Source organism: Leptospira sanjuanensis (assembly GCF_022267375.1).
GTDB lineage: Bacteria > Spirochaetota > Leptospiria > Leptospirales > Leptospiraceae > Leptospira > Leptospira sanjuanensis.
In genome coordinates, this window is record NZ_JAIZBH010000001.1 from 3,646,029 (window position 1) to 3,703,699 (window position 57,671).

General features: G+C 45.6%; 43 protein-coding genes and 1 pseudogene (2 of these 44 cut by a window edge). 26 read left to right on the top strand and 18 right to left on the bottom strand.

Annotated elements, in window-relative coordinates; translation table 11 throughout:
* A protein-coding gene (locus LFX17_RS16510; protein WP_238747364.1) for a B12-binding domain-containing radical SAM protein crosses the window boundary here: on the top strand, positions 1-628 show its final stretch. Its footprint begins 1,079 nt before the window's first position; the window shows 628 of its 1,707 coding nt (coding positions 1,080-1,707); its start codon lies beyond the left edge, outside the window; its stop codon occupies positions 626-628.
* Positions 629-696: 68 nt separating this feature from the next.
* Positions 697-1,737, top strand: coding sequence for a fatty acid desaturase (locus tag LFX17_RS16515; RefSeq protein ID WP_238747367.1), 1,041 nt, complete (start codon positions 697-699; stop codon positions 1,735-1,737).
* Here the strand turns inward: LFX17_RS16515 and LFX17_RS16520 are convergent.
* From LFX17_RS16520 to rsgA, 4 genes are all read right to left on the bottom strand, one after another.
* Positions 1,722-4,190 carry a hybrid sensor histidine kinase/response regulator gene (locus tag LFX17_RS16520; RefSeq protein WP_238731214.1) on the bottom strand — a complete coding sequence of 823 codons (2,469 nt, stop codon included), beginning with the start codon at positions 4,188-4,190 and terminating at the stop codon, positions 1,722-1,724. The genes LFX17_RS16515 and LFX17_RS16520 overlap by 16 nt on opposite strands.
* A gap of 130 nt (positions 4,191-4,320) precedes the next feature.
* Complete coding sequence (locus LFX17_RS16525; protein ID WP_135581285.1) at positions 4,321-4,881, bottom strand: ClpP family protease; 561 nt, start codon at positions 4,879-4,881, stop codon at positions 4,321-4,323.
* Positions 4,882-4,890: 9 nt separating this feature from the next.
* Positions 4,891-5,469, bottom strand: coding sequence for an RNA polymerase sigma factor (locus LFX17_RS16530; RefSeq protein ID WP_238747368.1), 579 nt, complete (start codon positions 5,467-5,469; stop codon positions 4,891-4,893).
* Positions 5,470-5,604: 135 nt separating this feature from the next.
* Positions 5,605-6,684: a ribosome small subunit-dependent GTPase A gene (gene rsgA / locus LFX17_RS16535; RefSeq protein ID WP_238731216.1), complete on the bottom strand. Its 1,080-nt coding sequence runs from the start codon at positions 6,682-6,684 to the stop codon at positions 5,605-5,607.
* Between the two features lie 255 nt (positions 6,685-6,939).
* On the opposite strand from rsgA, the gene LFX17_RS16540 reads away from it, so the two are divergent.
* From LFX17_RS16540 to LFX17_RS16550, 3 genes are all read left to right on the top strand, one after another.
* A complete protein-coding gene (locus LFX17_RS16540) occupies positions 6,940-10,353 on the top strand; it encodes an alpha/beta fold hydrolase (protein WP_238747369.1) in 3,414 nt (1,137 codons plus the stop codon).
* A gap of 46 nt (positions 10,354-10,399) precedes the next feature.
* On the top strand, positions 10,400-11,968 hold the full coding sequence (locus tag LFX17_RS16545) for a GMC oxidoreductase (protein WP_238747370.1): 1,569 nt from the start codon (positions 10,400-10,402) through the stop codon (positions 11,966-11,968).
* Positions 11,969-12,126: 158 nt separating this feature from the next.
* Positions 12,127-12,837 carry a class I SAM-dependent methyltransferase gene (locus tag LFX17_RS16550; protein ID WP_238747371.1) on the top strand — a complete coding sequence of 237 codons (711 nt, stop codon included), beginning with the start codon at positions 12,127-12,129 and terminating at the stop codon, positions 12,835-12,837.
* A gap of 91 nt (positions 12,838-12,928) precedes the next feature.
* Here LFX17_RS16550 and LFX17_RS16555 read toward each other — a convergent pair whose 3' ends face one another.
* From LFX17_RS16555 to LFX17_RS16570, 4 genes are all read right to left on the bottom strand, one after another.
* A complete protein-coding gene (locus LFX17_RS16555; protein WP_238747372.1) occupies positions 12,929-17,122 on the bottom strand; it encodes an adenylate/guanylate cyclase domain-containing protein in 4,194 nt (1,397 codons plus the stop codon).
* Positions 17,123-17,241: 119 nt separating this feature from the next.
* Entirely contained in the window at positions 17,242-18,969 is a 1,728-nt protein-coding gene (locus LFX17_RS16560; protein WP_238747374.1) for a GMC oxidoreductase, read from the bottom strand.
* Positions 18,970-19,000: 31 nt separating this feature from the next.
* On the bottom strand, positions 19,001-19,435 hold the full coding sequence (locus tag LFX17_RS16565; protein ID WP_238731222.1) for a hypothetical protein: 435 nt from the start codon (positions 19,433-19,435) through the stop codon (positions 19,001-19,003).
* Positions 19,420-20,430 (bottom strand): hypothetical protein, encoded by a 1,011-nt coding sequence (locus LFX17_RS16570; RefSeq protein ID WP_238731223.1) that lies wholly within the window; start codon positions 20,428-20,430, stop codon positions 19,420-19,422. Before LFX17_RS16570 ends, LFX17_RS16565 begins: the two co-directional genes overlap by 16 nt.
* 299 nt (positions 20,431-20,729) lie before the next feature.
* Here LFX17_RS16570 and LFX17_RS16575 point away from each other — a divergent pair, with 299 nt between their 5' ends.
* Both LFX17_RS16575 and LFX17_RS16580 read left to right on the top strand, forming a co-directional pair.
* Complete coding sequence (locus LFX17_RS16575; protein ID WP_238747377.1) at positions 20,730-23,249, top strand: SpoIIE family protein phosphatase; 2,520 nt, start codon at positions 20,730-20,732, stop codon at positions 23,247-23,249.
* 167 nt (positions 23,250-23,416) lie between these two features.
* The gene (locus LFX17_RS16580) at positions 23,417-24,364 is read left to right on the top strand and encodes a cation diffusion facilitator family transporter (RefSeq protein ID WP_238747379.1); all 948 of its coding nucleotides are present in this window, start codon (positions 23,417-23,419) and stop codon (positions 24,362-24,364) included.
* 15 nt (positions 24,365-24,379) lie between these two features.
* Here LFX17_RS16580 and LFX17_RS16585 read toward each other — a convergent pair whose 3' ends face one another.
* Both LFX17_RS16585 and LFX17_RS16590 read right to left on the bottom strand, forming a co-directional pair.
* Positions 24,380-24,886: a PaaI family thioesterase gene (locus LFX17_RS16585; RefSeq protein ID WP_238731226.1), complete on the bottom strand. Its 507-nt coding sequence runs from the start codon at positions 24,884-24,886 to the stop codon at positions 24,380-24,382.
* Entirely contained in the window at positions 24,873-25,466 is a 594-nt protein-coding gene (locus tag LFX17_RS16590; RefSeq protein WP_238731227.1) for a TetR/AcrR family transcriptional regulator, read from the bottom strand. The genes LFX17_RS16585 and LFX17_RS16590 overlap by 14 nt, the downstream gene beginning before the upstream one ends.
* Positions 25,467-25,922: 456 nt before the next feature.
* Between LFX17_RS16590 and LFX17_RS16595 the strand changes: the two genes are divergently transcribed.
* The 3 genes from LFX17_RS16595 (at position 25,923) to amt (ending at position 31,104) form a co-directional block, all read left to right on the top strand.
* Positions 25,923-27,539 carry a 7TM diverse intracellular signaling domain-containing protein gene (locus tag LFX17_RS16595; protein ID WP_238747381.1) on the top strand — a complete coding sequence of 539 codons (1,617 nt, stop codon included), beginning with the start codon at positions 25,923-25,925 and terminating at the stop codon, positions 27,537-27,539.
* Between the two features lie 2 nt (positions 27,540-27,541).
* Complete coding sequence (locus LFX17_RS16600; RefSeq protein ID WP_238747384.1) at positions 27,542-28,636, top strand: MltA domain-containing protein; 1,095 nt, start codon at positions 27,542-27,544, stop codon at positions 28,634-28,636.
* A gap of 362 nt (positions 28,637-28,998) precedes the next feature.
* Positions 28,999-31,104, top strand: coding sequence for an ammonium transporter (amt, locus tag LFX17_RS16605; protein WP_238747386.1), 2,106 nt, complete (start codon positions 28,999-29,001; stop codon positions 31,102-31,104).
* Between the two features lie 13 nt (positions 31,105-31,117).
* Here amt and LFX17_RS16610 read toward each other — a convergent pair whose 3' ends face one another.
* The gene (locus LFX17_RS16610) at positions 31,118-32,140 is read right to left on the bottom strand and encodes a cyclic nucleotide-binding domain-containing protein (protein WP_238747388.1); all 1,023 of its coding nucleotides are present in this window, start codon (positions 32,138-32,140) and stop codon (positions 31,118-31,120) included.
* Positions 32,141-32,360: 220 nt separating this feature from the next.
* Here LFX17_RS16610 and map point away from each other — a divergent pair, with 220 nt between their 5' ends.
* Entirely contained in the window at positions 32,361-33,119 is a 759-nt protein-coding gene (gene map, locus LFX17_RS16615) for a type I methionyl aminopeptidase (protein WP_238731232.1), read from the top strand.
* A gap of 17 nt (positions 33,120-33,136) precedes the next feature.
* Here map and LFX17_RS16620 read toward each other — a convergent pair whose 3' ends face one another.
* Positions 33,137-33,931, bottom strand: a complete 795-nt coding sequence (locus LFX17_RS16620; protein ID WP_238731233.1) for an SDR family NAD(P)-dependent oxidoreductase — start codon at positions 33,929-33,931, stop codon at positions 33,137-33,139.
* 255 nt (positions 33,932-34,186) lie between these two features.
* Between LFX17_RS16620 and LFX17_RS16625 the strand changes: the two genes are divergently transcribed.
* On the top strand, positions 34,187-34,543 hold the full coding sequence (locus LFX17_RS16625) for a hypothetical protein (RefSeq protein ID WP_238731234.1): 357 nt from the start codon (positions 34,187-34,189) through the stop codon (positions 34,541-34,543).
* Between the two features lie 99 nt (positions 34,544-34,642).
* Here LFX17_RS16625 and LFX17_RS16630 read toward each other — a convergent pair whose 3' ends face one another.
* The 4 genes from LFX17_RS16630 to LFX17_RS16645 form a co-directional block, all read right to left on the bottom strand.
* Entirely contained in the window at positions 34,643-35,299 is a 657-nt protein-coding gene (locus tag LFX17_RS16630) for a CatB-related O-acetyltransferase (RefSeq protein WP_238747389.1), read from the bottom strand.
* Positions 35,300-35,609: 310 nt separating this feature from the next.
* Entirely contained in the window at positions 35,610-37,322 is a 1,713-nt protein-coding gene (locus tag LFX17_RS16635; protein WP_238747390.1) for an acyl-CoA dehydrogenase family protein, read from the bottom strand.
* A gap of 150 nt (positions 37,323-37,472) precedes the next feature.
* Positions 37,473-37,619, bottom strand: coding sequence for a hypothetical protein (locus LFX17_RS16640; RefSeq protein WP_238747391.1), 147 nt, complete (start codon positions 37,617-37,619; stop codon positions 37,473-37,475).
* Between the two features lie 70 nt (positions 37,620-37,689).
* Positions 37,690-41,133, bottom strand: coding sequence for a hypothetical protein (locus tag LFX17_RS16645; RefSeq protein WP_238747392.1), 3,444 nt, complete (start codon positions 41,131-41,133; stop codon positions 37,690-37,692).
* 120 nt (positions 41,134-41,253) lie between these two features.
* On the opposite strand from LFX17_RS16645, the gene LFX17_RS16650 reads away from it, so the two are divergent.
* The 7 genes and pseudogenes from LFX17_RS16650 to LFX17_RS16680 all read left to right on the top strand — a co-directional run bounded on the left by LFX17_RS16650 (position 41,254) and on the right by LFX17_RS16680 (position 48,080).
* Entirely contained in the window at positions 41,254-41,667 is a 414-nt protein-coding gene (locus tag LFX17_RS16650) for a MerR family transcriptional regulator (RefSeq protein WP_238747393.1), read from the top strand.
* 1 nt (position 41,668) lies between these two features.
* Complete coding sequence (locus LFX17_RS16655; RefSeq protein WP_238747395.1) at positions 41,669-42,595, top strand: DMT family transporter; 927 nt, start codon at positions 41,669-41,671, stop codon at positions 42,593-42,595.
* 13 nt (positions 42,596-42,608) lie between these two features.
* On the top strand, positions 42,609-43,757 hold the full coding sequence (locus tag LFX17_RS16660) for a hypothetical protein (RefSeq protein ID WP_238747397.1): 1,149 nt from the start codon (positions 42,609-42,611) through the stop codon (positions 43,755-43,757).
* Between the two features lie 555 nt (positions 43,758-44,312).
* Positions 44,313-45,335 (top strand): annotated as a pseudogene (locus LFX17_RS16665) (porin); the annotation flags it as partial.
* Positions 45,336-45,399: 64 nt separating this feature from the next.
* Complete coding sequence (gene msrA, locus LFX17_RS16670; protein WP_118964437.1) at positions 45,400-45,930, top strand: peptide-methionine (S)-S-oxide reductase MsrA; 531 nt, start codon at positions 45,400-45,402, stop codon at positions 45,928-45,930.
* Between the two features lie 93 nt (positions 45,931-46,023).
* Complete coding sequence (locus tag LFX17_RS16675) at positions 46,024-47,097, top strand: alpha/beta fold hydrolase (protein ID WP_118964438.1); 1,074 nt, start codon at positions 46,024-46,026, stop codon at positions 47,095-47,097.
* Positions 47,098-47,114: 17 nt separating this feature from the next.
* Entirely contained in the window at positions 47,115-48,080 is a 966-nt protein-coding gene (locus LFX17_RS16680; protein WP_238747400.1) for an alpha/beta hydrolase family protein, read from the top strand.
* On the opposite strand, the gene LFX17_RS16685 is transcribed toward LFX17_RS16680, so the two are convergent.
* Positions 48,046-48,657: a uracil-DNA glycosylase gene (locus LFX17_RS16685; RefSeq protein ID WP_118954791.1), complete on the bottom strand. Its 612-nt coding sequence runs from the start codon at positions 48,655-48,657 to the stop codon at positions 48,046-48,048. The genes LFX17_RS16680 and LFX17_RS16685 overlap by 35 nt on opposite strands.
* Positions 48,658-48,709: 52 nt before the next feature.
* Here LFX17_RS16685 and LFX17_RS16690 point away from each other — a divergent pair, with 52 nt between their 5' ends.
* Together LFX17_RS16690 and LFX17_RS16695 are read left to right on the top strand one after the other, a co-directional pair.
* Positions 48,710-49,708, top strand: coding sequence for a ligase-associated DNA damage response exonuclease (locus tag LFX17_RS16690; protein WP_238747401.1), 999 nt, complete (start codon positions 48,710-48,712; stop codon positions 49,706-49,708).
* A 280-nt stretch (positions 49,709-49,988) separates the two neighbouring features.
* Positions 49,989-51,293, top strand: a complete 1,305-nt coding sequence (locus LFX17_RS16695; protein WP_238747402.1) for an ankyrin repeat domain-containing protein — start codon at positions 49,989-49,991, stop codon at positions 51,291-51,293.
* Positions 51,294-51,347: 54 nt separating this feature from the next.
* Here the strand turns inward: LFX17_RS16695 and LFX17_RS16700 are convergent, their stop codons facing one another.
* Positions 51,348-53,867, bottom strand: coding sequence for a penicillin acylase family protein (locus LFX17_RS16700; protein WP_238747403.1), 2,520 nt, complete (start codon positions 53,865-53,867; stop codon positions 51,348-51,350).
* 167 nt (positions 53,868-54,034) lie between these two features.
* Between LFX17_RS16700 and LFX17_RS16705 the strand changes: the two genes are divergently transcribed.
* From LFX17_RS16705 to LFX17_RS16725, 5 genes are all read left to right on the top strand, one after another.
* Positions 54,035-55,795, top strand: a complete 1,761-nt coding sequence (locus LFX17_RS16705; RefSeq protein WP_238747404.1) for a DNA ligase-like domain-containing protein — start codon at positions 54,035-54,037, stop codon at positions 55,793-55,795.
* Positions 55,796-56,137: 342 nt separating this feature from the next.
* The gene (locus tag LFX17_RS16710; RefSeq protein ID WP_046690929.1) at positions 56,138-56,284 is read left to right on the top strand and encodes a hypothetical protein; all 147 of its coding nucleotides are present in this window, start codon (positions 56,138-56,140) and stop codon (positions 56,282-56,284) included.
* Between the two features lie 86 nt (positions 56,285-56,370).
* Positions 56,371-56,751, top strand: a complete 381-nt coding sequence (queD, locus tag LFX17_RS16715) for a 6-carboxytetrahydropterin synthase QueD (RefSeq protein ID WP_238731248.1) — start codon at positions 56,371-56,373, stop codon at positions 56,749-56,751.
* A gap of 15 nt (positions 56,752-56,766) precedes the next feature.
* Positions 56,767-57,519, top strand: coding sequence for a 7-cyano-7-deazaguanine synthase QueC (gene queC / locus LFX17_RS16720; protein WP_238747405.1), 753 nt, complete (start codon positions 56,767-56,769; stop codon positions 57,517-57,519).
* 67 nt (positions 57,520-57,586) lie between these two features.
* Positions 57,587-57,671 carry the 5' portion of an NAD(P) transhydrogenase subunit alpha gene (locus LFX17_RS16725; protein WP_000434762.1) on the top strand. Its footprint extends 200 nt past the window's final position, so 85 of the gene's 285 nt are visible here — the first part of the coding sequence; its start codon is at positions 57,587-57,589; the stop codon falls past the right edge of the window.

Genomic DNA, 57,671 nt, shown 5'->3' on the forward strand with positions numbered 1-57,671 from the left:
AAAATATCTTCAAATCGTACGGGAAGGTTTCGACTTAGGATTTCAAATCACTTCGTATCAAATTCTCGGTCTTCCGATGGAAAGTCTGGATTCTATGATTCAGACGCTTCAATTCAACGCGGCTCAACCGGTCTTGATGGGAGCCTCGCTTTTTTATCTTACGCCGAATTCTCCGATCGCTTCCGGTTTCCCGGAAAGAAACGAATCCGATATTTTTCTTTCAAGGCTGACTTCGATGGCGATTCCTTCCGAACATTTTGAAAGGGAAGATCTCTATTCTCTTTTTATCGTTACGCGGATTTTAAACTTTCTCAAAAACGCTCCGATTCCCAACGGAGAATCCGCATCCTTGGAGAAAGCCTTAGGAATGTTGGAAAACACGGGAATCCGTTCTTTAACCGGAGTGCGATTGTTCCGCCGACTTATCGATGAACATGTGTTATACGCATCCGTAAATTCGGAATTCGTAGCTTTGGATCGGTTTCGGTACGGAATTTTTCAAAGGGTTTTTTCCGGTTTGGAAATCGTCGCGACTCTTTCCGGAGGAACGATCGACCTGCAGGAATGGAATGGAGCGCATTCAGAAAAAGCGATAAAATCGGGTTTCGATTATTCGACTTCGGATTAAAAAAAGATTCCGATTCCTCGATTTTAGGTTAGAATTTCGAGTTAGGCGGAAACGCCGGGAATTCTCGAATGGAAACCCGTAACAAACCTTACGAACGTTTTTCCGAAAAGGAAAAAACGCGGAAGATCATCCAATGGATTCGGTTTCGGAACGATCGGATTCAAAAAAAACATCCTTTCTTATCGTTATATCAGGATCGGATCGGTTTGGGAATTACGCTTTTGTCCGCTGCCGGGATGATTCTCTTTGCAGTTCTTTATCTATCCGATCGAATTCCGTTTTGGATTTGTATCGTAATCAATGCGATTCTCGCTTCTTTTTTACACGAGATCGAACACGACCTCATCCATAATCTATACTACAAAGGAAACGCAAAGATACAGAATTTTATGTTTTGGATCGTTTGGCTGTTTCGCGCGAACACGGTCAATCCCTGGTTTCGCAGAGAAATTCATCTTATCCATCATAAACTTTCCGGCAATAAAGAGGACGTCGAAGAGAGAATGATCGGCAACGGAATGCCTTTCGGTTTGCGAAGAATTCTAACTATGATCGACGGAAATTTTGCGCTGATTCTCCAGGGAAGAAAAGTCGCCAAAGACGCATACTCGCAGCTCAGAAAAATCAAAACCCCCAGAATCGTCGGACCGTATCGGGAAATCTTTTTTCTGCTTTGGTATTTCTTTCTCTTGTTAAATACATTCCATTTTTTGAATCTATTTTTTCAAAACCCGTTCACGGAACCCGCGTTTATCGAATCGACAAGAATATTTTTGAATGCGGCGGCGGTCGTTTTTCTGATTCCGAATTGGATTCGGCAAACATCGATTCAGATCGTTTCCTCGAACATGCACTACTACGGAAATATTCCGAACGTATACAATCAAACCCAGGTGTTGAATTCCTGGATCGTTTTTCCGTTTCATCTTTTCTGTTTTAATTTCGGCGCGACCCACGGAATCCATCACTTCGTAGTCAATCAACCGTTTTATCTCAGACAATGGACCGCGTTTTACGTTCTTCCGGCGTTAAAAAGATACGGAATCGCGTTCAACGATTTTAAAAGTATGTTCCGAGCGAACGCGAAAATCGTTTACAATCTCCAGTGAGATTCTTCCACCTGTTCCACCCAAAAGTCCAACGTAGTTTTCAATCCCACAAGATCGAGAGGTTTAACCAAACAGTCGTTCATTCCTTTGGAAACGTATTTTTCCTTACTACTTTCGATCGCGTCCGCGGTAAGAGCGATGATGATCGGAAGATCCGCGTTCTCCTTTCGGGAACGAATCCATCTCGTCGCTTCGATGCCGTCGACTTCGGGCATGTGAATGTCCATTAGAATTATATCAAATACTTCCAACTGCATTCTTTCGATCACTTCCCTGCCGTTATGAACGACGGCCGGATCGTAACCTAATTTTTTGAGAGCCCTTTCGATCAAAAGACAATTGGTCTCGTTGTCTTCCGCGACGAGAATACGGATCTTTTTCGGGATCGTTTCCGCATAAACGTTTTCAAGATCGCGCGTAGTGTCCGGCCCGAGAATTTTTTCGATTTCGGATTCGGAAGGAATATCATATTCGATCGAAAAGAAAAATTTGGAGCCCTTTCCTTCCTTACTTTCCAAACCGAGAACCCCGCCTTGCAGCTCCACCAATTGTTTCGTGATACTCAGACCCAAACCGGAGCCGCCGAACTTTCTCACCGTGGAAGTGTCGCTTTGCGAGAACGCATCAAATACCTGTTTTTGTTTTTCCTGAGGAATTCCGATACCCGTATCCGAAACGACGAATTCGATCGCCACTTTCGAATCGGAAATTTTTTTCTGAGAAACTTTAAGAACAACCTCTCCGTGATTGGTAAACTTGATTCCGTTTCCGGTCAAGTTCCAAAGAATCTGACGCAGCCTCAATTGATCGCCCGAAACGTATTCCGGAATTTCAAATTTTCCTTCCAGATGAAAACCGATCTGTTTTCGTTTTGCAAGAGGATATAAAAGATCGTGGATTTCATCCAAGACCGAACGGATCGAAAAAACTTCCTTATCGAGCGAAATTTTTCCGGCCTCGATTCTTGAAAAATCGAGAATATCATTGATGATCTGAAGAAGCGATTTCGCCGAACCGGAAAGAATCTTCACGTATTCCTTCTGTTCTTCGTTGAGTCTCGTCGTTCCCAAAAGCTGAACCATTCCCAAAACCCCGTTCATAGGCGTTCTGATTTCGTGACTCATGTTCGCGAGAAAGCTGCTCTTAACTTTGGAAGCTTTTTCCGCGATCTCCTTCGCTTGAATCAATTCCCATTCCGTTTCTCTTCTTTGCTGGATTTCCTTTTTTAAAAGTACGATGTTCTTATGAATCTCGGATTGTAATCCGTCCTTGAGTCTGAATTCCAATTCCTTGATTCTCTGAACGAGCATGATCGAAAACAGAATCGACTGCGCGATAAACGCCAATTTAAGAATATGAAGCGAAAGATAATTCATCGAGATCACACCCGAGGCGCTGAGGTTCGTGACGATACCGGCCGTCGGAAAGATCATGTGGATCAAAAGAAGAATCTTCGCGGTTTTAAAACCGTCCTGAATCCTCACAACGCAGAAGTAAACGATGATGAGATTATTGATCAAAATCCAATAATACGAAAACTGATTGAGCTGATTCGTAAAAAGGATCGAAGCCGGAAACAGCAGAATATTACACGTTACGTAAATCCAAGTCGTGATTTCCGCCCGTTTGTCCTTTTTTTCCGGATATAAGAATTCAAGGGAGAATAAGAACAAAAACAAAGCCGACGCGTAAACCAGAATCAGGGTCATAGGAAGATAATACGTCCCGTATCCCGGTTTAAACAACGGCAAAGTCAATCCGTCCCAAGCGGTCAAATAAACCGTAAAGAAGGAAATCATAATAAAGTAATACAAATAGGATCTCGCCCGAAAAAAGAAATAGAGGGAAAGATTGTAAAGACTCATCGCGATTCCGAATCCGAGAGTCAAACCTACGATGATCGAACGGAATTGTTTCGTGAATCCGTATTTGTTTTCCGATTCCAACACGAAAGGAAAACGAAGAGGGGTTCCGCTTTTGATCCTGCAAACGATTTGGACTTCCTCTCCCGGACGAAGATAAAAATCCAGCGTGGGAAAATTCTCCTCATAGAAGCGCGTGGAACCGGCGCGGATGTCGTGGATTTTTCCTTCGTGAGCGTATCGATAGTGAATGTCCACTTCCTCCAAAAACGGATTGTAAACTTCGAACTTTCCGTAGTAGTCGCGCGCCGTATCGTTTTTAAGAGGAATATAAAACCAAGCCGTCGCTTTAGTAAAACCGAGAGAAAAGGATTCGGAAGGAATGTGCTGAAACGCAATGGAAGAATCACCGGAAAAAATTCTTTCCTTCCGATCCGTTCCGTCCACGTCGCTGAAATAATGAACAAAAGAACGGAACGATCCGCTTTTCTGAAGCTGTGAAATATTTCCTGAATCCGGAAGCGCGCCTTCGCCAAACACGGGAAATGCGAGACCAAAGGAAAAAAGAACCGTTATCAAGAATCGAATCATAAGGACGGATGACTCGTGGATTTGGTTATAGTTTGCGACATCCGTTTTTAGGGTAAAAATGTTTTTACCGGTCCCGCATATTTAGGACCGATAGAATGATAAGACGAGCTTTTTTCCGCGATTCCGGCAACTATTTCAGAATGATCTTATCGATCATTCCGTATTCCAAAGCCTCCTTCGATGAAAACCAGGAATCCCGATCCGTATCTTGGATGATACGATCCAACGGCTGTCCCGTGGCTTTTGCCATGATTTCGTTTAATAAGTCCTTTTCCCGTTTTACGGACTCGGCGAAAATTCGTATGTCTTCCGCGGGGCCTTTGAATTCTCCCATTACGTGCGGTTGATGGATCAAAATCTTACTGTGCGGATACGCCGAACGATTTCCGCGATCGCCCGATAAAAGCAAAACCGCGCCGAAAGACATCGCCATTCCCAAACAAGTCGTATAAACCGGAGGACTTACCGAATTCATCACGTCGAGAATCGCCAAACCCGCGTACGTCGACCCTCCGGGAGAATGGATGTAAAGAGAAATCGGTCTCGTGGGATCGACCGCTTCCAGATACAAAAAACGATCGATCAAGTAACGAGCGGAATTATCGTTCACTTCTCCCCAAAGAAAAACCTTTCTTTGTTCGAGATAAACGGATTCGATTTGCGAAGAAGGAGGAAGTAATGTCGTTTCCAAGATTTTCTCCTAAGCCGCCAAAAACATTCTGAAACAAGCCTCGGGTCTGTACGCTTCGCCGATGCCGTCTCTCAGGATATTTTTGAGTTTCAAATGACGTTTTTTGATAAACGAAAGGGTTTTCCCCTGAGACTTCGATATTTCGTCTAACGTAAAATTTCGATAATAATGAAGCTCGATCAGGGTTCGATCCTCGGGTTTCAATCGATCGATGTTTTTAAGGATCGTTTCCGAACGTTCCTTTTCGAAAAAGTCGGAATGGATTTTGCCCGCGGTCTGATCGATTTGTCTCGGATCTTCGAAAACAAGCCGTTGGTTTTCTTTTTTACGGAGAATCCGATCGCAGTGTTTGACGATCGCCCGTTTGAGCAGGCTCGGAAACGCTTCCGGCGTGCGGATCTTTCCGCAATTTACATATAAGTCCCAAAAGGTTTCCTGCACGACATCCTGGGAAAGATCCTCGTCTCGAAGAATCCGATTCGCATGTCGTAGCGCAAAACGCGAGAACCGTTTTTGCAGAAGGGTCCAAGCCTGTGCATCGCCGGATTTCGCGTGTTCCAAAAGTTGAATGTAGGATTTGTCTTTCATACGATTTAAAGTCCCTCGGATTTCCGTCGCAGTTCTTAAAAAACGATCTTCTCCGGGGTTTTTTGCGGAAAAAAGTTTTTTTTCCGCGATTCGGAACGCTTTTAACCTCCGTAACCCCGAAGAAAATCGCATCGTTTAGATTCTTCCCTTATCCTTGAGTCGCTTTTGCAGAGCTTTGGACATCTGTTTGTCCACCTGCTTCTTCTTTCTCGCTTCCTCGGGATCGGTCATCACTTTATAGGCTCGTAATTCTCTGTTCAATTTCAAATAAGAAGCGAACCGTTCTTCGCTGATTCTTCCGTCTTCCAAAGCGGCCGCGACTCCGCAACCCGGTTCGCCGTTGTGAGAACAATCGTTAAAACGACATTCTTCCGAGGCAATCGCGATCTCCGGAAAAATAGATTCGAGTTCGTCCTCGTCGCCTCCCGCAAAAAGACCGACTTCCCGGATTCCGGGATTGTCCATCAGAACTCCGCCTTCCGAGAGAAGGAAAAGTTCCCGATGTGTGGTAGTATGCCTTCCGGTTCCGTCCGAAGCTTTTACTTCGTTCGTCTTCTGCACTTCTTCGCCTAACAAAGAATTGATGATTGTGGATTTTCCGGCGCCGGAAGAACCCAAAAACGCGATCGTATTTCCAGGTTTGATAAACGAAGCGATCTTGCCGATCTGCGAACCGTCCAAAGCGGAAATCATCTCGACCGGAATTTCTCCCGCGATCGATTTGATCTCTTCGAATCGTTCGTTAGGATTTTCACAAAGATCTTGCTTGTTTAAAACGATCGCGACTTCTGCGCGACTGGCCTTTGCCAAGAACAAATAACGTTCGATTCTTCGCGGGCTGTAATCGTTGTCCATGCCCATGATCACGAGAAGAAGATCGATATTCGATGCGATGGCCTGCGATTGATTTCGTTTTCCCGGATTGCTTCTCCGTAAAAACGTTTTTCGGGGGAGAATTTGCTCTACGATACAGAGATCTTCTCCGTCGATTTCGCGCACGAGCGTCCAGTCTCCGGCCACTAAAAATTCTCCGGAAACGGATAACGCGCCCGAGGGAATTCCCCTACGTTCGCCCGAGTCCGTTAGAATTTTTGAATATTCTCCGTAGACGGATAGCACTCGGCCCGGTCTTAAATCGTCGAACAAAGGGACTTCCGAAAGAAAAAATTCCGGGTCCCATCCATAGGATGCAAGGATTGAGTTTGATTGTGACATGTGATTCCTTCTGATTTATTGGAGTAAAGATACATAACGCCCCTTCCCCTCGGAGAGGGATTCGGAACGTTCAGAATTTCAGAATGGAATCAAACAATCATATGCGACTTGAACACAGCGTGAGGGAGTTTCGATCTTTCGTCAATCAAAGAACGATCGGATTATTTCACAGAATTCAAATCCTTCCCCTTCGATTCTTCTTGCAATATTTTCCTTTTTTGGAAATATTTTGCCAATTTAACCCAGGCAAAAACATTGATTAAAAAAATTTCCCAACCCATAGAAAAAATCAAAAGTCAATATGAAACGGTCGTTATCGGTTCCGGCTACGGCGGTGGAATCGCCGCATCCCGCCTTTCGCGCGCGGGAATCGAAGTCTGTCTTTTAGAAAGAGGCAAGGAAATCCGGCCGGGAGAATTTCCGAATCGGGAAATCCCCGCCATCGCGGAAGTTCAAGCGAACTACGAAGACAAACATATCGGTTCCCAAAGCGGTCTTTACGATTTTCACATCAACAAGGACATCAATGTTTTGGTCGGCTGCGGTTTGGGTGGAACTTCGCTTATCAATGCGAACGTAAGTCTCAGAGCCGTACCCGAAGTTTTCCAAGATCCCGCTTGGCCGGCCTCCATTCGGGAGGAAGCGGGCAAACACGGAATGGATCCGTATTATTCCCGCGCGGAAGAGATGTTAAGACCGAATATTCTTCCCGCAAAATATCAAACATTAGCAAAACATAAAGCCCTCAAAAGTTCGGCGGATTATATCAAAAAGAAATTCTATCCGACTCCGATCAATGTAACGTTCGAATCCAAATTGAATCACGTCGGAGTGATGCAGGACGCCTGCACTAACTGCGGGGATTGCGTTACCGGCTGCAACGTTTCCTCCAAAAACACGACGCTGATGAATTATCTTCCCGACGCCGTCAACTTCGGAGCGCAGATTTTCACCGAAGTCAAAGTGAGTTATATCGAAAAGAAGGACGGCTATTGGCTGGTTCATTTTATTCCGCTGGGAATGGATCGCGAAAAATTCAGCAAAGACGAATTATTCATCCGTGCGAACAACGTGATTCTTGCGGCGGGTTCCTTAGGCTCGACCGAAATTCTTCTCCGTTCCAAAGAGAAGGGACTGAACCTTTCGGACGCGGTCGGAGTTCGTTTTAGCGGCAACGGGGACATGCTCGGCTTTTCTTACAACGGAAACACAAAGATCAACGGAATCGGCTTTGGAAGCAAAAAAACGAACGGAAACGCCGATGTCGGTCCTTGCATCACCGGCGTGATCGACACGCGCATCGGCGCTCCGTTGAACGAAGGAATGATCATCGAAGAGGGTTCGATTCCCGGTGCGATCCGCGCTCAATTACCCGCGGCCTTCGCACTCAGCTCCAAACTCACGGGAGTCAAGACGAAAAAAGGAATCATCCAGTGGATTATTGAGAAAATTAGAATATTCTTAAGTATCATTTTGGGTCCGTATCGGGGTGCGGTCCGCAACACGCAAACCTATCTCGTTATGGCACACGACGGAAACGACGGAACCATGTTTTTGAAGGACGATCGTTTGAGAATTTCCTGGCCGAACGTGGGCAAGAAACCGATCTTCGAAAAGATCAGCACGATCCTGAAGGAATCCACCGTTCCTCTCCAGGGAACGTATATTAAAAATCCGGTATGGAACAAATTAACCGATCAGGATCTGATTTCCGTTCATCCTCTCGGCGGTTGTCCGATGGGAGAAGACGCTTCTTCTTCCGTGGTCAATGAAAACTGCCAAGTATATTCCGGCAAAAGCGGAAAAGCGACACACGAAGGTTTATACGTCATGGACGGTTCGGTGATCCCAAGATCCCTGGGAGTCAATCCGCTTCTGACGATCTGCGCGATCTCCGAAAGAGCCTGCGAAAAGTTAGTCGCAGGGAAAGGACTTCGGATCAATTACAGTCTTCCGTCCTATCCGAAACATTCGGACACCGCAGACGAGACTACGTTGGGAATCGAATTCACGGAATGTATGAGAGGATTCTTTTCCACTCAATCGAAAGAGGACACGGAACGCGGTTATCAGATCGGCAAGGACGAAGGTTCCTCCATCGAATTCTTATTAACGATCCGAAGCGAAAATCTCCAGGAAATGATCGATAACCCGGATCACAAGGCCACGTTATTCGGCACCGTACGCGCCCCCGTAATTTCAAAAGACATCATCACCGTTACCGGCGGAGAATTCCTTCTGTTCGTCTCGAGAGAGGATCGAATCGAAACGAGAAACATGGTCTATCGTATGATCCTCAACACGGAAGAAGGTAAGAAATATCTTTTCGTGGGAGCGAAGTGGATTCAGAACGACGGGCTCGCGAACATCTGGAGAGATACGAGCACGCTCTTTACGACGATCTATGACGGCGAAACGGAGAATTCTCCCGTATTCGGAAAAGGAATTCTTCACATTCTTCCCGAAGACTTTGCAAAACAAATGACCACGATGAAGGTCATCCATTCGAAATCGATTCTCGACGACGTAAAGGGAATGGCTAAGTTCGGTGCGTTCTTTGCGGGTGCATTGTACGACGTTTACGGCGGAGTTGCGAGTTCGATCGTTCCTTGGGACAAAGACGCAAGACACCGAACCAGACGACCCTTGCGTGTTTCCGCGCCGGAAGTTCATTTTTTCAAAGCTGCGGATGGAGCCGATCTCCGATTGTTACGCTACAAAGGCGGAAAAAAAGGTCCGGTTCTTTTATCGCCGGGTCTCGGCGTTTCCAGTTTGATCTTCAGCATCGACACGATCGACACCAATCTTTTGGAATATCTTTTTGAAAACCAATACGACGTTTGGCTTTTCGATTACAGAACGTCGATCGCTCTTCCGTCAGCACCTCTTCCGAATACGGGAGACGTGATCGCGGTTCAGGATTATCCTGCGGCCGTGAATAAAGTCCGCGAACTTACCAAGGTCGACAAGATCCAGGTTGTCGCGCATTGTTTCGGTGCTACGACCTTTACGATGGCGCTTCTCGCAGGTCTGGAAGGAGTTCGCTCCGTCGTTCTTTCTCAAATTTCGGCTAATGTGGAAGTCCCCACCTCCATGGATATCAAAGTCGGTCTTCACACCGCGGAGATTTTGGACGCGCTCGGGGTCGAAGACATGACCGCTTATACGAGCGACAAGGACGGATGGTTGGATAAATTCTTCAATTCCGTTTTGGCTCTTCAACCGCAGTCGCTTTTTTCGCACGACGTGAATCCGGTCAGCAGAAGAATCACCTTTCTGTACGGAAGTCTTTATAAATTAGAAAACTTGAATGAAGAAACCTATCACTACGGTTTGGGAGAAATGTTCGGCGTGTCCAACATCAAGGCGTTCGAACATCTTTCCAAAATGATCCGCGCACACAAGGTGGTAAACGCGGAAGGCAAAGACGTGTATGTTCCGAATCTGGACCGTCTGAATCTCCCGATCACGTTCATCCACGGAGCGGAAAATCAGTGTTATCTTCCGGAAAGCACCGAGATAACTTACAAATCGCTGATCGATCGTTTCAATCCGAACCAGTATAGACGTCACGTGATCCCGGACTACGGTCATATCGATTGTATGTTCGGTAAAAACGCGCATAAAGACGTGTATCCTCTGATTCTTCAGTCCTTAAACAGTTACTGAAGAATCCGGAAAATTATTAAATTCTAATATAGCTTAGGAAAAAAGAATGCCACAAAACAATTCATATTACGACGCTATCGTCATCGGCTCCGGTTTCGGAGGTTCCATCAGCGCTTTGAGACTTTCGGAAAAAGGACAGAAGGTGCTGGTTTTGGAACGCGGGAAAAAATACGCCCCCGGTTCGTTCCCGAGAGACGTGCGTCAAACGGACAATCTTCTCTGGCGTTATCCGAAAAAAAGAAAATCCCTGGGTTTATACGAACTGAATTTTTTCAGCGGGCTCGGCACTGTGACCGCTTCCGGTTTGGGCGGCGGTTCGTTGATCTATGCGAACATTCATATTCGCCCCGATCAAAAAGTTTTCGAAGATCCCCGTTGGCCCGCTCCATTCAATCGCAAATTTTTGGACCCGTATTACGATAAGGTCGCTTCCAAACTCGACGTAAAACCCGTTCCGCCCGAATGGGATCTTCCGAAACGCAACAAGTTCAGAGCCGCAGCGGAGCTGAACCGTCACACCTATTTCGATCCCGACGAGGCCGTAAGCTGGCTCAAACCTTCCCGGCCGGGACAAGCCGTCTGCGAACGTTGCGCCGAGTGCGAGTTCGGATGCAATCACGGCGCGAAGAATACATTAGATTTTAATTATATTGCTGACGCTCAAAAAAACGGGGCGGTGTTTCAGACGGATTCTTTGGTTTCGCATATCGCGCCCGATCCACAAAACGGCTACGTCGTTTATTACGAAAACACGGAAACAGGAGAGAAACGTTCCGTTTACGCGAAACGAGTCGTTCTTTCAGCGGGAACCTTGGGAACCAATCGGATTCTTTTCAACAGTCGAGACAGATACAAAACTCTTCCGAACATCAGCAAACATCTCGGAAAAGGATATTCCGGAAACGGGGATTTTCTCGGCGGAATCGAATCGAGCAAAACGGATCTGAAACCTTGGGACGGACCGGACGTTACGACCGTAATCAATTATTTTCCACAGGGCTTTCAATTCACGATGGCGGCTCCAACGTTCAACCAACCCGTGATGTCCGTGCTGGCCTCCTTAGGAATCAATAAACCGAATTGGTTTTTGAGACTGATCGGTCCTCTTTTTTGGAAAAGTCTGGAATGGATTCTTCCGTTTATATTTAAAAAGGGACTTCTTTCCAAACCTCTTCCTCCGGGCATACCGGGTGCGGGAGATCCGAAATACATGACCAATCTTTTCGCGATCGGAAGAGACAACGCGAACGGCAAAATCGTTCGTTGCGGTAAAAACATAGACATCAAGTGGAATTACTCCAAAGAGAACCGCAAGCTCATCCAAGACATGACGGCTTCGATGCAGCAAGTCGGCGACGCGTACGGCGGTCAATTCGGACCGCTGGCGACGTTTTTGCTGTTCAACCGGATTCTTTCCGTGCATTCTCTCGGAGGTTGCATTCTTGCGGCAACCCCGGAAAAGGGCGTCGTTTCCGAAACGGGAGAAGTCTTCGGTTATAAGAATCTTTTTATCGCGGACGGATCGGTAATCCCTTCTTCGATCGGATTTCATCCGGTAATGACAATTTCTGCGGTGGCGGAACACACAGCCGCTTCAATTTGTGCCGGGTTATAATCCGGCACATCGATTCTATCCATAAACTTATTGCAATTCCCATTTCCTAAATACAAGAATATCTTAATTTAGGAATATACTTGAAGAATTCTCCGTGTAAAAAACCGTTTCTTAACGAAGCGAATGAGAGAACGAAACATTAAGAAAAAGGATTCCTAATGCAGCAGAATCAACTCTATACCGATCTCGGCCTTTCGGAAAATCAATACAGTCGAGAAGTCATCGAGGGACAACAAGTTTACACGACGAGCTTTCTTAAATTCTACGATCTGATCGTTTTACATATCATCAGCCGATGGTTATGGCGCTGTCCGCCGCAAAACATGGTCGATCTTTACGATCGATATTTAACCGGAAATCATTTGGATATCGGAGTCGGCACCGGATATCTTTTGCAGAAGGCGAAGTTTCCGGTCGAAAAACCTACCATCTCCGTGATGGATTTAAACGCAAACAGCCTGATCGAAGCGAGAAAGAGACTTTCCCATCTCGCCGGAACGTTCAACGCATATCGCGCGAATATTCTCGAGCCGATCAACACGAAGGAAAAATTCGATTCGATCGGGATGAGCTTTTTATTTCACTGCGTTCCAGGAGCGATCCGAACCAAGGCTTCCACCGCTTTCAAAAATCTTTTAAAGATCCGTAAACCGGACGGAGTGATCTTTGGTGCGACCGGTTTACACGATCTCGGACAAACACATCTTTTATCCAGAAGAGGAATGAAAAATCTAAACCGGAAAGGCGTGTTCCATAATACGGAGGATACTCTTCCGGATCTCGAAGCGGCTCTCCAGGAAAATTTCAAAGACTACGAATTGTATGTGATCGGTGCGATCGCGTTCTTCGCGGGGAAAAAAGCGAAGTAGGAATTTCGCCGCAATCGGCCATGATGGATACAAGATAAAAAAAGCGATGAGATCGAGATCCGAGCGAGTTTCTTTGAACCCGCTCGAATTCTTATTCCGCCAAACTCTCCGCCAGCTTTTTGAGATCGGCTTTCGCTTCGAGTCTCTGAAGAATTCCCTTCGCGGTCGAAATCCGGTCCTGATCTTTTAAGAGAACTCCCGCTTCATACAACGCGGTCGCGTATTCCCATTGATTCAAAGTGTTTGATAAGAAGGATTCCGCTTCCTTAAAGATGGATTCCGCCTTTTTAGCGTCGCCCGCATAAAATTTCAATTTTCCTTTGAGCATCAACGCCGGACCGTATAAATACGGAAGCGATTTACCTAGTTTCAAACCGTTCTTTAATCCGTAGTTGATGATCTTGGTCAGACTCTTATCCCCGGTTTCACGCTGCGCATAAAGTGCGGCTTCCGCAAGATATACGTTTCCGATCTGAAGCTGAGGAAATTTCACTTCGCACTTTAAAAATCCGGCGTAACTTCGTTTGGACCAATGAGCCGCTTTTTCCGGCCAACCCTCCAAGATCGCAAGCTTAAGAAGTTTATTGATCGTGGAAAGTTCGTTCATCACGTCGTTTTCCAGAGCCGCCCTTTCGACTTCGACTAACAATCGTTTTTCGAGTTCGAGAGGATCGACTTCCCCGAGAAGATAACCGAAATACGGGGACCAGATTCTCGTCCAGCGAAGCTGCAACTGCGCGCCTAGATCCGCCGCGATCTCGCCGATATCGTCGAAATATTTTTTAGCGGTTCTGAAATCGGATTGGAAGTAATACAAAAATCCTCCGGACGAAAGCGCGGAAAGAAGATCCCACTTCTCGCCGACCTGCCGATAGATCGCGATCGAATCGTGAAGATACGGAAGACCTTGATCCGGACGATTTAGCATCATGTAATATACGCCTTGAACCAAAAGACTAATCGCCTTTGCGTACGGATCTCCCGTTTTTTCGGCGAGTTCTCTTCCCTTAATCAAGAAATGTTTGGATGGTCCGAAAAGATTCATTCCCACAAAAACCTGACCGAGGGCGCATTCCGCCAAAGACTGACGGACCGGATCGTCGAAACGTTGTGTCGCGTTGTATTGCGTAAAAACGGACCATCCGAATTTCTTAATGTCCTTCATGATATACATCTTTGCGAGAGTGACTAAGATCAAACATCTCAGCCGAAGACGTTCCGCCTTGCTCGCAGAAGTATAAGAAGAACCGAATATGGAAAAACGAAGAACGAACGGAAGCTGTAAAACGATTTTGAAAATCGTATCCGGTCTACTTCCCGGCGGACGAATCCCCGTGATTCGAAGCGCCTTCTCCAAAGTTTCCATCGCTCGCGGAATGTCGTCCTGTTCCTGATATACTTGACCGAGTCCGGTATATGTGCGGATCAAATTGAGCGTGGATTTATTTTCCAGACATTCCTTAAACAAAGATTCCGCGTGCGCGTATTCTCCGAGCTGACGATGAACGTGCGCCAATTCCTGTTTGATTTCGTAATACGTCTCGCCGTTTACTTTCGTAAATTGCGACATCGATTCGAGGGCTTGACCGTAGTGATAGATCGCGTCGCGGTTCGCATAACGGCTTCGCGCCTTACGCGCGGCCATCAAAGAATACTGGGAAGCCTTTTCGAAATCGGAGCACTGACGGTAGTGAAACGCCAAAATATCCGCCATCTCGATCACGTTGCTTTCGTTTTCCTTTTCGATAAACGAAGCGATTCGTTTATGAAGATCCTCTCTTGTCGAATGAAGAAGAGTGTTGTAGACGATGTCGCGGATCACGATGTGTTTGAAGATATACGTAAGCGGATCGGTGATTTCCAGCGGAGTCAGATCCAGACCTTCCAAACTCTGAAGGATATTCTGAATCTCGGAGCGGAACTCCACGGGAAGAAGATGATTGAGAGTTTCGACGTTGATCAAACGTCCGATCACGGAAGCCGTTTTTAATACGATCTTTTCCCGTTCCGCTAAACGATCCACTCGCGCGAGCAATACGTCGTTCAACGTGTTCGGAATTTGAATGTCCCGCGTTTTATCCGAAGGAGAAAGGGTTCCATCCTCTAATTTTTTGAGAGTTCCTTCCTCGATCAGGTTGTGAACGATGGACTCGAGAAAAAACGGATTCCCGCTGGATCGGTTGAGAATCTGATCCAAAAATTCTTCCTGACTCGTATCCATGTGAAATTTATGAATGAGAAAATCTCTCGCTTCTTCCGGTTTGAATTCCTTCAGGCGGATCAGTTCTTCGTTCGGGGAGACGGCTTCTTCCGCGAACTGTCCTTCCGGCCGCGACACTAGAATCAACATGGCCTTCATCGAAGGCAAACGGGACGCGAGTTTTTCCAAAAGACGGCTGGAAAGTTCGTCGATCCAGTGAACGTCCTCGAAAATCAGCATCAAAGGTTTTTTCAAAGCGCGTTCCTGAAGAAGGGAAATGATGATCTCGAACAATCTTTCATTCTTTTGTTTCCGGTCGATTTCTCTCGTAAGAGGATCTTCCTCCACGGGAACGCCCATCAACGCGACAAGCGCCTTGGCCCAAGCGATGTCAAACGAATTCAAATTCTCTAATGCCTTTTCGGCCTTAGAAACGCGCGTTTCCACCGAATCTTCCTCGAAAATTCCCAAGAACAGACTCAACAATTCCTTCCAAGGATAGAAGGGAGTGAATTTTTCGTAAGGATAACAGTAACCGATAAGAATTTCCACGTTCCGATCGTAAGCCTGATCGATAAACGTATTGGTCAATCTGGATTTGCCGAGTCCCGCGTCGGCGATGATCCGGCAAACGACTCCGCCCTTTTCAATGCAAGCGTCCAACATCTTATGAAGACGATCGATCTCTTCCTTTCTTCCGATCATCGTATCCCTGTATTGAATCAGAAGTCCCGGAATATTCTTCTGTTCGGACGTTAGCTGAAACACCTTCTTGGCTCCGGAAACGCCTTTGAGTTCCACGTCCCCGATTTCGTGAAATAGGAAATTTTTTCCCAACTTGTTCTTCGTCTGAGAATCGATCAGAATTCCATCGTGACCGTTCAAAGTCGCAAGTCGGGCCGCGATGTTCATCATCTCACCGATAGCGGTAAAATCCTTTCGGAAAGGCGCACCTAAATCTCCGCAATACGCCATTCCGGTCGATATTCCGATCTGAATATTCTTTGCAGCGGAATAGGAGGAAGCTCCCTCCATCAATCGAATCGCGAAACGCGCCGCAAGAGCTTCCTTATTCTCCAGCGCGGCAGGCGCTCCGAAAAGAATGCTGAAGATTCCCCCCTTGTCGGAAAGATCCGTAAGAACAAAGGTTCCGGAACAAGCCGCCGCAACCCCTTGCACGTACGTAAAGAAATCGTTGAAGTTTTTGGAATCGGCGTTGGATTCCAAAGGAGCGTCGATGCGTACGAAAACCGATGCGACCTCGCGATAATCTCCGGAGAACGCGCTATGAACGTTCGTAACTCTTTGATACAACTCGGGAACGATAAAACGTTTGCATCGTTTGAAGAATCGTTCGGTGGAAATTCGATCGTCCGCGGTCGAGCGGGAAGGAGGAACGTGCGTATTTTCCACCCGTTCACAATCGGTTAAACGATAGAAGTTTTCACCGAGCGATTCTCCCGTCTTGGATGCCGGTAAAAGATCCCAAATCGAAGAACTCAAAACGATATCGCCGGCTAACGCGTGTTTTTCGGCGGAGATGGATTGATCCACGGGGGTTCCTGCGATCACCGCTCTGAGAAAACGATCCTGTTCCCCTAAAATAAATTCCTGATATTCTCCATAAGCCAATCCGACTCTCGCGGGTAGGTTTACCGTTTCTCCTAAGAGTTCGTTGGAACTGAACTCCGAAATCGAATGAAAGATTCCTAATGCACAATTCGCTACGCGGAGCGCGGCTTCCGCGTCCGTTTCGTCCGTTTTTTTTTCGAAACTCACCAGCACGGAATCGCCCGCGAACTGATACACCGCGCCTCCCCATTGATTCAAATGTTTCAACAAAGCGGTGTAGTAATTGGAAAGAACGGTTTGCAACGCGTCGATGCCTCGCGTACCTTTAGCGGCTAACGCAAGTGTGGTGGGGGTAAACCCGACAACGTCGAAGAATAGAACGGCGCCTTCGAAGGACTGCGATCTCTGCAGCTTCGATTCGTTGGAATCCCCCAATCTCCGAACGATCGCGGAGGGAAGATAGGGTCTGATCAGTTCCAGTGTGTCTTTGATGGATTCCGTTGCGCTATTCATAATAATCCTAAAAGCGAATGTTATTTTTGTGTATTTAATTCTGCAAGCCAGTTAGACGAATATTTTTGGCTAAAAAATCTCCATATTGTGTCCTTGATTGCAGAATTATAATTTTTTACTCAAAGTTTTGCAGTCGGCTTGATTCCCGTAATTCCCTCGGCGACTCGTTCCGAAAGGGCGGCGATCGTCATCGATGGATTGGCCCCGATCGCGGTCGGAGACAAACTTCCGTCTGCGACATACAACCCTTGATACGAAAAAACCTGGCCGAATGTCTTGGAATCCGCCGAAGTCACAGCGTTGGTCTTCGCGGTTCCGAGTATACAACCGCCTAACGGGTGTACGGAAACGTTGTTGCGGATCGGCCAAGCCCAAGTCGGAAGCGGAAAATAAGATTTTGCATTGATAAACGAAGCGAAATCCTTCATCACTCCGAGAATCGCCTCATAAAGAGACATACTGTTCTTTTGCGGCCATTGAACTTGAAATTCTTTCTTTCGATCGAGAACCATCGCTCCGTCCGCCCGATCGATTCCCATACAAAGCAATACGGCCGAAGTATAAGATAAGTCGCCTTTCATAAGTTCGCTCATCAAGTAGCCGACCTTACCGAAAATCTTTCCGCTCCAGAATCGCTTGAAGAGTTCGCCTAACATATGAAAGAAGAATCCGATCCGCAAGAACCAAGGAATCGCCGCTTCGGCAAAATACGCCGCAAAAACCGGATAACTCGCATCCTGTAAAACGAAGGCGCGTTGGCTATCGTAGCTTTTGAATAAATTATAATCCGTGTATTGAGTGATAACCGGACCGTAATTCGGGTTCGCTTCTTTCTTACCGTTCACCGCAAAGGATAAGAAGTCCCCGTTTCCGGAAAATTGTTTACCGAGATGATCCGAGATGTCCGGCAAAGTTTTGAATTCTTCTTTGCATCGAAGAAGAAGTTCGGTGCTGCCTAACGTTCCCGCGGATACGACGACGCGTTTCGTGACGACGGAAACGAGTTCTCCCCTTTTGTCTCCCGAAAGATCTCGGAAATAAATTCTATAACCGTTTTCTCCGTGCGCGGAAGGATTGTCGTTCCCGTCCGTTCCGATCGGAACGATCTTATGAACGAGATGCTCCGTGCGAATGTCCGCTCTGTATTTGTTTTCCGCTACGAAAAGATAATTCAGATCCAGGGTGTTTTTGGAATGAGTGTTGCATCCGATATCGCATTCGGCGCAATACGTGCAGGAAGTCTGAACCGCTCCGTAACGGTTTTTTTCCTGAAGTCCGATCGGCGTGGGCTTTTTAAAATCGTTCCCGAAAAATACGTTGATGTCCGCAAGTTTGGATTCTCGTCCCGCCGACTTTGCGAACTTCTGATAGAGTTCTGTGCGTACGATTTTTCTTCTCGGATCGTCGCCGATAGGAATCGGTCTCGAACCCAGAACTTCCTTTACGATTTTGTAATACGGCGTAAGACTTTTCTTCTTTACGTTCGCGGGCCAACGTTCGTCGAAGATATGATCCGGCGGTTCCAAAAAGACGTTCGCGTAGATCAGCGATCCCCCGCCTAACCCGGCGGAGATTACCACGTCCATGTGCTTGTAGTTCCGAATATCGAACAAACCGGTCTGATTGAGTTTGGAAAGTTTTTTCGGACGGATTTTGGAACTGTTCTCCTCGGGAACGTTCCAAAAGTTCTTGGACATATCGTGAGGAGAACGCGGAAAAGAACCCTTCGGATACCGTTTACCTCGCTCCAGAATCAAAACCTGGCCCGGCCATTTTTTACTCAGTCTACATCCGGTCACGGCTCCGCCGAAACCGGTTCCAATCACAACCGCTTCATATTTTTTCATAAACAACCCTAAGACTAAATCAATCTGTATATTAAAATAAGCTAAATTCGAAATGATTCCAGAGATAGATGCCGATGATCAACGCTCCCAAAAAAGAAACGAAGGAAAACAGGAAATGGATCTTATCCCATTTTTCCAGGGAACGGAATCCTTTATAGATCCGTTTCGACGACCATTTCGGAAGATCCTCGAGTTCGTCCCCGAGTTTGTGAAGATCCACAAAAGTCAAAAGAAGAAGCACCAAAGTAAGAACCAACAGCAACGGATTGACGACCCCGGAAACGGTGCAGAAAACCTCGCTCGTATAACTCACGTTTCCCCAGCAAAAGAACGTACGAAACGAAATCCACGCGATTAAAATCGGAAATCCGGCGAATACGATCAGAACTTCTCCCCAGATCGATTTCTTCTTAACCTTCTTCTTTCTTTTTTTTCTAGGATTTTCTTCGCTTAAGGATTCTGCCATAAGTCGTCTCCGCCGTAGAGTTCGATTTGTTTGCGCGAGTCTTCATCCTGAAAATAACCGAGTCGTTTCCAAACGCTCAAAGAAGTCCGTTTGTATATCTTCCAGGTTTTGCCGCAATCGGGAGTAAACGGAATGTCCTTCTGCTCGACTACCTTCTGCACGTATTCCTGACAAGTCGCGGCCGGATAACGTCCTTTCTGAAGAGGATCGTATTTCGGAGATGAATCGGATTCCCGTAAACGATTCAATAAAATCTTTCTCAAACGATCCTCGCATTTCGTTCCGAAGATACAATGCCAAGGATTGTTATTCGCGAGTTCTTTCGCTTTCGGAAAATCGTCTTTGATGACGACTTCTTTCAAATCGGATCGGAATAGATTCGGAATTCCTTTCGCATAATTCTCCCAATCGGCGACGCGTGAATCGCTGTGAACGGGATGATCGGGCAACGTCATATCGGAAGCGTGACCTCTTCCCGTGGGATACATCTTTTTATCGTTCCGTAATTTGCGATGAGCGAACGAATCTCCCAAAAGATGAAACGCAAAACCCAGCGCACAAAGTTCTTCCGAAGATCTTTGTTTTTTAGAAGTGAGATCTGCACGAAGCTGATCCAAGGTAACGATCGCAACGCCGCGAAGATGATCGCTGCTTCCTCCGGTCAAACCGTGGAGCAACTGTTGCACTTCCGCCATTCTCCCTAAAACGTCGGGCGAACCGCGATCGGTAAAAACCCACAGAAGAAAATCGAACGGGTATTTAAAGGCTAACTTCTGATAAACGGAAATCGCATCCAACTCGGGAACCTCGTCCGGAAGCTGCGTGCAAAACGCAACAAGCGCGATTTCGTCTTTGGTAAGGGGAGAGGAACTATGAAAGTTGTTCAGAACGGTTTGAACCGTATAGAAATGTCCGTCCTCTTGATACGCATTCAGACTGCGACATAACAGCAAAAGGAGAATGGAAAAGAATTGAGTCAATTTCTTCCAAAACATAAATCGACAATAAATACTTTTTTAAACAACAATTGCAACAATAGTTTCCTTCTACGTCAAATTTCCCGACATTTTTTACAGAAAGTTTGCAACAAAAGGAAACAAAGAACCGTGTTCGGAATTCGAAAATATGCTTGTAAAACGAGCGTACCGATCCATTCTCCCCTGGGTCTTTTTACAAATTGAAAATCGATTTTAAAATCGACACTTTCGTCGATTTCGCCGCCCGCTTTGACCTCTTGAAGAAAAAAACGGCCTGCGGTTTCCGAACGGAATATTTCCGATCCTGATAGAATCAGATGAATCATCAATTTAGAATTTTTGCATATACCTTCGTCTTCCTCCAACTTGTTTCGTTTTCCTTACGAGCCGAAAACTCCTCGGTCAACCTCGTAAAAACCTGCGACGCGAATGACGTCTGCAAGGGTAACGTCTGGAACGTCCTCGATCGATTCGAGGAACGTTTTTTAACGGAAGAATTCTTCCCCGATGGGGAATGGAAACGCGTCGATTCGTTTCCGATTTGGACGAACAAACTCTATCCGTACAAATCGAAACTTCATACGTTCGCTTTTTTTACCGAGTTCGATCTTCCTCCCGGATTTTTAGAAAGTCCTTTGGAACCCGGAATCCGTTTCGGAGAAATCGGAGAGGTTTTTGAAATCTACATCAACGGACAACGAATCGCGAAAGAAGGGGAAATCTCCGAAACCGACGTCGTTTATCATCGGACCGTCCGCGGACAAGTCTATGAAATCGATAGGAAAGTCCTAAAACAAAAAAACAACCGATTGACGATCAAACTCTCGGGCGATCCGAAATACGATCACACGGGATTTTATCTGACGTCCGGTTACGAAATCGGATATTATAAAGAACTCATATACAAGGAACAGGACCGGATCGTACTGATTCTGATCGGGATCTACATCACGACCGGGTTGTATCATCTTTTTCTTTTTATTAAACGAAGAAGGGAAAAACACAACCTCACGTTCGGTCTGTTCGCGTTGTTGCTCGGACTTTATATCTATACCCGATCGGCGGCCGTTTTCGAAAACGAAATCGATTCGACGATCATACAAAGAATCGAACTGATCGCTCTTTACTTTTGTATTTCGTGCTACTTCGGTTTTATGAGCCAGCTTTTTTACCGTAAAACGATTCCGATGATCTTTTACTATTCGACCTTTAACGTTCTTCTCGCGGTCCCTACGCTCGTAATTCCGATGTATATGAGCGAATACTTATTAAGAATCTGGCAGATCGGAGCGATTTGTTTTGCGGTTCCGGTGAATTTTTACATCCTCATCCGAGGGATTCAGCACAGGCTCCCCGCGGCCAAACGGCTCTTTTTGGGAACCGTGATTATCACTGGAACGGCGATCTTCGACGTTTTGGATTCGATGATCTTCAACACCGGAATCGCGTTCAGTAAATACGGATTCTTTTTTTATGTGATGGGAATCGCTACCATTCTCGCGGAACGTTTCAGCGAACTTCACGAAAAGACCGAACAACTCAATGCAAAATTGGAACAAAGAGTGGAAGAAAGAACCAGGGAACTTTCCGAAACTCTCGACAACCTGAGCAGACTCAAGGATCAACAGGACGGAGACTACTTTCTCACTTCTTTACTCATCAATCCGCTCGGAAGAAACGCCGCGGAAAGCAGAAGCGTAAAGATAGAATTCTTTCTAAAACAAAAAAAGGAATTCAACTTCAAGAACCGAAACAACGAGATCGGAGGAGATCTTTGTAAAACGGAAAGCATTCTTCTTCGAGGAAGAAGGGTCACGGTTTTTTTCAACGCCGACGCTATGGGCAAGTCGATGCAGGGAGCGGGAGGCGCGCTCGTACTGGGAGCGGTGTTCAAATCGATCATCGAAAGGACGAGATTCAGTTCGTTTATGAAGGATCTTTATCCGGAACGATGGCTCAAAAACGCATTCATAGAATTGCATAGAGTTTTCGAAAGTTTCGAAGGTTCCATGCTCGTATCCATCGTGTTAGGCGTGATCGAGGACGACACGGGTTTTACGTATTACATGAACGCGGAACATCCGTATTCGATTCTTTACAGAGACGGGGTCGCTTCGTTTTTAGGGGAGAATCTTTTTTATAGAAAACTCGGTTCTCAGCTCGTGGAAGGAACCTTGTCCGTGCAGACGTTTCAGTTTATGCCCGGAGATATTCTGTTTAACGGATCGGACGGAAGGGACGATATTCTCTTGGACGTGGACGGAAAGAAAAACATGAACCACGACGAAACGAGAATTCTCAGAATCGTGGAAGAATGCAAAGGAGACTTGAAACAAATCAATTCTCAACTCAATCGGGAAGGAGTTCTTACGGACGATCTTTCCATGATGAGAATCGAATGGAACGGTCAAGTTCCTAAAAACGTAAAGATCAATCTTTCCCGGAAGGATAAGAATTCTTTGGATCAGTTTCTTTCCGATCTGCGAAACGGAAAACAAACTCATCCCGGCGCGTATCGCGAACTAAGCCTTTCCTACTTTCGATTGAGAGAATACGATAAAGCGACATTCTGCGCGCACGAATATCTGACCGCCGTTCCTTCGGATGAAATCATGTTGGGTTATACTGCGAGAATGCTTCGCAAAGCCGGAGATATGAATCAAGCTGTGGACGTGGGAGAAAGACTTCGAACCCGAAATCCGAAACACGTACGCAATCTGAAGAACTTGATCCGCGCTTACAAAGGTTTGAAGAATTCCGATCGGATCGCAAAGTTAGAAGAAATCCTTCATTCCTTAAACGGTAAAAAAACGTTCCATCGCAACCACGGCGCGTAATCCATTCTCTTGTTTAGAAAAGTCTAATAAAAAGCGGATCGATCTTTTCCGAAACGGAAGGCCTCTTTTAAGAGAACCGGTTCTCAACAACGAACTCTTTTTTCTGTTTACACTCTCGAGGGTCCGCTATTCTGGGAAATGTATTCTTCAAAAACTCGGAAGCACTCATGGGACATCACCATCATCACTCGCACGGACATTCTCACGATCATTCGCATCATTCCCACGATCATCATCACGTAGCGGGAAGTTCGAGCAGAACTCTCGTAATCGCGATCTTTCTGAATCTGTTCTATGCGGCGATCGAAGCGGGAATCGGTCTTTGGTCGGGATCTCTCGCATTGATCTCGGACGCGGGCCACAATCTGATGGACGTAAGTTCTTTGCTGCTCGCGTGGATCGCTATCAAACTTCAGGAAAAAGGCCCTTCTCCGAGATTTACGTACGGCTGGAAGAAGTCCACGATCTTGGTCAGTCTTCTCAATTCGATTTTGATTTTCAGCACGGTCGGTTTTATCGTCTACGAGTCGATCGAAAAGTTGTCCAGACCGACTCCCGTTCCCGGTGGAACGATCGCGATCGTAGCTTTAGTCGGAGTTATGGTAAATTTCTCTTCTTCGTTTTTGTTTCATAAGAGCAAGGACGAAGACCTGAACATGAAGGGCGCTTATCTGCATCTTCTCGCGGACGGTTTAGTATCGCTCGGAGTCATCGTTTCGGGTTTATTGATTCATTGGCTCGGTTATTTGTGGATCGATCCGGTCGTGGGTCTTTTGATCGGCTTGGTGATTCTTTACGGCAACGTTCCTTTGTTTAAGGAAAGCCTGCGATTGAGTATGGATTCCACGCCGGACGCGATTCAATCCGAAGCCGTGGAACGCGGACTCAAATCGATCGAAGGAGTATTAAATATTCATCATGTTCACATTTGGTCGCTGAGTACGACCGAAAACGCCCTTACGGCGCATCTCGTTTTGAAAAACGATCTTTCCTCGGAACGTCAGAGAATCATCAAATCGAAAGCGAGGGAAATTTTAAAGGAATTGAGAATCGCGCACGTAACTTTGGAAACCGAGGAAGAACGGGAAAACTGCGGCCAGATCGATTGCAACTGACCGCGGGGAAGAATTCTAATCTTCCTGTTCCTGTTTGCTCGTCATTCTTTTAAGCATGGATTCCTGAAGAATCAAAACGCTCGAAGTCGCGATCGCAATCAGTTTGTTTTTCGGGTTTCTGACTTCCGCCTGCATCGTCATCATCGCGGGAGATTTGGAAACGACTTTCGCTTCGATCAAAACGTATTCGTCTTTCGGAAAAAAAGATCGAAAAAACTGAGTCGACAAGTCCGTAGTCACGCAAGGTCTTTTTGCGGCGAGATAGGAAAGTGGGCCGAACGTATTATCGATCGCGGTACACAACATCCCTCCTTGAAAGATCCCGATCGGGTTCATAAAACGATCGTCGTACGGAATCTTAACCACAATCCTTTTTGCTCCCTCAAATTCAACGAACTCGGCCTTCATCTCTTGAAAGGATTTCGGAGGAAGTTCGAGACTCAGTCCGTATTCTTTGGCCATTTTATCGGCCATCTTATTCATATCTTCCCATGCTTTAGTTGTGGATTCAGAAACCGGCATTTTTATGCTCCTTGATTTGTATCATCGATTTAAGATTTTTGATCATCTTCGGAAAATATTCCTTGTCCTTGCGGATTCTAGAGATCTGCATAGAACCCTGAATCGCAGACATAAACAGATCCGCGGTTTCCTTAACGTTTAAGGGAAGAATGAAAGAACCTTCCTTCATTCCGTCGTGCAACGTCTGTATTAGAAAATCGCGATGTTGATTGTGTAGAACGAGAGTTTTTTCCCGGATCGCGGGTGAAAGAACGTGATATTCCGTACCGACGACCCCGAACGGACAGATCTTTCCGTTTTCTCCCGTATACCCTTCGTAAAGTTTGAAAAGACCGAACAACCGGACGCGCGGAGGTCTCTCCTTCAGGGTTTGAGTATACTCCTCAAAGTTTTTATAATATACTTCGAGAACCTCCAAACCCAATTCTTCCTTGGAAGGATAGTGATAATGAATGCTCGCCTTTCGGATTCCCAAATCGTCCGCGATATTCTGAAAACTGAACGATTGGAAACCTACACTTTGAAAATAATGCCTGGCAAGAGTTACGATCTTTTCTTTTGTATCCCCTTCGAGTTTCATAAAGCCAACTTACCTACCAGTAGGTAGATAAGTCAATTCTAATTTAGCCGGTTTTTACCACAGAATGTCTAAAAAAGCGACATAAGGATTTTCTCTCGAAAATCGAATTTCCTGGAATCATCGTTCTAGGCAGCGCTAAATCCCGCAAAGAAGCGAGCATCCTAAAGAATATAAAAAGATATTTCCCATTGGATCGGGCGATAAACGCGCATTCGCAAAGTTGAAAGCGTGATGTTCGAAATAAAATAAACCGAACGAACTACTAGAGCGATTCCTCTTCGCATAACAAAATAAAATTCCAAAATAACTCTTAATTTATTTTGAAATCTTGACTGTAAGATAAGCTCTGATAGTATTATCTGACTTAGGTCCGGCGTGTAAGAAAATAAAAATAGAATTCCGTCAAATCGTTGCAAATAGCATTCAATTTTCCGATATTAAAAAATATTGATTCAGATGTCTCTTCGCTTAACAAAATTTAGAACCGTAAGGGGGAATCGCATTCTCGTATTCGCCGGGTTGTTCCTTTGTTTCGTTCTTCCGAAAACGGCGCATACGACGCCTAACGTCGAAGCTTGCGCGTTCGATCGCCTGGAAATCGCATTCGATTCCGCATCCGTAAAGGAAATTCCGAAAGAACCCAATCGAAATCTTGAATATTCCTCGAAACAGGATTCCTTTTTGAAATTGGGTTTTATCAAGGAATCCGTTTGGCTTCGGTTTAGCATAAAGGAACATCCTAGATCGAGATGTTTTATCCGGATTCCTCAAGTAACGCTGGACTCGGCGGTTTTGTTTTCCAAATCTTCGGTTCAGATTTCAGGGGATAGATTTCAATATTCTGACAGATCAATCGACGATTATTATCCAGTGTTCCATCTCGAACCTTCGGAAGTTCGAAACGGAAACGACGAATACTACCTTTGGATCAAAACTTCTTCCATCATCAACTTTCCGATTCTACTCGAATCGGGTTTGGAATACCAAAAAGGAAACTATTATAGAAATCTTTTGATTCTGTTCACGTTGGTGCTAAGTTTGTTCATCACTCTTCTCACGGGGTTTATCTATCGACAAACCTTGGATCCGATTTATTTGAGCATCGTCGGATTTTTGATTTTCGTTTCCTTGGAAGGTTGGGCGTGTTATGCGAACGGATATAAATATCTCTGGCCGAACGCCCCCGAATTTCAAAACATCGCTCCTCCTCTTTTCGCATTTTTAGCTCTTGCTTGTTCGACTTACTTTATGGTTCAGTTTTTATCCCCTTCTTCGCTTCATAAAATCTTTCGTTCGCTATTATCGGTAGTGTCGATCGCGATCGTTTTCGTCGCCGTGTTCACCTCCTTTATCGCGGATCGACCTTTTGTGGTGAAAACGTTCTCTTGGACCTTCCTTGGCGTTTCATTTTTGATCGTACTTTCGACTCTGAGCGTCATCCGCAGTTTCGGGCCCGCTAGAAAGATCGCGCTTTGTATGATTCCGATCGCCGGAAGCGTGTTGATTTCCGTTTTGTATTATTTGGACTTTATTCAATATCATGAATATTTGGTTCATGCTTATGTGCTGTCGCTTCCTTCCATTTATGTAGTCGTCATGGTCAGCATCGTAGACCGGGAAAAATTCGTACGAAGAAAAAATCTCAGTCGGGCGTATGACATCCAGCAGATGCAGGAGAAACTTAAATCTCCTCCCCGCACATTAGAACGGGAACTTCCGAACAAAACCCCCTCGATCCAATTCAGCTTGGATCATCTTTTGAAAGTGGAAAGAATCTTCAAGAATCCCGAATTGAGCAAGGAAGACCTCGCGAGCATCCTCAAGATCACTCCTCAAGATTTGGAAAATTATGTTCAGGATGTTTCGAAAGCGCAATCGTTCGAAATTTATGTCAATCAATTCAGAGTAGAAGAAGCGAAACATCTCTTGAAAACCAGAACGGATCTAAAACAATCGGAAATCGCGCACAGGGCGGGCTTTGTTTCGGGAAGAGAAATGGAAAAATCGTTTAAAACTTTGACTGGAATGACTCCCTCCGAATATAAACTGATGCTATTCCCCGAATCCATCTAAGAATGCGGTTCCGTTCGATCGTAATCCTTTTTCTCGCCGTTCAATCGTATTCTTTTTCCGCAAAAGGTTTGGAAGAATCCGGTTTTATCGGCGTAAGGGAAATTCCTTCGTTGTATCATCACGATGATCTACAATCACTTCATCGAGCCTTAAAAGAATCCGAATCGTATTACGAACGTCTTCCTTCCGATTGGAAGATCGAATTTCGCAAAACCTCTTACGATAAAAAGGAAATGCTGAAGTCCATCGGACAATTAAAAAGAATTTTCCAAAGGAAAAATCGAAAGCAAAGAAATAAGGAACTTCAAGAATCCTTCGAGTTTCTGGAAACCGCCGATCTCCAAAACGGAAAGATCACCGGATATTACGAAGTCATAATAGACGGAAGACTTGCGCCCGAAGGAGAATTTCTGTACCCGATCCTGGAAACTCCTTCCGACTTGATCGTTAAAAAGGAGGCAAATGGAAAACGAATCGGTAAAATCGTAAACGGAGACTTCGTCCCTTACGACTCCAGAGCGGAATTATCCGATCCTTCCGTTTGGAAAAGCAAATCGAAGGCCATCGCATTCGTGAAGATCACCGATCTTCATCTCGCACAACTCGAAGGTTCCGCCGTGGTTCGAATCCGCCAACGTAATCCGTTTCGCATAACGTATGCTTCGGATAACGGAAAGGAATATCGAAGTCCGGCCGAATCCTTGCAAGGAATCTGCAAAAGTCTGATCCCTTCGGATCTCAAGGATTGTATACAAGAATATCCTAAAGAAGTAAAGGACGCAATCCTCCAAAATCCGAGATATGTTTTTTTTAAACGGGAATCGTCCGCGCCGAGAGGAAGCGGAGGAATCGAATTGATTCCTAAACGATCCGTCGCTATGGACCCGAACATTCCTTTAGGAATTCCCGCTTTGCTTACGTTCGACTCTCCTTTGCTCGCGGAATCGAACCGAATCGTGTTCGTTCACGATCGAGGTTCTAAGATTACGGGGCACGGACGTTTGGATTATTTCTTAGGCACAGGGCAACGCGCGGAAGAACAAGCCGGAAGGATTCAAACCCAAGGAAGAATTCTTTTAATGCTGCCGAAGAAATAAACAAATCTCCGAAAGAATCCGCAGCTTGCCTTTATCTCGATCCAATCCTTAAAAAACGTATTCAATTTTAATCATAATGTTCGCCTCTTAATGGAACGTTCGTAATACAAAAAAGGAATGTCGTTTTAAAATCATTGTCTAAAACACGAATTCGAATCGTATAATTCCTCTTATCGGAAACAAGAATTAAGTTTTCGAAAACTTAGGAAATCGTTTTACAACGTTATGAGCTTCTGTTTTTCATTCATCTAAACAAGATTCAAAAAGCGATCTACGTTATTCTTTCAATGACTAACGTTCGTTTGCCGATTTTATAAACAAAGAAATAGAGACTACGGGATTCAATTCTACAGGAAGTATGCATGCATTTGATGTTTATGGGCGCGACTGAAAAAACACTAACGGACGTTTTGTGGATCTTACTCTGCTCGGGTTTGGTTCTATTGATGCAGGGCGGATTTTTAATCTTAGAATCCGGTCTCACTCGGGCAAAGAATTCGATCAACGTTGCGATCAAAAACATCGCCGACTTCGGAATCGCAACGGTCCTCTTTTGGTTCGTAGGATTCGGTCTGATGTTCGGAAATTCCTGGAAAGGAATCGTGGGAACATCCTGGTATCTTCCTGTGTTTCCTCCGGACGACGTTTGGAGCCCGGCATTCTTTCTGTTTCAATTGGTTTTTTGCGGAACAGCCGCGACGATCGTTTCCGGTGCGATCGCCGAACGATTGAAATTCGTTTCTTACGTCATATCGACCATACTCATTTCCGGTTTTATCTATCCGATCGCGGGACATTGGGTCTGGGCTGGATTGTATCAATCCGAAACCCACGGATGGTTATCCGTATTAGGTTTTCGTGATTTTGCCGGATCGTCCGTCGTTCACAGCGTCGGTGGTTGGGTTGCTCTCGCGTTTTTGCTCGTGGTCGGTCCGCGCGCCGGAAGATTCGTGGAAGGAGAAGCACCGCGAAAAGTGACGGGAAGCAATCTCCCCTTAGCGATGTTAGGCGGAATTATTCTTTGGGTCGGCTGGTTCGGATTCAACGGAGGAAGCACGCTCGCTTTCGACCGTCACGTTCCCACGGTTTTACTGAATACGGTTCTCGCTTCGGGAGCCGCGATGTTTTCCGGTTTGTTTATCGGATGGTTCCGTAAAGGATATCCGGATGCGGTTCTCCCGTTAAACGGATCTCTCGGAGGACTCGTGGCGATCACCGCCTGTGCGAACGTTGTGAACGCGGTGGAAGCCGGAGTCATCGGACTTTTTGCGGGGATGCTCGTTTCCCCCATCGAAGATATATTAGAAAAACTGAAAATTGACGACGCGGTCGGCGCGGTTCCGGTTCACTTAGGAATGGGAATTTTCGGAACGCTCTGTGTGGGGGTTTTCGGAAATCTCCAGATCCTCAACTCGGGTCTGACTCGATGGGGGCAAATTCAGATTCAATTGGTGGGAATCGTATCGATCGGAGCGTTCGCATTCGGAACTTCTTATATTCTTTTTTCGATCATCAATCGATTCTTTAAACTCAGAGTGGATCCGGAGGAAGAATACCAGGGACTCAACATCTCCGAACACAAGGCGACCACCGAACTCATCGATCTCTTTTTAGTAATGGAACATCAGAAACGGACCGGAGATTTGAGTTACGACGTACCGGTAGAACCGTTTACCGAAGTCGGTCAGATCGCGAACCGTTACAATCAGGTTCTCGGAACCGTCCGAAACACTTTGGAAGAAAACGAAAGAGCTAGGAAGGAATTGGCAAAGGCTTACGCGAAAGTTCAGAAGGAACAGGAAAGAGCCGAGAAGTTATTGTTAAACGTATTGCCGAAACCGATCGCCGATAAACTCAAAAAGGACAGTTCCGTAATCGCGCAGAGTTTTAACGAGGCGACGATCCTTTTCGCGGATATCGTGGGTTTTACCGAAATAGCGGGAAAATTCCACCCCGAAAAGGTGGTGCGGATTTTAAACAAGGTATTTTCCGCCTTCGATCTGATGGCGGAAAAATACGGATTGGAAAAGATCAAAACGATCGGAGATGCCTACATGGTCGTGGGCGGACTTCCTCAGCCGAGGCAGAATCATACATTAGCGATCGCTCATATGGCTTGGGAAATGATGGATCTATTGAAACGATTCCGAATCCGAGAAGGAAATCTTAAATTGGATATGAGGATCGGAATCAACACAGGGCCGGTCGTAGCCGGAGTGATCGGAACCAAAAAATTCATCTATGACATTTGGGGAGACGCGGTCAACGTAGCGAGCAGAATGGAATCGCACGGACTCAGCGGACAAATCCAAGTCACTCCGTCGACTGCGAATCTGATTTCTGAAGAATTCTCGATGGAGAAAAGAGAAGACGTCGAAATCAAAGGAAAAGGAAAAGTCAATACGTTCATCCTGACCGAGCGAAAAAAATCCCCCTCCGAGGAATTATTCTTCGGATTTAGAACATGATAAATTTCTAATGTTATGAATTTGCGGTTTCCGGTTCCGGATCGGAAGCCGCGGTCTGCAACTCCGCGTCGCTCGCGTTCGATGCCTGCTCCGCTAATTTGTCCAATCCTTCTCCGTTGACTTCTTCGCTTGCCGCTTCCTGCGCTACGGCGGTCACGGCTTCGGATGGTGCGTTCCCAAGATTCGCTTGGGCTTCTTTACTGAGCTTGAAACAGTGATTCAAAATCGTAAAGTCATAGACGATCGTCTTAAAGACGTTGAAGAAAAGTTTCGAATTTAAAGTAAGAACTCGATACAAAAGATTTCGATCGATCGAAGTGATCACGGCGACGTCGTCCACCGCTTTTACGGAAAAAACTCTCGGATTGGAACCGATCAAAGACGAAAGATCGAGCAGATCTCCGGGGTGATAATCGCGGATTTCGGATTCGGTCCCGTCTTTTGCCACCTTGCTTAACACCAGCTTTCCTTGCAAAACGAACCAAAGTTTTTCGGACGCTGGTTCTCCCGAATGAAAAACGTATTTTCCGGGAGAATAATAATTGCTGAGATGTCCGTAAATTTTCGTAATAACTCCTAAATTATGAATTCTGCATGTTTCATAATCGTTCGCAAATTCCAAATCAGACGGATCGATCTTAATAAAAGAACTAAGTTTCGTGAAATTCAATTCTTCCCTATAATGCCTGCTTGCGGCGGTTAATAAAAGCCGAAACATAAACTTGGGATTTTTGTGAATCATATTCTCGATGATGCTGCTGTCCAAGGAAATCAAACGAGTTCCGTCGGATGCCGCAATTGCGGAGGCGGTTCTTTTTCCTCCGGTCAATAGCGCCATTTCCCCGAAAAAATTATTCTCGCTGATGCGGCAAATCGCACGCTCTTTGTGATCCACGGTTTCGGAAAGAACGACGGAACCCTTGGAGATAAAAAACATCTGATCCTTGGATTGATCTCCCTGACGAAAGATAATCTGGCCTTTTGAATAATCGATCGGTTGAATGTGATTGAGTAAGTTCGGTGATTCAGGTGGCATCGTTACGAATTCTTATATTAAATTTTAAAGAAAGAGACGAATCAATTGATGGGATTCTTAAACTATTTTAAAAAAAAGGGCCGCATTCTCCCGATTAACCCGAAAGGATTACCGATTGTCTTATGATAACAGCGGTCATATCATTTTTTAAATGGAGAATTCGATTTAGAATCCATTGACGTGAAATCAACGAGGGAAAAGCTGGGGACGGAGAAATCGTATGTCTATCGAAACGGAAAAAGATCTGATCGGACTCAAAAAAATCGGCAAAATCGTCGGACTCGTTCTGAAAGAAATGAAATCCTTTGCCAAGTCCGGAATGTCCACGAAAGAACTGGATGAATTCGGACTAAAACTTTTGAAACAATATGGCGCTCGATCCGCCCCCGCGATTACATACAACTTTCCCGGTGCGACTTGCATCAGCGTGAACCGCGAGATCGCGCACGGAGTTCCGTCCTCCAAAAAAATCCTGAAAGACGGGGATCTCATCAACATCGATGTTTCGGCCGAGTTAGACGGTTATTTCGGCGACAACGGAAGTTCCTTCCTTTTAGGACAAGGTCATCCCGTTTTAAATTCATTAGTCGATTGTTCCCGAACCTCGCTTTACAAGGGTTTGTCGGCCGCAAAGACCGGAAATAAAATCAGCGATATCGGAAGAGCAATCCACGAAGAAGCGAAGTCTTACGGATTCACAGTCATCAAAAATCTCATGGGACATGGAACCGGTTCGAGCCTGCATGAAGCCCCGAAATACATTCCTTGTTACGAGGACAAACGTTATTCTCAACAATTAAAATCCGGCATGGTCCTTGCGATCGAGACGTTCATTTCAACCAAATCCGAAATCGCTTTGGAGACTTCGGACGGTTGGACGCTGGTCACTCGCGACGGAAGCTACGTCGCGCAACAGGAACATACGATCGTCGTTACGGACGACAAGCCGATTCTTTTAACGGCGAGTAACGGAGTTTAAAAAGATATTCAAAAATTCTAATTCTTTCTACCCTTTCCGACGGAAAACAACAAAGAACCCAACCAAGCTGAAAATCCGATCGGCAGAAGCGAGGCTAAGAATTTTTGAATTTTATTGACCAATCCTACAACGATTATCGTTCGATTCTTGTCCATTCCAGTAAGAGCGGTTCTTACGACATTTTCCGGCGTGAGCCATATAAACTCGGGCGTTCGAAACCCGGCCGGAAATGCTTTGGAAAAAAATGGAGTTCGAATCGGCCCCGGACAAACCGCATGTACAGTGACTCCGCTTCCAATAAGTTCCCGGCTCAGCCCTTCCGTGAAATATACGACAAACACTTTGGATGCGGCGTAAATCGTAAAATACGGAACGGGTTGAAACGAAGCGCTCGAGGCTAAGTTTAGAATTCTTCCCTTACCCTGTTCCAAAAAAAGAGGAAGAATTTTCCGAGTAAGATGCACGAGTCCTTCTACATTCACTCGAATCGTAGTCAAAAAGCTCGATTCCGGTTCGGTTGCAAAATCTCCGATATATCCGAGTCCCGCGTTATTCACGAGAAGATCCGGTTTTATTTTTTTGCGGGTTATATAGGAAACGATCTTTTCTCTTCCTTCCTCGCTGAAAAGGTCCGCGGCTACCGCTTCCACTTTGATCTTGTATTTTTTCTCCAATTCACTTTGTAGAGCTTTGAGTGAAGCGGCGGAAATATCGGTTAGAATCAGGTTCGTTCCCCGTTCTGCGAGTTGTTTTGAAAACTCTCTTCCGAGTCCGCCGGAGGCGCCCGTAATTAAAGCGACTTCGTATTTCATATTCTTTTCCTTCCATTCCAAATCTTCAGAATTATCATTTCGACGAATTCCGATTCATGTTAAACGAATTAGGAAATTCTATCGACCGATCTTATAATTTCCCCGTCCGTTTAGCAAAATGCTTCCTAAGGGATGTGTTTTGAATAAAATACGGTCATGTATCCGAAATTTCAAAATCTTAGAATCGTCTTTATCTCACTTATCTTTGTTTGTTTCCACTCCGTTTTTGCGCATAAAGGAAAACCCGGTTTCGTTTTGGAAGAATTTTCGAAACTCACCGATCAAATCGACCTTGAAAATCCCGGACCGACCTCGGTGGAAGCCCTTGAAACACTGCTTCGACAAGGCGGAGAAAAAGAAAAAGATTCGGAAATTTTCCGCAAAGCGCTTCCGATCTTGATCGAACTCGGAAAAACTTCCGATCCGTCTGCAAAACGAAAACTCTACTCGGAACTCGTCGCTCTTTTAAAGGAAGTGATCGGTTATCACGATCGCTCCGGAGCCGTTCTTTATCATTGTTCGAAATCCGGCAAACAATGGATTACGAACGCTTCAAAAGTGGAGAATCCTTTCGATCGGAAAAATCGTTCCTGCATTCAAAAAATGGAATAGAGCGTTTTTTTGCGGGCGAGATTGCGTCGGCTCTACGATGCAGGAAAGAACAGCTTACTTTGTTAAGCGAAATCACAAAATAAGCCGAAATCTTTTTTGTTAAGCGAATTCTTCCAATTTTTCGAAATCGAGATTCGTCAAGAACTCCAAGGAAGCCGTGATCCTTTCCGGAGGCCAATTCCACCACTGCAACTTTAAGAGTTTCTCTTTAACGTCCTGAGGAAATCGTTCTCGAATCACCCGAGCGGAGTTTCCGCCGACGATCGCATAATCCGGAACGTCTCGCGCCACGACCGAATACGCACCGATGATCGCGCCATTCCCGATTTTTATGCCGGGAAGAATCACCGCGTTGGTTCCGATCCAAACGTCGTTGCCGACGATCGTGTTTCCTTTATCCGGAAAGTCTTCCGGTCGGGGCATGACCTTTTCCCATCCATTTCCGAAAATCGCAAACGGATAAGTAGAGAACGCATTCATCTTGTGATTAGCCCCGTTCATGATGAACTTCACGCCGGTCGCGATCGCACAAAACTTTCCGATCACGAGTTTATCGCCTCGAAAGTCGTAATGATACAGAACATTCTTCGTTTCAAAATGTTCGGCCCCATCGGGATCGTCGTAATAGGTATAATCTCCCACTTCGATCCAAGGAGATCGAATGAAGTTTTTTAAGAATCCGATTCTCGGAAATTGAGGAAACGGATGCGGCGTGGACGGATCGGGTCCGTATGAATTCGAATTTACATCTTGCATGGATAAACCTCCCATCGCAAAAGGGAACACGGGTAACTGTTCGAAATCGCTCGTTGCCAACGCAATCGACCGGGCTCTTTTTAGGAAGCGTAAGTACGAATTTGGAAAACGGGTTTGCCGATAAAAGTTCGGCCCCGCCTCCTCGGAAACGAAGCGGCGATTCTTCTTTTATTTAAATTGAAAAGCAAAAGAGAATATTCGGAAAACAGAATATTCCCGAAATCGAGGCGGGTTTTACAGGCTCATGATGGATCCAGATTGGATCCATCCTATTTCCAAGTCAATTCCGAAATCGAACGACCGAAGAAGTTTAAGCGGGGACTCCACTTACCTCTTTGAGTTTAGCAAGATTTCCTTCCAGCACGGAAAGAGTATCAAGATGATAATCCTTCGCGTGTTTAAGACGAATTTGTTTGCGGTCTTCGGGAATTCTTCTGCAGGAAATTTCTAGAAGCATCCCCGCTAAAAGTCTCGAACAAGTAAAAACGATTTCTTCCGCGTAAGTATCCTTGTCCTCTCTTCGAGGAAGGTCTTTGTATAACCCGACCAGTTCCTGAAATCCGTGGAACAATTTATGAGTGAGGGATGAGTCCGACTGATTTACGAGTTCGGATAAATATTCTCCGAAGGTATGAGTCAAACCGGAAGTGATTCCTCCGATGCTTGCGTTGATCTGGATCTGAGAAGTTCCGTCGTAGATCGTGGTGATTCTCGCGTCGCGATAGATTCTTGCGATATCGTAGTCTTCAGTATAACCCGATCCTCCGTGAATTTGAAGCGCATCGCTGACGACCTTCAAACAGGATTCGGAACAATAGAATTTGCTGATCGGAGTAAGCACGTTCGCGATCTTTTCCCAGTAACGAACCACCGTATCGTTCTTCGCTTCCTTTTCGCTCGCTCCTTGTTTTTCCAAACGCATCGCCCTCCAGTAATAACGATCCATTACGCGAGAACCTTCCAACGTTAGACAACGCATCGCGATCGTTTCCCTTTCGATTCGGTCGACGATTTTTTTGACCGCGGGAATTTCGATCAACGGTCGGCCGAACTGAATTCTTTCCTTTGCGTATTTTAGAGCTTCATAATATGCCGCGGTCGCAAGTCCGGTGGATTGTTGAGCGATTCCCATTCTTGCTCCGTTCAACATACCCATCGTGTATTTTACGAGTCCGTATCCTTCTTCCCCGATCAAAAGTCCGGGAGAATTTTCGAATACGACCTCGCAAGTCGGCGAACAATGAAGTCCGAGTTTGTGTTCGATTCCGGCGATCTGAACGTCCGTGCTTTGGACCAAAAAGAAAGAAAGCCCTCTCGCGCCGGAGCCGACTTCTCCCGAACGTGCAAGAGTTAAAAGAATCGCGGGTATGTCTCCGAATCCGCATCCGTGCGTGATGAATCGTTTCGTTCCGTTTAAGACCCAGTTCCCGTTCGAATCCTTGGTCGCCTTGGTTCGAAGGTTCGGTAGGTCCGATCCGTGATCGGGTTCGGTCAATCCCATCGCGCAGACGAATTCTCCCGCTGCGAGGCGGGGAATCCATTCGTCCTTCATAGCTTGGCTCGCGTGACGTTCCACGATTTCGGCAAGGTTCACGCAGCCGATGGCAATGGCGAGTGACGCGTCCACTCTATAAAAGATTTCTGAAATGAATGATTTCACTGACCAGGGAATTCCGAGTCCGCCGTATTTTCTGGAAAATCCGTAGGCTTGTACTCCGGCTTCGACCACCTTTGCGACAAGTTCGAGCATCTTCGGCGGGAACTCGACCTTACCGTCTTTGAATTTGAGCCCTTCGCGATCGAGTTCCGCCACGTGCGGCGAAAGAATATTTCCGGCGAGATCGCCCACCGTCTCCAACACGGTTTTATAATATTCTTTCGCTTCGGATGGGTTGGTCGGACCTCCGTCGGAGCTATCGGAAAAATCGCCTTCGTAATCGAGTATGATTTCTGTCCAGGGGAGAATGTGTTCGAAATGATCCTGAATATCCTGTGTGTCCGAAAAATAATTGTTCTGAATCATGGAACCTCCGTGGATTCCACCAGTGTAAGCGATCGGAAAGGGGGAGAAAAGGAAAAATGTGGGAGTTCCCACATTTTAAAACGAGACAAAAGGAAGTTTTACCGACGCCGAGCGTTTGTTTCGTGAACTCGGCGCCGATTTTGTGGGAACTCATACGGGAAGCGCAGGAACGAACCCCGTAAATTCGGGGAAAGCCGCCGGACTTCCGACCAATTTCCAAGAATAAACCGCGACCTCCGCAGAATCGATCGGGTTTTCGACGAGACTTACACATCTTTCGTCGTTCCCCGTTCTCATTTCCGCAGATTCCTTGTCATCGATGCCTACCCCATTGCAAAGGACCGACAAACGACGACTCGGCGAATTTCTAGCGCTTTTTTTTGGGCTTCTTTTTCACGACCGTATAACCGAGAATTTGCGCCATCTTCCAAAGTTCCGACAAGGTTTTTGCGGAATCTTTTTTAAGCAGAGAAGAATCCAATTTCGATTCCGTTTTGGAGTTTTCCAAAATGCTGTGCAGATGAAATTCTTCGATTCCGAATCGAACTTCTTTCGGACTCAAAAAAATCCAAGCATGAGGACCGTATTCTCCTCCGTTGATTCTCTGTTCGAGTTCGATTCCTTCTTCGGAAATTTCGGGGAGTTCTTTCAGTTCCAAATCGGGACTTTTCCGAGCGGCGACATCGAGAATATAACGAGCTTCGGATTCTTTTTTGGATTCCTGCCACAAACGTTCCAGGGTTTGATCCCCTTCCTTTCCGAACCAAGGAAGAATTCCCGGCAACCTCGAAGCCAGCGCTTCTTCGGTCGAAGAGGAAGTATAGCTGTGAGGGTTGGTAAAACCGAGTCTTCGTTTGAGCAGAGAAAAAAAGTTATCGAAGGATTCCTTCCCTTTGAGAAGAAACAACTTCGCGCTCAACAAATCTCCCCAAGCGGCCCATTCGGAAGGGTTTGTCTGAAGAATTTTAACGATCGTATTTTCGTCCATCGCCAGAACCTGAGACCATTTGTTCGCCTCCGGCTCGATAAATCTCAGAAACTGAAGACAATACAATTTCCAATCCGAACCTGCATAAGGAAGTTCTAATATTTTTGCGTAAACGGGAATCGCGGCTTCGCCTTGGATAAAAAGAGCCTTCATCGCCTCCCATCGATCGTAATTGCCTCCGTATCGATATTCGTCGCAAGAATATCGAAGCGATTCCTCCAGCCAAGGTCCGCCGATCTTTACCACGTCCGCATTCTTATATTTCTTTTCTTTAATATTCTGAAATATGTGTTGAATGCTGTATTTCTCCGGTTTTAAAATTCCTCCGGGAAGGTCCTTCGGATTTTTTGCGAGCCGATTCGCATATTCGTCATCGTCGTCGAAAGGAGGTAATTCCTTTTCCGTCAGTTGAAACCAGGAATGACGCGCAACGTGTTCTATGTAAGTCCAAGTGTAATCCACCATCGGATTCGGATCGGCATAAACGTGATAATACAAATGCTGTTTTAACTCCTGAATCTTCGCCTTACCGACGGCGCGGATCGGACCGTAAGCTCGATATTCTTCTCCTCTGTTTCCGAGAATTCTATGGCCTAATTGAATCCATTCTTCCCGGTTCGGTTCCAAAAGAAGAAGGCCGGAAAGATAACAAGCCTGAAGATCGATCGCAATTCCCGGGCTCGAATTCTTTTCCGCCTTGTCCAAAAGTCCTTTGAGTCCCGTTTTTGCGGACGCCGGATCCAGAACAGTCCAAGCCATCGCGCCCTCGGAAAGATTGACCAACTGATTGAATTCAAGATAAGAATCGCGTCCTCCGCTTCCCTTAATCTCCGAACCCATTTCCAGATAGGTGCGAATGTATTCCAGATTTTCTTTAAAGCCGAGCTTTGCGGAAACGGCGAAAGAATATCCCAATGCGATTCCGAAAATGCCGAGTTGGTTGCGGTAGGTAAGAACTTTGTTCGCAAGTTTTCCCGATTCCTCATCGCCGGTGAGAAGACGTTCGTTCAAGGCACGTTGCAAATAACTGAAAACGGTAAAGATATTGTTGAGGTTCGGCCCTTCGTCCTGCACCTTCTTCTTTTTTTCCAAAGCTGCGTCCATCGTCTCGAAAAATTTCCAAGCCGCTTCGGTAAGAATCGTAAGCGCTTCTTCCCGTTCGCTGTCCAAAACGCATTCGATCACCTCTTCCAGACGTTTGTCGTCTTGTTTCAATTTTTGAATCGCGTCCCGAAACGCACTCATCGCGTTCGCATCATCAAATTTTCCTAATGTTTTGATGATTCCTGCGTATGCTTTTTTGTTTTCGGAATCGTAATGCAATCCCTGACGGAAGGCCGCCGACACGGGAAGAGAGAGCCGCGGATCCAAATCCTCTTTTTTATAGGGCCATTCGTTATAACTCGAATCCGTTCTTTCTTTGAAATATTGCTCTACGAGTTTACCAAACTTCGTATCCTTTTTACCGATCTCCTTTAAAAGAAAGTCGTGCGTTTCCACGTCCTCCGGAAATTCTTCCAGGATCGACAAAGGATCGTCTCCGTTTTGAATTCTTTTTTTGAGATCGGCGGTCGAGATCTTTTTCTTTCCGGCAAGTCCCGTCGCTTCTTCCAAACGTTTTCGATTGGCCGGTTCGATCTGCTTCGAGTCGCAGTTGCGGAAGGTCTGTTCGCGTAATTCCTGAAGTTTCTTCGCATTCAATTTCCCGATCGAATCGCTTTTACCGTCGAGAAGAGAAAGAATCTTCTTTGCGAGCGCGGGCAGAATTTCACCCGGAAGTTTTTGGGAAAGTTCGCAAGCTTCGCGGCAAGCGCTTTCATTTTTCATAAAGTAGTGCGCGAGCATCCAATACGCGGCAAGAGAATGCGATTTACTTAGGAGCTTTTTTTCTTCCTCCCAATCCTTAAAGTTCGGTGCGGAAGCGAGTTTTTCCGCATACGCGTAAGCCGGATCTCCGTAGCTGTGTCCGAGCAACCAAGACGTTCTTTCAAAAAGGTCTAAGGATTTTGTGTAAAAAGGTCTTTGATCGTATTTCTTCTGCGCTTCTTTTTCGTATTGTTTGATAACCTTAGAATCCATCACGGATTCTACTCTTATATCCGGAACGGATTCTTCATCGTCCTCTTCCTCATCTTCGTAATCGTCATCGTCGTAGTCGTCGTCTTCGTTCGACCAATTTGCGGCGATAAAATGGCTGATGGAAAAAAACGGTTCGTCTTCGAGTTCTCCGATTTCGTGATTGTAACGATGCACTTCCGCGGAACCTTCCGCGTGCGGAAGGAGATTGACCCAGCAACTGTCCCCTCCTCCGTCCGATCCGAAATGAGCGACTCCTGTAAATAAAAACATCAAACCTTGATACGATCCGATCAAAGCGTTCACTTTTTCTTCGATCGTATTCGATTGACTTAGAAGAAATTTTTGGAATGAGACCGCTCTGTAATCGGGATAAGAATCTCCTTCTTCGTCTTCGTCCTGTTCGTCGAGCTCCTCTTCGTAATTTTCTTCGTAGTCCTCCTCGTCCTGAAGTCCGCTTCCGTGATCGATCATATTCCAAATATCGCTCACGTTGTACATGATTTCCTGATAGGCGATGCGGACGTTTTCCCATTCCAGAATTTCTTCGGGAGGACGAAACCCGTGCAGTTTTTCGAATTGATCCAAGAATGCTGAGGTAAGCTTTTTCTTTTTTTTGGATTCGAACGCTTTCCAAAAAGAATCGCGATACGACTGTTTCACCAACATCCGATCGGCTATGATTTCGGCCAACTTCCCGGAGGAAAGATCGGTTTTTGTAAAGGAGGGAATCGATTTCTGTGTCATAAAAACATAACAAAAACGGAATCTTTTTTTGATTCTTTTTTAAAATCGAATTTTTTTGAACCTTTACTCACCTAGAGTAGACTCTAGGTTCGTCCAACTTTTAGATTTAAGGAGAATCCTTTGAACCAACCTCTCTCACTCAGTATCTCCAGAATTTCAGAGATGACGAATTTCAGTCAGCATACTCTGCGCTATTACGAAAAGATGGGGATTCTTCCTAAGCCGGAAAGAAATCACGGAAAAGATCGGAAGTATTCTCAAAGGGATTTGAATTATCTAAAATACATTAAAACTCTCAAAGAACTCAACATGCCTCTGAAGGATATTAAGGAATTCCTAAAGGAAGGATGTCTTTTGGAAAAGATGTCCAGAGGTGAAAACCTGAAACCTCCTTTGAACAAAAGAATCCGAATTCTTTCTTCTCACCTCGCGACTCTGGAACAAAAAAAGAAGGATCTAGAGATTACGATCAAACTCACAAAAAACAAAATCAAGGAATTCGAAACACGTCTTTTCCAAGAGGAACAAAATTAAGATGAAATCATTCAGGCCGTATCTTTTTCTGATATTTTTCGCGCTGATCACCGGTACGACTTTCGAAGTCGCCAAACAAGCGTTATACCACTTCACCCCCGCACAGACCGGAGCCGTTCGTTTCGCGATCGCTTCCGTGTTGTTGTTCGCCTTCGTATTTTTTACGGATAAAAAACTTCTCAAAGTCGACAGAGAACATCTCAAAAGTCTGCTTCTCCTCGGAATCGCGGGAGTTTTCGGATTCAACTCGTTTTTCTTTTTAGGAATGAAGAACGCTTCCCCGGTAAACGCGGCGATCGTGATCGCACTCGGCCCCGCAATCACCGCGTTTCTTTCCTACTTTCTGTTGAAAACGAAGATCACGTGGATCCAATGTTTCGGAACGTTAGTCTCCTTCGCAGGAGTTCTTCTAGTCATCTCCGACGGTAACTGGGCCGCGCTCGGACATATCCTGGAAGGAAAAGGAATCGTTTACATCTTTCTCGCCGCGATCTGTTGGGCGTTTTATTCGGTAGGAATCAAAAAATATCTCAAAGGAGTTTCCACGATCCAGATAACAACTTTCACTTCTTTTTTCGGAATGATCGCCTTGGTCTTGTTTCTTCTCTTTTCGGGAGAATCGAATTTAGACTGGTCCGTTCTTCCGATCAACGCTTGGTTTGCGATTCTTTATATGGCCGTGTTCACGACGTTTTTCGGTTATCTCTTTTGGAATTACGGAATTCAAAAAGTGGGTCCCGATAAGGCGGCCATATTCGGAAACTTGGTTCCGGTCGTCGCGATGGTAACGACTTGGTTTTTGGGAGAATCTCCCAACGTCTTCGATATTCTCGGGGCTCTTCTCGTGATTACCGGAATTTTCGTGGTCAACTCAAGCGCGAAAAAAATACAAACGAGCCCGGAGATAAAAACGTCCGCGGCGAATTAACGGAACAAAAAAAATGAAACATATAATTAGAGTTATTCTTCCACTTCTTCTTATCGCAACTTCGATATCCGCGCAAGACAAACAAAGTCCGGATATCAACTCCGGGATTCCGGAGGACAACGCGCAAAATCTTCCAAAGGCGACGGATAAAAAACCCGAGTTCGGCTTCAGTCAGTCCCTTTCCAACGACGTCTTCGTTTTAGGAAACAGTTTATTCGGCGAAAGACTCAGCCGTAGAAACAACGAATCGTATTCCGATTTTTCTCACGGTTTGATTTTGGGAACGTTCGTGAATTTTTTCACTCCGATTCCCGGCTTCCGTTTAAATTTGATTTCGGCGAACCCGTTGATCGGAAGAAACAACACGGACAACGACTTCTTTTACCAATCGAACCCCGGTGGTCCGGATGAAACGAACAAGGTGGTTCAATCCCTGCAATCCGGTCAGCTCGGTTACGATCCGAATCAGGTTCGCCCTCGAAAGGAAAACAACGGCGTTAGGGATTATTTTATCGGTCAGATCGTTTACGAATGGAATACTTCGATCGGTCAGTTCTTTACCGGATTCTTAACGGTGAACAGCGCGAACTATCCTTCAAACGCGAGTCTTTTTAATTATACTTTTGGTTGGAAGCCTTCGTATTTGAGTTACCTCAAACCGGAACTCGTTTCCAACTTCCGCGTGTCTTCGGAAACGAACGGGGTCAATCAGGGAAACAGTCATCACAGAGCCGCGATCAGTCACGAATACGAGCTTACAAAGGATTGGAAACTCACACCGGGGATGCAAGTCGGTTATCAATATTTCAACAACAACACCGATCGCAGATCGGGAGTCACGGATGTCACCGCAAAAGTTCAACTGAACTTCAAGGACGTCAACGTAAGCGTGAGCGACGTTTATAGACCGGATCAATATCTTTTTGACAACGACCGCGTCTACTCGAAACCTACGGGAGTCGCTTCCGATACGAACGCGAACGACGGAAAAGAAACGGACCCGTCCAAAATTCACGGGACTTACAACCAGACGATGACTTCCGCAATCCAATCCCTCGCTTTGGATACTGCTTCCAAGAACTATCTGCTGAACTCCTATCAGCAGCAACACCTTCCCAAACATCACTTTATCGTGAGTCTGGGTTACGTAGCAAAATTTTAAAATGATTACTCAGGGACCGTTTCCGACGATTTCGGAAACGGTCCTTCTTTTTAGCTGGATTTTTAAAGGTATCGAATGCATAATCTTAATTCTTTCTTAACTTAAAAGAGCGGTTTCCTTATCGGAGATTCGAGACCGACCTCTTGCATTTTGAGATCGATTCATTAAGATTCAATCATGAACCAAAAAAAGAATTTTTCTCAGTTAGAATCTCGACGAACATCGATCCATGACCCCCGATCTTCGATCGGAAAAGAATCGGATTCTTTTTTTTCGAAAGCAAAAAAGAATCCCGTTCGCCGTCCCATTCGGAACTTATTCCTAATTCTTGCGCTGATCGTTTTTGCCGACGTGACTTCGGACATAGGAACGCTTTACTCTCAGGAACAAAAAGAGGAAAACGAAGAGTCCGCTCCCAATAAAGAAAACGACCCCGCCGACAAAAAGGATTTCTCCAAAAAAACACGGATCCCCGCGGAATCCGTGCAAAATCCGGAATATTCAAAAAATGGAAATAATCCTTCCGCAAAATCCGATTCGGAAAAGGAACAGGACAACAAACACCTTCCCCAATTCGGATTTTTTGTCGATTCGTATTACGCGCACAATCCGTATCGCCCGACTTCGAGAGACAACAAATATCTGACGCAACCCGCGCGTTGGGACGAGATCAACGTCAACTTAGCGCATATCGACGGTAAAATCGAAACAGATCGATACAGAGGAAGACTCGCGTTTCAATTCGGAAATTCGGTGAACTCAAACTATAAAGCCGAAGTCAGTTCCGAAAAAAATTCCAATCAGGTTTCCGTTCGCAACATTCAAGAAGGCTATGCGGGAATCAAACTCGCAAAGAATCTCTGGTTGGACGCGGGAATTTATTTCGGGAATATCGGGCTCGAAAGCTGGATCTCGCATTCGAACTGGAATTATACCCGCGCGCTTGCCCTCGACTACGTTCCGTATTATTCAAGCGGCTTTCGTCTTTCGTATCAATATTCCGAAAAACTTTCTTTTCAACTCCATCTGATGAACGGATGGTCCAATATCACCGAAACCAACCGTGACAAAGCGATCGGAACGCAGATCGAATACAAATTCACGGATAAGTTCAAGGTCGTCCACAACACCTTCGTGGGGAACGAAGCGCCGGACAATCAGCCGCGCCAGACAAGATATTATAATAATATAATATTCCAATACAATTTTACGAAATTCTTCATTGTCGCGGCGTCGGGGGACGTTGGGATTCAGCGCGTTCCCGATCCCGGAGTCAACGCGTATCGGCAGTGGTATCATGGAACGTTTTGGATCACTTACCGACCGATCGAAGTCTTCCGAACCTCGGTCCGCCTCGAAAGAATGTACGATCCCGAACAGACGATCATCACGACCGCGACGAAGAACGGATTCCTGACGTCCGGCGCGACCCTGACCTTGGATTATATCCCGAACGAAAACGCGATGGTCCGTCTCGAAGGAAGATATTTCCGTTCGTACGACGCCGTGTTCGACCGGGACAAATCGAATTCCAAGGAGGAGAAGTTCGTCGTCTTTGCGGTTTCCATAAAGATATAAAATCGTTTTTTAATAAAGAGGAAACTTCTTGAAACCTTTCGCATTGCGGTTCGAATCGTAAGGTATGGAACAAGCAACATTAGGCGGCGGCTGTTTTTGGTGTCTCGAAGGAGTGTATCAAATGGTGGACGGAGTGGAAACCATCGTATCCGGTTACTCCGCGGGACATACGAACAACCCCGATTATCGTTCCGTATGTTCGGGAACGACCGGACACGCGGAAGTCGTTCAAATCACGTTCGATCCGAAGGTGATTTCTTATCCCGAAATTTTGGAGATCTTCTGGATCTGTCACGACCCTACTACGTTAAACCGACAAGGAAACGACGTGGGAACGCAGTATCGTTCCATCATTCTCTATCATTCTCCCGAACAAAAACGACAAGCGGAAGAATCGATTCAAAAAGCCGGCTCGCATTTTTCGGATCCGATCGTAACGCAGGTCGAACCTCTGAAAGAATTCTTTCCGGCGGAGAATTACCATCAGAATTATTTTCGATCCAATCCGGGACAACCGTATTGCCACTACGTTGTTAAACCGAAGATCGATAAATATCTTAAGACCGGCTTTAAGGTCAAAAAGGTAAATTCCTAATATTCGTTTCGAGTTTTCGCAAAAGAAGAGGAACAAGTTTGAATCTTAAATTCTACTTGATCCTCTTGGTACCAACGATAAACTGCTTCTTCAATGAACGCGAAAATTCGAAGAACATTCTGGATTCTTTTTCTGGGAATTTTTCTTTCCCAGTGTAAGGCGAGCATTCAGCTGCAAGGTGAAATGCATCATCCCAAAACGGAAGACGGTTGGGATTTAACTCTCGAACACTTTCCTCCGTTAGCGGGTCATCCGCCAAAAAAATATCCCGTGATTCTCTGTCACGGATTGATCGCAAACAGAACCTATCTTAAGATCAACGAGAAAAGTTCCATCGTCGGTAGACTTCAAAAAGAAGGTTACGACGTTTGGCTTCTCGATCTGAGAGGAAGAAGAGACGCAGGTTATCCTTCCCTGTTTTTCGGAGATAAGACGTTTTCATACAGCATGGACGATTATATCCGATACGACGTAGACGCGGCCATCAAACACGTGTTAAATGCGACCGGAAAAGATAAGGTAAACTGGGTCGGTCACAGCATGGGCGGGATGATCATCTATTCCAGAATCGGAAGCCTCGGCGAAAAACGAATCGCGAACTTCGTAGCGATCGGATCGCCCGCGATCATGGACCCCCCGAATTCCGCGCTCAAACGCTGGACTTCCTTAACTTGGCTGATGAATCTTTGGCCGGTGGTTCCCGCCGAAACCTGGGCCGGAATCCAAGGAGGAACGGGAATTCCGTTTCTTCCTCAAAAATCGTTCGAAGAACTTTTCTGGCACAAACCGAACATCGAATCTTCGATTCTTTCCGACGTAAAAACGACGTCGATCAACCCCGGCGCAAAGAACGAAATTCTACAGTTTAAAGATCTGGCCGAAAGCGGGGAAATCCGCAGCTTGGATCACAAGATCTCGTATTCGAACGGACTCAAGAATATCAAAATTCCGACCTTGTTGATCGCCGGAAGAAGGGATAAATTAGGAATGTCTTATTCTCTTCGTTACGCATACGACAATATCGGTTCCGAAGATAAAACGTTGTTCATCGCGTCTAGATCGAACAATCATTCCGACGACTACGGTCACACCGATTTGATCGTCGGGAAGAATGCGGACAGGGACGTTTTCGTTCCTCTCGTCGCATGGCTGGATAAAAGAAACTAATCGAATTGGACTCAAAAATGAAATTTATACGATTAAAAACCGCAGCGATCGCTTCGTTGCTGATCGCGCTTCTTTTCGGATGTACGCGTTATGTGGTCATTACAGAACAGAAATTCACCTCTCAAACGGCGAACATAGGACCGAATCTTTTTTTGACGACCTTCTCCTATGAGAATTCCAATTATCCGCCGGTGCTTCTCGTCGATCCCGTGTTCATCAATAAAAAAGCTTTGTATCTCGGGGATAAATCCGGTTTGATCGGAGTTTTAAACGGAAACGGATTTTCGGTTTGGCTTCTTCATTTCGAAGATCATAAATCGCTGAACCTCAAAGAGATCGGAGAAAATCTGATTCCCGATGTGATCGCGAGAATCCAGAAAGTCACCGGTAAAAAAGAATACATCCTCGGAGGAGTTTCGCTCGGAGGACAAGCCGTATTACATTCTTTTAAAGCGAAGAAGATCCCCGATATTTCCAAAGCGTTCTTTCTCGGAACGGGAATGGATTACAAATACAACGATAGCTTTATCGAACAGATGAAGGCGGAAAAAAGATTCGGAACCGATCTGACCAATTCCTGCAAAAACAAGGACAGTTTCTGCAAACGGTTCATTTCCTTCGACGAAGACGATCCTACGACTCTATTCGTATATCAGAATCTTTTTAACTACTTGCCCGCGCTTGAAGAGAATCCGAAAACCTGGGAGTCGTTCGAGTCTACCACGTTTCCTTCCCTTTTTATCGGAGGAAGAATCGACAACGTATCTCCTACGGAAAGCATTCATCCCGTTTACAAACGGAAAAAAGGTAAGAAGGAATATCTGGAAGCGGGAAGAGACAACGGGATGTCGATCGACTACGATCACTTAGGACTGTTCGCATACGAAGACGCGCCCGGTGACATCTATCAGAAAATCGCCGATTGGTTGAAGGAAAAAGAACCGGAAACTACGAAGGCCGCTTCCACCCCAGCAAATCCATAACCTTTTTAATGTCCTCCCAAACCTCGCGTTTGAGAGGACTATTCTCCCCGCCGTTGCGGATCACAAAACTCGGGTGATACGTAGGCATCACCGGAATTCCGAAAAACGATCCCCAGGTTCCTCTGAGTTTGGTAATTCCTTCCTTGGTATTTAAGATAAATCTCGTGGAAGGATTGCCGAGCGTAATCAACACTTTCGGCTGAATGATTTCCAACTGTCTCAAAAGATATGGAGCGCAAGCTCTCGTTTCCTCTTCTTCGGGAGGACGATCCTTTTCGAACTTCATATCCAAGGTGGGCCTGCACTTTACGATGTTCGCGATGTAAACGGATTCTCTCGGAACTCCCATTCCTTTTTCGATGATTCTTGTCAGCAGTTCACCGGCTCGACCCACGAACGGACGGCCGGTGAGGTCCTCTTGTTTGCCCGGACCCTCACCGATAAAAACGACTTCCGCATCCGGATTGCCTTCTCCGAAAACGGTTTGGGTTCGAGTCGTGTGAAGCTTGCAGAGTTTGCAGGCGGAAACCTCGGATTGAACGAGGGCGAGTCTTCTGAGTTTTTCTTCTTTGCTCATCGAAAATACGTTCCATCCAAATTGAAAAAGAATTTCTCTGGAGTCAATGGAAATGATCGTTCTAACGGAAGCGGGATTGTATGTTCCCCAAGCGGACGTATATGTCGATCCGTGGAAAGGAGTTTCCCGAGCCATTCTCACGCACGCGCATTCCGATCATACTCGTAGAGGTTCTCGTCATTATCTTTGTGCGGAACCCGGTCTTTCTCTCACGCAGGAACGGCTCGGACCGAAAGCGAACGTGGAAACTCTTCGTTATGGACAAGCCGTTTATCGCAACGGGGTTAAGATCAGTCTTCATTCCGCCGGTCATATTTTGGGATCGGCCCAGGTTCGGATCGAATATAAGGGAAGAATCACGGTGATCAGCGGAGATTACAAAACGGTTCCCGATCCGACCTGCGAACCCATCGAAATTTTACGATGCGATACGTTTTTATCCGAAGCCACCTTTGCAAAACCGTATTATCTTTGGGAAAAGCCGAAATTCGTATTTCAGAATATTCTAAACTATATCTTGGAAAATCACGAGCTGGGGGAAATCACCGTTCTATACGGATATTCCTTGGGGAAAGCGCAAAGAATTCTCAAAGGACTTTCGCTCGCAGCGGAGTCCGCCGGAACTTCGTTGGATTTTTACGTACACGATTCGATTCTTTCCATGAACAAACGATACGAAGAATCGGGGATTTCTCTTCCGAAAGCGAAAGCCATCGATCAGTTTACGGAGAAGGTAAAACATCCGTTCGTGTTTGTCGCACCTCCCGGCGTTCCGATTCCGAACCCGAAATCGCAAAAAATTCGAAGCGCGTTTTGTTCGGGATGGATGCAGCTTTCCAAAAACAGAAAGGCCGGAAGCTTTCACAAAGGTTTCGTCTTATCGGATCACGCGGATTGGAACGAATTGATCGAAACGATTCATGCGACCGAAGCGGAAGAAATCCTTCTCACGCACGGCGATACAAAAGACATAGTTCGTTATTTGAAAGAAACGGGAAAGAACGCAAAAACGCTCAAAACGAAGTTTCATTCTGAAGAATTCGAATCCTGAAGGAGTTCCCACACTTATTCTTTCGAAGGATTTCTCCGGGGATTTTTCGGAACGTATGGAACCGCCGCGGATTTCAACTTCGAAACAAGTCCTCAATAGTTTAAAATTATAATATTCTTTTCTTTTGCTCTCTTGAAAAAAAGACGATTCGCTTCTAATTATAAGGCGGTAGGATTTTTGGAAAAAATTTATTTAGAATGGAATCTCCGATTCCGGATTCGCTTGAATTTTTTATTACAAAAATTGAATCAATTCCGGTTGTCAAACGGGGAGCTAATCTATGAACGAAACCGAACAACCCAAGTTGAAGAAGGCGAGAGCGGAACATCGTTACGCTTTGATACAATGGATTCAAAAGAACGAAGTTCTGAAAATCAAAGAGGAACTCGAATCCAGAGGAACGGAGTTTTACGGGAATTCTCCGCTTTTCTTTGCAGCGAGCGAAAACAGCCCCGCCGTTTTGGAGTTATTGGAAACCTTCGGGTTTTCCTTAGATACGCGCGATTCCAATCAAAACTCGCTTCATTTTTATGCCTGCAGGGATCGCGGTAAAACGGAAGTCGTCGAATATCTTCTTCAAAAAAAGATTCAGCCCGATCCTGCCGACGTCGTTGAAGCCGCTAACGCCGGAAAAATCGACATTCTAAAATTATATCAGAAACAGGGAATCGATCTGAAAGATCCGAACCTGAAAAACTCCAGTTACACACTTCTGGAAATCGCCGCGTTCAGCGGATTGGAATGTGTGAAATTTCTTTTTGACCAAGGCGTAAAACTGGAGGATTCCGTTCTTCCCAGAGCGGCCAATCTCGGAAAACTCGATTTGGTTCGTTACCTGCTCGAAGAACAAGGCGCCGATCCGAACGTCAAGATCCACGAAAGAAACGCGGTTCACGAAGCGTGTTTGGGACCGTTCAGTCACGATCCTTCGGATCATTTGGAAATTCTGAAGTTGTTACACAAACACGGAGGAGACTTGAACGCGGTTTCCGATTGGATTCCGAATTCGTACGCTTATACCCCGCTTCACTTTGCCTGCCGCCCCGGCCCTCAAGACAAAACTCCGATCATTAAATACCTTTTGGAAAACGGCGCGAATCCCGATTTGGAAAATCCGAATTCCGCTTTGAGCATCGCGGATACGAAAACTAGAAAAGAGATTCTTAAATTTCTCGAAACGAAAAAAGGAATTCAACTTTCCAAGGACCCGTTCGAAAGATCGTTTCAGGTCGAGAAGATGATCGACTTTGCGGAAAACGCGATCCGCGATTTTGCGAGGGAGAATCCGAACGCGCGCGTCTTTCAGTTCGTCATCGAAGGAGCGACGATGAGTATGAGCGATCTTTTCGATCCGGACTACTACGTGGGAGATTGGAAATACGAAGGCTTTGCTTCCTTCGAACAGGAGCACGGTTTCGATTTTCAACTTTGGCGCGAACACTACGATTCCATGGGCGAAGACGAAAATTCTCCGTATGCGGTAGCGATGAAAAAATTGTTCGAAGGCCTCCGGAAACGAAAAGCCTTCGATTGCCTCAAACGCTCCAAAAATTTCGAAGCGAGAATGATCGATCATACGTATTAGAAAGGTCGCATATACTTTCGGCTTCGACCGATAAACGGCCGAAACGAAGAATTGTCACGGAACGAATTTCAATACGTATTTGGAATCCTGCTCGATCTGCGACTGAGTAAATCGGATCGAACGATGTTCTCCGTTTAAGAACATACGAATCTGATCCCCGTAAAACGGAGAACCCATGTTTCCCGAGTTTCCGGTCGGCAACACGGACCAGGAATTTTCAGGATGAGAAAGATCGATGATTCTTCGTTTGGACGGACCGACTTTCGGAGTCATCTTAGGATTGATTTCCTTTTGATTCATCAGATTGACCACGGATTCGCCCGAAACGACGGGGAACGGCCCTTGATTGAAAATTCCCGCGAGCAAGGGCACCTTTCCCATCGGATGTTCGAACGTGATCTTATGAGCGTCCCCCCATTTCCAAGAAGAAGGAGAACCTCCGTGTTCTTTAGCAAGATAACGCACCGTTTGCGAAAAAGAACGGATCAGAATATCCCTTCTCGTTTCTTTGCGCTCGACGGTCGCAAGATCGTCCCAAAAATCCGACTTCGGATTAGCAAGAAGCGATTTATAAGCGTTCCATCGTTCCGCGCTTTCGCCGAACACGCTCAAATCGGATTCTCCGAACTCGTCCGTCCATAGATTCAACATTACGAATTGATTGAGCGTATGATAGATCGTCGCGCCGGCGGAATCCAACGTGTTTTCACCGTTGAATCGACGATATATGTCCAAGGCCTCGCGAAACACTCCGACCCAATTCTTATCCTCTTCCAATTCCAGAGAAATCAAAGGCACGATCGTTCTCGCGGAAAAAGAATGAACGTCGGTCTGGATCTTTTTCATATCGTCCACGGACCATTCTTTCTTTTGAGAAAGAAGTTCGTAGATCCTTCTTCCCCGATCCGATTCCTGCCAATATCCTTCCGGTTTTCCGTATCCCTTGATTTCGTATGTGGGAACATGATTCGCGGTAAGAATGATTCCTTCCGGCGGATTGATGAGCTTCGGATTCTGTGCAAACGGAACATAACCGATCACGTCGTCTTCTCCCGTCGCTCCGTTTAGGATTCTTCGCGTATTCGTTTTCTTTTTGCGAATCGGAAATCTTCCCACACCCCACCATGCGATGTTTCCGTTCGCATCCGCATACGAAACGTTGAGCCCCGGCGCAGGCAAACCTGCGGCAACGGCGGAACATTCCTCCAAGGACGCACAACGTCCCAAAGAGTAAATCGTTTCCAAGATCGGAACGGAAAGATGATGAAAGATCCAATAGATCGAAACGACCGGACCCGTATAACCGTGGATCGGCTTGGAAACGATCGGACCATGAGACGTGACTTGAACCTGAATCGAAACCGGGTCTTGTCCTTTTACGGAAATCGTTTCCGGAAAAACCTGAACGGGAACCCAGTTTCCTTTTTCTTTTACCAAGTTCGGTTTAGCAGGATGCAATTCTTCCTCGTAAAAATCCATATCATCGTTTTCCAACATAGTCAAAGCCCACGCCTTTTTCGCGTTATGCGCAATCAAAGGAAACGGAAAGATCGGAAGATGATATCCGTATGTTTCGTGATCGCCCGCGATGATATGAACCTCGTACCACGTTCCGGGATTGCCGTAACCGATGTGAGGATCGTTCGCGAGAATCGCGCCGCCGGTGGAAGAACGGGAGGGTCCGATCACCCAGGAATTGCTCCCTAAAAACAGCGGAAGATCCGAGAGAATCTTGTTCGTTCTTTGAATCACATGACCGAATTCGGAAAGTTCGTTCGATGTCGCTTTAGCAAATTTCGATTCGGAAACGAGGGGCAGGAAACCCTTTGTACGTTCCGTCAATTTTTTAGAAGAATACGAAGGTTGATTCTCCTGAATCGAAAACGGATCTTCCGTATCGTGTCGCGGAAACACTTCGGCGACGTTTCGATTCGGAAGTCTTCGCTCCAAAATCGTATAAAGAGAATCGGTTCGTAACGCTTCCGCAAACGAAAAAGATAACAGCGATAATGCGCTCAAAACGTCGAGCCGATCGAACGGCCTAGGCTGATAACCCAGAATCGTAAACTCGATCGGAAGCGGTTCGGTTTTTAAAAAGAAATTGATCCCTTCCAAAAAGGAATCCAGCTCTTTCAAAATCTGCGGGTTTCCTTTGGTCGCTTCCTGCAACATCTTCTCCGCCGTTCTCCGTAAAAGAATCTGTCTTAAAAAAATATCCGCGGGAAGCAAATCGGCCCCGAGAACTTCGGATAACTCCCCCTTTCCGGCTCTTCGGAGAATTTCCATTTGAAACAAACGATCGCTCGCGCTTACATAACCTAACGCAAAGTAGGCGGACGAAGAATCCTTCGATCGGATATGCGGAACACCGTAAGAATCTCGAATCACGGAAACGGGCTTTGCAAGTCCGGGAGCCTTCAATTCCCCAGAAAGACGAGGCGCCTTCCAAAAGATCAAAAGGGAAAAAACGACTTTTACAAGAACGATGAGGACGAGAATGCTAACCAAGGATCTGCGGATCCAGACGGGAGTTCGATTCCAAAAATCGAAGAAACGATCGATCAAATTTTTCATAGCCTAACCAGTTTTTATAATTTCTCAGCGAAAGGAGCTTACTCAAAACGGTTCGAATAGCAAGAAAAGTTTTAGTCGGATTTCCTTTTTCGAAATCCTTTTTGATAAAATGTGTATCGATTAAAAATTATAATTTCGTATATCCTGTTTTGGAGATAATTTTCGCGGTGATTTCCTTTTTTCAACTCGTTCTCGAACTCAAAGAAGAATCGGATCCAGCGCGGAAACGGCGTCTTCTGACGAATTATTTTTGTTTTTGCGACCCGGAAGAAATCGATCCCGCACTTGCCTATCTGAGCGGTAAAAAAGAAAAACCGATTCTGTCCGTCGAAGAACTGACTGCCTGCGCTTCCGAATATTTACAACAACCCATTTGGATGATCGAAACTTCTATCAATGAAGTGGGAGATGTTTCGGAGACGATCTCGCTTTTGACGGGAAATTTTCAGGAAAAGACGAAGAAGGACGTAGACGATCCTGGGCGCGACGGAAAGAAAGTCGGTTTAACGCAATCGGAGAACGTTTCCAGCCGTTCGACGCAAAATGAAATCCGTTTCCTCATCGCGATCGTGGAAGAAATCCGATCCGATGCGCAATCCAAACGTTCCAAAGATCTTTTATTCTCTCTTTGGAACTCGGCTTCCGTTCCTGAAAAAATTTTTCTGCATCTGATCCTTTTAGGAAAAAGAATTCTGAAAGTTCAAGATTCCGTTTTGCTCTTCGTTCTGGCCGATTGTTTCGATTTGGAAACGGGAGTTCTTTTGGAAAAAGCGGCGGCGAAAGGCAACCCTTGGAAATCGTCTTCGGTTTTGAAAACATTGGCCCTCTGGTTTCCCGATCGAAAGTTAAGTCGACTTTCTCTCCGTGAAGTTCTCAAACGAATCGATCCTTCCTTGCCTCAAGCTTGGAAAGAACCGCTTCCGTTTCCGGACTACAAAAATGCGGAAGGCTATTCCTACTTTTCAATTCCGCGGAATACGATCCTCGCGCAGATTGTTTTCGATTCTTTCGGAATTGCCGCTTGGACGAAAGACGGATATTTATACCGAAACCAAATTCCGCAAATAATCGAAGAACTTTCTCGAATTCAAGAACCGGCGGTTCTTATCGGCTGGATATCCGCGAATCGATCCGAATCTATATTTGAAATTTATGATATTTTGAAATATAAAGGGAAAAATCTTTCGAACCATTCGATTGCGGAGCGAAGAATCTTTTTAGATTTGATTTTCGATCAAGAGTTCCGATTCCTTTCTTTGGTAGAATGGAATCTCGTTCCGCAGAAATCGGCGGATTGGAAAATCAGAGTTTCATCGGATAATCCGGAATTTTATGCCGAGCCGGAAATCATAACTTCTTCAGACAATTCTGAATCTTATGTCGAGCCTGAAATTTTTTCAGCCGACTTCGGCGAGAACCAATCAAAAACATTCAATTTTCTGAATGTAAATGCGCTTGTTTTTCATCCGAGCGAATCGCAATTCCTTCTTTTAAAACCTCCCGCCAAGACGATCAAAGCGGCTTTGCTTTACGGTAGAAAATCGATCAACGCAGAAGGCCTTTCTTTTTGGGAATTGAGTTTTGGCGTTCGGAATTCTACCGACCGATCGGAAGTTGCGGTGCGAGATCTCGATTCTTCTTCCGTCGATTCGGTTCTTCCGTTAGTGACGATTGCAAGAGTCGTTGTCGATTCCGGTCAGGATTTGTTTGCGGAATTCGATTCTTTTTTTAAGGAGAATACGATCGAACGAAAAGGTCCGATCCGAGGAGTTCCAACAACTTGGAAAGCGGAACTTTCGTTTCAAAATCTTGTTCGATCAAAGAGACATAAGATCGGTTTCTTTCTCGAAGAGGTTCGAATTCAAGGGAGAATTCCACCGGATCAAGCCTTGGACGACCTTCGAACCTTGATCGATTTTCAGGTTTGAAAAATGTAGGAACTCCTTCAGAAGACTTGTAAACGGAAATACCCTCTTGAAACATATGTGGGAACTCTTACAAATCAAGACCTTTCGATAAAATCCCGCGCCAGAGATCAAAGCGATGCAAAGCAGTCCGCAGGACCGAAACGAAGTGGAGTCGCGGCGAGCTCGGTCTTTCTGATTGCAAATCAGAAAGAGGCGCCCGAATCGATTTCACAAATGTAGGAACTCATACGAATCCCCTTGAACGAAGTATGGTCGGAAGTCCGGCAATGAATTTTAATCAAGAACGGAACATCCCAAACTGAGTTGCTTGACAGAGAGTCGATTCCCGGTTTTTTGGTCGATATGAACCAGAAAACTGCAAAACTTCTCAACAAATACGCAGAACTTAAGGGTGTAAGCTCGAAACAAATCAAAAGAGAATGGTTGGTTTTGAACGAACATCAGAAAGATCAAAAAAGACAGGAAATTTTGAAAGAGCTGGTAAAATAAACCGGCTTTTTCTCAGTCTCTTCAACCTGATCCCGGTCCTCTTTTAGATCTTCCGAATTTATTGATACAAAACCGGGCAGGAACCTATGGAAGAAATCGAACTCACCAAAGAATTCCGCTTCGACGCCGCTCATCTCCTTCCGAACGTACCCGAAGGCCATAAATGCAAACGACTTCACGGCCACAGCTTTCGATTTAAACTTCATTTAAAAGGAAAGATCGATTCAAACACGGGTTGGCTCATCGATTATGCGGAAGTCAGCAAGATCGTAAAACCTCTGATCGAAAATCATCTGGATCATTATTATCTCAACGATGTTCCCGGTTTGGAAAATCCGACGTCGGAAAACATTTCGATCTGGCTTTGGAATCATCTCAAACCTTTATTGCCTCTTCTTTATAAAATCACTCTGAACGAAACCTGCACAAGCGCGTGCATCTACGAAGGTCCGAAAGGTTCCATTTAACAAGAGGATTCAAGTTTGGATTCCGCAAAAAAGAAGAATGTAAACCGAAAGAATTCCGGCACCGATCGGAAAAAGTCCCCGAAAGAAAAGAACGGCAAAGCAGAGTCTTCCAACAACAAAGCAGTCGTTCTTTTATCGGGCGGTCTCGATTCCACAACTTGTTTGTATCAGGCGATCGCCGATGGAAAAGAAGTTCAAGCCCTCTCCTTTGATTACGGACAAAGACATAAAATCGAATTATCCTACGCGAAAAAAATCACTCGCAAATTAGGAATTCCTCACACGATTCAAAAGTTAAAACCCGAATTGTTTCTGGGTTCTTCCCTCACGCAAAAATCGATCCAGGTTCCGAAGAATTCTCTCGGAAAGGACGAGATTCCGAACACATACGTTCCGGGAAGAAACATTCTCTTTCTTTCGTTTGCGGTTTCTCTCGCGGAAGGAACGGGTTCCGATTCCATCTACATCGGAGTCAATGCGATGGACTATTCCGGTTATCCGGATTGCAGACCCGAGTTCATCAAGATGTATGAGATGGCGATTCAACTCGGAACCAAAAAAGGAAGCCAAGGTTCTCCGATTAAAATCGTAACCCCGCTTCAAAATCTTTCTAAAAAAGAAATCGTTCTTCTCGGGAATCGTTTAAAGGTTCCGTTTCATCTTACATTCTCCTGCTATGACCCGATCAACGGCAAAGCCTGCGGAAAATGCGACGCCTGTCTCTTGAGAAAAAAAGGTTTTCAGGAGACAGGAGTTTCTGAAAAGTGATCCCATCGGTTTACCCGGCCTTCCTCAACTCTCCAAAGGAAGGAATCTCTGATTAGGAAAAGTTATTATGGAACAGTTCGTAGGCTACCTGACGATCTTCTTATTAGCCGTATTCGTAGGCTTCGAGGTTATCACTAGAATTCCTCCTCTTT

Bases quoted from the DNA above. Each gene is read 5' to 3' on its own strand.
- LFX17_RS16710 (WP_046690929.1), top strand. From the start codon at position 56,138: ATGAACCAGAAAACTGCAAAACTTCTCAACAAATACGCAGAACTTAAG.
- LFX17_RS16600 (WP_238747384.1), top strand. From the start codon at position 27,542: ATGCGGTTCCGTTCGATCGTAATCCTTTTTCTCGCCGTTCAATCGTAT.
- LFX17_RS16570 (WP_238731223.1), bottom strand. From the start codon at position 20,430: ATGTTTTGGAAGAAATTGACTCAATTCTTTTCCATTCTCCTTTTGCTG.
- LFX17_RS16550 (WP_238747371.1), top strand. From the start codon at position 12,127: ATGCAGCAGAATCAACTCTATACCGATCTCGGCCTTTCGGAAAATCAA.
- LFX17_RS16515 (WP_238747367.1), top strand. From the start codon at position 697: ATGGAAACCCGTAACAAACCTTACGAACGTTTTTCCGAAAAGGAAAAA.
- LFX17_RS16575 (WP_238747377.1), top strand. From the start codon at position 20,730: ATGAATCATCAATTTAGAATTTTTGCATATACCTTCGTCTTCCTCCAA.
- LFX17_RS16560 (WP_238747374.1), bottom strand. From the start codon at position 18,969: ATGAAAAAATATGAAGCGGTTGTGATTGGAACCGGTTTCGGCGGAGCC.
- LFX17_RS16685 (WP_118954791.1), bottom strand. From the start codon at position 48,657: ATGAGCAAAGAAGAAAAACTCAGAAGACTCGCCCTCGTTCAATCCGAG.
- LFX17_RS16635 (WP_238747390.1), bottom strand. From the start codon at position 37,322: ATGATTCAGAACAATTATTTTTCGGACACACAGGATATTCAGGATCAT.
- LFX17_RS16530 (WP_238747368.1), bottom strand. From the start codon at position 5,469: ATGAAAGACAAATCCTACATTCAACTTTTGGAACACGCGAAATCCGGC.
- map (WP_238731232.1), top strand. From the start codon at position 32,361: ATGTCTATCGAAACGGAAAAAGATCTGATCGGACTCAAAAAAATCGGC.
- LFX17_RS16545 (WP_238747370.1), top strand. From the start codon at position 10,400: ATGCCACAAAACAATTCATATTACGACGCTATCGTCATCGGCTCCGGT.
- LFX17_RS16620 (WP_238731233.1), bottom strand. From the start codon at position 33,931: ATGAAATACGAAGTCGCTTTAATTACGGGCGCCTCCGGCGGACTCGGA.
- amt (WP_238747386.1), top strand. From the start codon at position 28,999: ATGCATTTGATGTTTATGGGCGCGACTGAAAAAACACTAACGGACGTT.
- LFX17_RS16590 (WP_238731227.1), bottom strand. From the start codon at position 25,466: ATGAAACTCGAAGGGGATACAAAAGAAAAGATCGTAACTCTTGCCAGG.
- LFX17_RS16585 (WP_238731226.1), bottom strand. From the start codon at position 24,886: ATGCCGGTTTCTGAATCCACAACTAAAGCATGGGAAGATATGAATAAG.
- msrA (WP_118964437.1), top strand. From the start codon at position 45,400: ATGGAACAAGCAACATTAGGCGGCGGCTGTTTTTGGTGTCTCGAAGGA.
- LFX17_RS16690 (WP_238747401.1), top strand. From the start codon at position 48,710: ATGATCGTTCTAACGGAAGCGGGATTGTATGTTCCCCAAGCGGACGTA.
- LFX17_RS16610 (WP_238747388.1), bottom strand. From the start codon at position 32,140: ATGCCACCTGAATCACCGAACTTACTCAATCACATTCAACCGATCGAT.
- LFX17_RS16595 (WP_238747381.1), top strand. From the start codon at position 25,923: ATGTCTCTTCGCTTAACAAAATTTAGAACCGTAAGGGGGAATCGCATT.
- LFX17_RS16660 (WP_238747397.1), top strand. From the start codon at position 42,609: ATGAAACATATAATTAGAGTTATTCTTCCACTTCTTCTTATCGCAACT.
- LFX17_RS16700 (WP_238747403.1), bottom strand. From the start codon at position 53,867: ATGAAAAATTTGATCGATCGTTTCTTCGATTTTTGGAATCGAACTCCC.
- LFX17_RS16680 (WP_238747400.1), top strand. From the start codon at position 47,115: ATGAAATTTATACGATTAAAAACCGCAGCGATCGCTTCGTTGCTGATC.
- LFX17_RS16520 (WP_238731214.1), bottom strand. From the start codon at position 4,190: ATGATTCGATTCTTGATAACGGTTCTTTTTTCCTTTGGTCTCGCATTT.
- LFX17_RS16640 (WP_238747391.1), bottom strand. From the start codon at position 37,619: ATGAGAACGGGGAACGACGAAAGATGTGTAAGTCTCGTCGAAAACCCG.
- LFX17_RS16580 (WP_238747379.1), top strand. From the start codon at position 23,417: ATGGGACATCACCATCATCACTCGCACGGACATTCTCACGATCATTCG.
- LFX17_RS16695 (WP_238747402.1), top strand. From the start codon at position 49,989: ATGAACGAAACCGAACAACCCAAGTTGAAGAAGGCGAGAGCGGAACAT.
- LFX17_RS16565 (WP_238731222.1), bottom strand. From the start codon at position 19,435: ATGGCAGAATCCTTAAGCGAAGAAAATCCTAGAAAAAAAAGAAAGAAG.
- LFX17_RS16555 (WP_238747372.1), bottom strand. From the start codon at position 17,122: ATGAATAGCGCAACGGAATCCATCAAAGACACACTGGAACTGATCAGA.
- LFX17_RS16645 (WP_238747392.1), bottom strand. From the start codon at position 41,133: ATGACACAGAAATCGATTCCCTCCTTTACAAAAACCGATCTTTCCTCC.
- LFX17_RS16655 (WP_238747395.1), top strand. From the start codon at position 41,669: ATGAAATCATTCAGGCCGTATCTTTTTCTGATATTTTTCGCGCTGATC.
- queD (WP_238731248.1), top strand. From the start codon at position 56,371: ATGGAAGAAATCGAACTCACCAAAGAATTCCGCTTCGACGCCGCTCAT.
- LFX17_RS16630 (WP_238747389.1), bottom strand. From the start codon at position 35,299: ATGCAAGATGTAAATTCGAATTCATACGGACCCGATCCGTCCACGCCG.
- LFX17_RS16675 (WP_118964438.1), top strand. From the start codon at position 46,024: ATGAACGCGAAAATTCGAAGAACATTCTGGATTCTTTTTCTGGGAATT.
- rsgA (WP_238731216.1), bottom strand. From the start codon at position 6,684: ATGTCACAATCAAACTCAATCCTTGCATCCTATGGATGGGACCCGGAA.